At 46.5% G+C, this 56,119-nt stretch carries 61 protein-coding genes and 1 tRNA gene (2 of these 62 cut by a window edge); 32 read left to right on the forward strand and 30 right to left on the reverse strand.

Going from position 1 to position 56,119, the window contains the following annotated elements; all coding sequences use genetic code 11:
- The 8 genes from fliM to GUA87_RS15770 form a co-directional block, all read left to right on the forward strand.
- Positions 1 to 165, forward strand: partial view of a flagellar motor switch protein FliM gene (gene fliM, locus GUA87_RS15735; protein ID WP_227712095.1) — the final stretch only. It extends 1,020 nt beyond the left edge of the window; the window shows 165 of its 1,185 coding nt (coding positions 1,021-1,185); its start codon lies off the left edge, out of view; the stop codon is at positions 163 to 165.
- Positions 166 to 170: 5 nt separating this feature from the next.
- Positions 171 to 626 carry a DUF6468 domain-containing protein gene (locus GUA87_RS15740; protein ID WP_193717576.1) on the forward strand — a complete coding sequence of 152 codons (456 nt, stop codon included), beginning with the start codon at positions 171 to 173 and terminating at the stop codon, positions 624 to 626.
- Positions 627 to 639: 13 nt separating this feature from the next.
- Positions 640 to 1,317: a MotE family protein gene (locus GUA87_RS15745; RefSeq protein ID WP_193717577.1), complete on the forward strand. Its 678-nt coding sequence runs from the start codon at positions 640 to 642 to the stop codon at positions 1,315 to 1,317.
- A gap of 81 nt (positions 1,318 to 1,398) precedes the next feature.
- Positions 1,399 to 2,061, forward strand: a complete 663-nt coding sequence (locus tag GUA87_RS15750) for a protein phosphatase CheZ (RefSeq protein ID WP_193717578.1) — start codon at positions 1,399 to 1,401, stop codon at positions 2,059 to 2,061.
- 17 nt (positions 2,062 to 2,078) lie between these two features.
- Positions 2,079 to 2,762: a hypothetical protein gene (locus GUA87_RS15755; RefSeq protein WP_193717579.1), complete on the forward strand. Its 684-nt coding sequence runs from the start codon at positions 2,079 to 2,081 to the stop codon at positions 2,760 to 2,762.
- A complete protein-coding gene (locus tag GUA87_RS15760; protein WP_193717580.1) occupies positions 2,759 to 3,481 on the forward strand; it encodes a flagellar motor protein MotB in 723 nt (240 codons plus the stop codon). The genes GUA87_RS15755 and GUA87_RS15760 overlap by 4 nt, the downstream gene beginning before the upstream one ends.
- Positions 3,482 to 3,487: 6 nt before the next feature.
- Positions 3,488 to 6,874 carry a hypothetical protein gene (locus GUA87_RS15765; protein WP_193717581.1) on the forward strand — a complete coding sequence of 1,129 codons (3,387 nt, stop codon included), beginning with the start codon at positions 3,488 to 3,490 and terminating at the stop codon, positions 6,872 to 6,874.
- Positions 6,875 to 6,953: 79 nt separating this feature from the next.
- Complete coding sequence (locus GUA87_RS15770) at positions 6,954 to 8,081, forward strand: aminotransferase class V-fold PLP-dependent enzyme (protein WP_193717582.1); 1,128 nt, start codon at positions 6,954 to 6,956, stop codon at positions 8,079 to 8,081.
- A gap of 18 nt (positions 8,082 to 8,099) precedes the next feature.
- Here the strand turns inward: GUA87_RS15770 and GUA87_RS15775 are convergent, their stop codons facing one another.
- The 7 genes from GUA87_RS15775 to pepN all read right to left on the reverse strand — a co-directional run bounded on the left by GUA87_RS15775 (position 8,100) and on the right by pepN (position 17,280).
- Entirely contained in the window at positions 8,100 to 8,894 is a 795-nt protein-coding gene (locus GUA87_RS15775) for a DUF6065 family protein (protein ID WP_193717583.1), read from the reverse strand.
- 16 nt (positions 8,895 to 8,910) lie between these two features.
- The gene (locus tag GUA87_RS15780; RefSeq protein ID WP_193717584.1) at positions 8,911 to 9,213 is read right to left on the reverse strand and encodes a hypothetical protein; all 303 of its coding nucleotides are present in this window, start codon (positions 9,211 to 9,213) and stop codon (positions 8,911 to 8,913) included.
- Between the two features lie 600 nt (positions 9,214 to 9,813).
- On the reverse strand, positions 9,814 to 10,785 hold the full coding sequence (locus tag GUA87_RS15785; protein ID WP_193717585.1) for a threonine/serine dehydratase: 972 nt from the start codon (positions 10,783 to 10,785) through the stop codon (positions 9,814 to 9,816).
- On the reverse strand, positions 10,786 to 11,646 hold the full coding sequence (locus tag GUA87_RS15790) for an alpha/beta fold hydrolase (protein ID WP_193717586.1): 861 nt from the start codon (positions 11,644 to 11,646) through the stop codon (positions 10,786 to 10,788).
- 11 nt (positions 11,647 to 11,657) lie between these two features.
- Positions 11,658 to 12,347, reverse strand: a complete 690-nt coding sequence (locus tag GUA87_RS15795) for a haloacid dehalogenase type II (RefSeq protein ID WP_193717587.1) — start codon at positions 12,345 to 12,347, stop codon at positions 11,658 to 11,660.
- A gap of 92 nt (positions 12,348 to 12,439) precedes the next feature.
- Positions 12,440 to 14,662 (reverse strand): lytic transglycosylase domain-containing protein, encoded by a 2,223-nt coding sequence (locus GUA87_RS15800; protein ID WP_193717588.1) that lies wholly within the window; start codon positions 14,660 to 14,662, stop codon positions 12,440 to 12,442.
- Positions 14,663 to 14,706: 44 nt separating this feature from the next.
- Positions 14,707 to 17,280: an aminopeptidase N gene (gene pepN / locus GUA87_RS15805; protein ID WP_193717589.1), complete on the reverse strand. Its 2,574-nt coding sequence runs from the start codon at positions 17,278 to 17,280 to the stop codon at positions 14,707 to 14,709.
- A 206-nt stretch (positions 17,281 to 17,486) separates the two neighbouring features.
- Between pepN and dapA the strand changes: the two genes are divergently transcribed.
- Both dapA and smpB read left to right on the forward strand, forming a co-directional pair.
- Positions 17,487 to 18,362 (forward strand): 4-hydroxy-tetrahydrodipicolinate synthase, encoded by an 876-nt coding sequence (gene dapA, locus GUA87_RS15810; protein WP_193717590.1) that lies wholly within the window; start codon positions 17,487 to 17,489, stop codon positions 18,360 to 18,362.
- A 21-nt stretch (positions 18,363 to 18,383) separates the two neighbouring features.
- Positions 18,384 to 18,836, forward strand: coding sequence for an SsrA-binding protein SmpB (smpB, locus tag GUA87_RS15815; protein WP_193717591.1), 453 nt, complete (start codon positions 18,384 to 18,386; stop codon positions 18,834 to 18,836).
- A 1-nt stretch (position 18,837) separates the two neighbouring features.
- Here smpB and GUA87_RS15820 read toward each other — a convergent pair whose 3' ends face one another.
- Both GUA87_RS15820 and GUA87_RS15825 read right to left on the reverse strand, forming a co-directional pair.
- Entirely contained in the window at positions 18,838 to 20,190 is a 1,353-nt protein-coding gene (locus tag GUA87_RS15820) for a phospholipase effector Tle1 domain-containing protein (protein ID WP_193717592.1), read from the reverse strand.
- A 194-nt stretch (positions 20,191 to 20,384) separates the two neighbouring features.
- The gene (locus GUA87_RS15825) at positions 20,385 to 20,963 is read right to left on the reverse strand and encodes an NYN domain-containing protein (protein ID WP_193717593.1); all 579 of its coding nucleotides are present in this window, start codon (positions 20,961 to 20,963) and stop codon (positions 20,385 to 20,387) included.
- A gap of 165 nt (positions 20,964 to 21,128) precedes the next feature.
- Between GUA87_RS15825 and folK the strand changes: the two genes are divergently transcribed.
- From folK to GUA87_RS15885, 12 genes are all read left to right on the forward strand, one after another.
- Positions 21,129 to 21,629, forward strand: a complete 501-nt coding sequence (gene folK / locus GUA87_RS15830; protein ID WP_193717594.1) for a 2-amino-4-hydroxy-6-hydroxymethyldihydropteridine diphosphokinase — start codon at positions 21,129 to 21,131, stop codon at positions 21,627 to 21,629.
- Positions 21,630 to 21,759: 130 nt separating this feature from the next.
- A complete protein-coding gene (rpoZ, locus tag GUA87_RS15835; RefSeq protein ID WP_193717595.1) occupies positions 21,760 to 22,155 on the forward strand; it encodes a DNA-directed RNA polymerase subunit omega in 396 nt (131 codons plus the stop codon).
- 114 nt (positions 22,156 to 22,269) lie between these two features.
- Positions 22,270 to 24,423 carry a RelA/SpoT family protein gene (locus tag GUA87_RS15840; RefSeq protein WP_193717596.1) on the forward strand — a complete coding sequence of 718 codons (2,154 nt, stop codon included), beginning with the start codon at positions 22,270 to 22,272 and terminating at the stop codon, positions 24,421 to 24,423.
- Between the two features lie 16 nt (positions 24,424 to 24,439).
- Entirely contained in the window at positions 24,440 to 25,027 is a 588-nt protein-coding gene (pyrE, locus tag GUA87_RS15845) for an orotate phosphoribosyltransferase (RefSeq protein WP_193717597.1), read from the forward strand.
- A gap of 10 nt (positions 25,028 to 25,037) precedes the next feature.
- Entirely contained in the window at positions 25,038 to 25,658 is a 621-nt protein-coding gene (locus tag GUA87_RS15850; protein WP_193717598.1) for a DUF2062 domain-containing protein, read from the forward strand.
- A 1-nt stretch (position 25,659) separates the two neighbouring features.
- The gene (locus GUA87_RS15855; RefSeq protein WP_193717599.1) at positions 25,660 to 26,412 is read left to right on the forward strand and encodes a pyridoxine 5'-phosphate synthase; all 753 of its coding nucleotides are present in this window, start codon (positions 25,660 to 25,662) and stop codon (positions 26,410 to 26,412) included.
- Positions 26,409 to 26,813, forward strand: coding sequence for a holo-ACP synthase (acpS, locus tag GUA87_RS15860; protein WP_193717600.1), 405 nt, complete (start codon positions 26,409 to 26,411; stop codon positions 26,811 to 26,813). The genes GUA87_RS15855 and acpS overlap by 4 nt, the downstream gene beginning before the upstream one ends.
- A 54-nt stretch (positions 26,814 to 26,867) precedes the next feature.
- Entirely contained in the window at positions 26,868 to 27,620 is a 753-nt protein-coding gene (gene lepB, locus GUA87_RS15865; protein WP_193717601.1) for a signal peptidase I, read from the forward strand.
- A 2-nt stretch (positions 27,621 to 27,622) separates the two neighbouring features.
- The gene (gene rnc, locus GUA87_RS15870; protein WP_193717602.1) at positions 27,623 to 28,321 is read left to right on the forward strand and encodes a ribonuclease III; all 699 of its coding nucleotides are present in this window, start codon (positions 27,623 to 27,625) and stop codon (positions 28,319 to 28,321) included.
- Positions 28,314 to 29,234 carry a GTPase Era gene (gene era, locus GUA87_RS15875; RefSeq protein WP_193717603.1) on the forward strand — a complete coding sequence of 307 codons (921 nt, stop codon included), beginning with the start codon at positions 28,314 to 28,316 and terminating at the stop codon, positions 29,232 to 29,234. Before rnc ends, era begins: the two co-directional genes overlap by 8 nt.
- A 44-nt stretch (positions 29,235 to 29,278) precedes the next feature.
- On the forward strand, positions 29,279 to 29,968 hold the full coding sequence (locus GUA87_RS15880) for a glutathione S-transferase N-terminal domain-containing protein (RefSeq protein ID WP_193717715.1): 690 nt from the start codon (positions 29,279 to 29,281) through the stop codon (positions 29,966 to 29,968).
- Positions 29,969 to 30,159: 191 nt separating this feature from the next.
- Positions 30,160 to 30,429 (forward strand): sel1 repeat family protein, encoded by a 270-nt coding sequence (locus GUA87_RS15885; protein WP_193717604.1) that lies wholly within the window; start codon positions 30,160 to 30,162, stop codon positions 30,427 to 30,429.
- Here GUA87_RS15885 and GUA87_RS15890 read toward each other — a convergent pair.
- Complete coding sequence (locus tag GUA87_RS15890) at positions 30,426 to 31,580, reverse strand: PAS domain-containing sensor histidine kinase (protein WP_193717605.1); 1,155 nt, start codon at positions 31,578 to 31,580, stop codon at positions 30,426 to 30,428. The genes GUA87_RS15885 and GUA87_RS15890 overlap by 4 nt on opposite strands.
- Before the next feature lie 309 nt (positions 31,581 to 31,889).
- Between GUA87_RS15890 and GUA87_RS15895 the strand changes: the two genes are divergently transcribed.
- Positions 31,890 to 31,981, forward strand: a tRNA-Ser gene (locus tag GUA87_RS15895).
- 364 nt (positions 31,982 to 32,345) lie between these two features.
- Here the strand turns inward: GUA87_RS15895 and GUA87_RS15900 are convergent.
- The 6 genes from GUA87_RS15900 to GUA87_RS15925 form a co-directional block, all read right to left on the reverse strand.
- A complete protein-coding gene (locus tag GUA87_RS15900; RefSeq protein WP_193717606.1) occupies positions 32,346 to 32,888 on the reverse strand; it encodes a hypothetical protein in 543 nt (180 codons plus the stop codon).
- Positions 32,889 to 33,133: 245 nt separating this feature from the next.
- Positions 33,134 to 33,943, reverse strand: a complete 810-nt coding sequence (locus GUA87_RS15905) for a phosphodiesterase (RefSeq protein ID WP_193717607.1) — start codon at positions 33,941 to 33,943, stop codon at positions 33,134 to 33,136.
- 73 nt (positions 33,944 to 34,016) lie between these two features.
- Positions 34,017 to 35,264 (reverse strand): extracellular solute-binding protein, encoded by a 1,248-nt coding sequence (locus GUA87_RS15910; RefSeq protein WP_193717608.1) that lies wholly within the window; start codon positions 35,262 to 35,264, stop codon positions 34,017 to 34,019.
- 90 nt (positions 35,265 to 35,354) lie between these two features.
- A complete protein-coding gene (locus tag GUA87_RS15915) occupies positions 35,355 to 36,251 on the reverse strand; it encodes a carbohydrate ABC transporter permease (RefSeq protein ID WP_193717609.1) in 897 nt (298 codons plus the stop codon).
- Entirely contained in the window at positions 36,248 to 37,207 is a 960-nt protein-coding gene (locus GUA87_RS15920; protein ID WP_193717610.1) for a carbohydrate ABC transporter permease, read from the reverse strand. The genes GUA87_RS15915 and GUA87_RS15920 overlap by 4 nt, the downstream gene beginning before the upstream one ends.
- A gap of 3 nt (positions 37,208 to 37,210) precedes the next feature.
- Positions 37,211 to 38,347 carry an ABC transporter ATP-binding protein gene (locus GUA87_RS15925; RefSeq protein ID WP_193717611.1) on the reverse strand — a complete coding sequence of 379 codons (1,137 nt, stop codon included), beginning with the start codon at positions 38,345 to 38,347 and terminating at the stop codon, positions 37,211 to 37,213.
- 92 nt (positions 38,348 to 38,439) lie between these two features.
- Here GUA87_RS15925 and GUA87_RS15930 point away from each other — a divergent pair, with 92 nt between their 5' ends.
- From GUA87_RS15930 to GUA87_RS18260, 3 genes are all read left to right on the forward strand, one after another.
- Positions 38,440 to 39,312, forward strand: a complete 873-nt coding sequence (locus tag GUA87_RS15930; protein ID WP_193717612.1) for a LysR family transcriptional regulator — start codon at positions 38,440 to 38,442, stop codon at positions 39,310 to 39,312.
- Between the two features lie 78 nt (positions 39,313 to 39,390).
- Positions 39,391 to 39,843, forward strand: a complete 453-nt coding sequence (locus tag GUA87_RS15935; RefSeq protein WP_193717613.1) for a hypothetical protein — start codon at positions 39,391 to 39,393, stop codon at positions 39,841 to 39,843.
- Positions 39,833 to 40,516, forward strand: a complete 684-nt coding sequence (locus GUA87_RS18260) for an HTTM domain-containing protein (protein WP_193717614.1) — start codon at positions 39,833 to 39,835, stop codon at positions 40,514 to 40,516. Before GUA87_RS15935 ends, GUA87_RS18260 begins: the two co-directional genes overlap by 11 nt.
- Before the next feature lie 31 nt (positions 40,517 to 40,547).
- On the opposite strand, the gene GUA87_RS15945 is transcribed toward GUA87_RS18260, so the two are convergent.
- Complete coding sequence (locus GUA87_RS15945) at positions 40,548 to 41,390, reverse strand: TauD/TfdA dioxygenase family protein (RefSeq protein ID WP_193717615.1); 843 nt, start codon at positions 41,388 to 41,390, stop codon at positions 40,548 to 40,550.
- A gap of 115 nt (positions 41,391 to 41,505) precedes the next feature.
- Here GUA87_RS15945 and GUA87_RS15950 point away from each other — a divergent pair, with 115 nt between their 5' ends.
- Both GUA87_RS15950 and GUA87_RS15955 read left to right on the forward strand, forming a co-directional pair.
- Positions 41,506 to 42,147 (forward strand): TetR/AcrR family transcriptional regulator, encoded by a 642-nt coding sequence (locus tag GUA87_RS15950; RefSeq protein WP_193717616.1) that lies wholly within the window; start codon positions 41,506 to 41,508, stop codon positions 42,145 to 42,147.
- 81 nt (positions 42,148 to 42,228) lie between these two features.
- The gene (locus GUA87_RS15955) at positions 42,229 to 44,979 is read left to right on the forward strand and encodes an autotransporter domain-containing protein (RefSeq protein WP_193717617.1); all 2,751 of its coding nucleotides are present in this window, start codon (positions 42,229 to 42,231) and stop codon (positions 44,977 to 44,979) included.
- Here the strand turns inward: GUA87_RS15955 and GUA87_RS15960 are convergent.
- Complete coding sequence (locus GUA87_RS15960; protein WP_193717618.1) at positions 44,976 to 45,884, reverse strand: hydrogen peroxide-inducible genes activator; 909 nt, start codon at positions 45,882 to 45,884, stop codon at positions 44,976 to 44,978. The genes GUA87_RS15955 and GUA87_RS15960 overlap by 4 nt on opposite strands.
- Positions 45,885 to 46,016: 132 nt before the next feature.
- Here GUA87_RS15960 and ahpC point away from each other — a divergent pair, with 132 nt between their 5' ends.
- From ahpC to GUA87_RS15975, 3 genes are all read left to right on the forward strand, one after another.
- The gene (gene ahpC, locus GUA87_RS15965; RefSeq protein ID WP_193717619.1) at positions 46,017 to 46,580 is read left to right on the forward strand and encodes an alkyl hydroperoxide reductase subunit C; all 564 of its coding nucleotides are present in this window, start codon (positions 46,017 to 46,019) and stop codon (positions 46,578 to 46,580) included.
- Positions 46,581 to 46,656: 76 nt separating this feature from the next.
- A complete protein-coding gene (gene ahpF / locus GUA87_RS15970) occupies positions 46,657 to 48,216 on the forward strand; it encodes an alkyl hydroperoxide reductase subunit F (protein WP_193717620.1) in 1,560 nt (519 codons plus the stop codon).
- A gap of 115 nt (positions 48,217 to 48,331) precedes the next feature.
- A complete protein-coding gene (locus GUA87_RS15975) occupies positions 48,332 to 48,775 on the forward strand; it encodes a winged helix-turn-helix transcriptional regulator (RefSeq protein ID WP_193717621.1) in 444 nt (147 codons plus the stop codon).
- Between the two features lie 14 nt (positions 48,776 to 48,789).
- Here the strand turns inward: GUA87_RS15975 and GUA87_RS15980 are convergent, their stop codons facing one another.
- The 3 genes from GUA87_RS15980 to GUA87_RS15990 form a co-directional block, all read right to left on the reverse strand.
- The gene (locus GUA87_RS15980; protein WP_193717622.1) at positions 48,790 to 49,401 is read right to left on the reverse strand and encodes a 2-hydroxychromene-2-carboxylate isomerase; all 612 of its coding nucleotides are present in this window, start codon (positions 49,399 to 49,401) and stop codon (positions 48,790 to 48,792) included.
- A 32-nt stretch (positions 49,402 to 49,433) separates the two neighbouring features.
- Positions 49,434 to 50,162: an SDR family oxidoreductase gene (locus GUA87_RS15985; protein WP_193717623.1), complete on the reverse strand. Its 729-nt coding sequence runs from the start codon at positions 50,160 to 50,162 to the stop codon at positions 49,434 to 49,436.
- A 75-nt stretch (positions 50,163 to 50,237) separates the two neighbouring features.
- Positions 50,238 to 50,822, reverse strand: a complete 585-nt coding sequence (locus GUA87_RS15990; protein WP_193717624.1) for a TetR/AcrR family transcriptional regulator — start codon at positions 50,820 to 50,822, stop codon at positions 50,238 to 50,240.
- Between the two features lie 141 nt (positions 50,823 to 50,963).
- Here GUA87_RS15990 and GUA87_RS15995 point away from each other — a divergent pair, with 141 nt between their 5' ends.
- Positions 50,964 to 51,929 (forward strand): NAD(P)H-dependent flavin oxidoreductase, encoded by a 966-nt coding sequence (locus tag GUA87_RS15995; RefSeq protein ID WP_193717625.1) that lies wholly within the window; start codon positions 50,964 to 50,966, stop codon positions 51,927 to 51,929.
- A gap of 36 nt (positions 51,930 to 51,965) precedes the next feature.
- Here GUA87_RS15995 and GUA87_RS16000 read toward each other — a convergent pair whose 3' ends face one another.
- The 9 genes from GUA87_RS16000 to GUA87_RS16040 form a co-directional block, all read right to left on the reverse strand.
- The gene (locus GUA87_RS16000) at positions 51,966 to 52,361 is read right to left on the reverse strand and encodes a flagellar basal body rod protein FlgC (RefSeq protein ID WP_193717716.1); all 396 of its coding nucleotides are present in this window, start codon (positions 52,359 to 52,361) and stop codon (positions 51,966 to 51,968) included.
- A gap of 97 nt (positions 52,362 to 52,458) precedes the next feature.
- Complete coding sequence (locus tag GUA87_RS16005) at positions 52,459 to 53,067, reverse strand: LysE family translocator (RefSeq protein WP_321575925.1); 609 nt, start codon at positions 53,065 to 53,067, stop codon at positions 52,459 to 52,461.
- A 71-nt stretch (positions 53,068 to 53,138) separates the two neighbouring features.
- On the reverse strand, positions 53,139 to 53,390 hold the full coding sequence (locus tag GUA87_RS16010; RefSeq protein ID WP_193717627.1) for a hypothetical protein: 252 nt from the start codon (positions 53,388 to 53,390) through the stop codon (positions 53,139 to 53,141).
- A complete protein-coding gene (locus tag GUA87_RS16015; protein WP_193717628.1) occupies positions 53,387 to 53,875 on the reverse strand; it encodes an EndoU domain-containing protein in 489 nt (162 codons plus the stop codon). Before GUA87_RS16015 ends, GUA87_RS16010 begins: the two co-directional genes overlap by 4 nt.
- Position 53,876: 1 nt before the next feature.
- On the reverse strand, positions 53,877 to 54,668 hold the full coding sequence (fliP, locus tag GUA87_RS16020) for a flagellar type III secretion system pore protein FliP (RefSeq protein ID WP_193717629.1): 792 nt from the start codon (positions 54,666 to 54,668) through the stop codon (positions 53,877 to 53,879).
- Entirely contained in the window at positions 54,665 to 55,060 is a 396-nt protein-coding gene (locus tag GUA87_RS16025) for a flagellar biosynthetic protein FliO (RefSeq protein ID WP_193717630.1), read from the reverse strand. Before GUA87_RS16025 ends, fliP begins: the two co-directional genes overlap by 4 nt.
- A gap of 75 nt (positions 55,061 to 55,135) precedes the next feature.
- Entirely contained in the window at positions 55,136 to 55,423 is a 288-nt protein-coding gene (locus GUA87_RS16030; protein ID WP_193717631.1) for a hypothetical protein, read from the reverse strand.
- Positions 55,413 to 55,739: an EscU/YscU/HrcU family type III secretion system export apparatus switch protein gene (locus tag GUA87_RS16035; RefSeq protein ID WP_193717632.1), complete on the reverse strand. Its 327-nt coding sequence runs from the start codon at positions 55,737 to 55,739 to the stop codon at positions 55,413 to 55,415. Before GUA87_RS16035 ends, GUA87_RS16030 begins: the two co-directional genes overlap by 11 nt.
- Positions 55,740 to 55,835: 96 nt before the next feature.
- Positions 55,836 to 56,119, reverse strand: the final stretch of a protein-coding gene (locus tag GUA87_RS16040; protein ID WP_193717633.1) for a fatty acid desaturase family protein. The gene runs 694 nt beyond the window's last position; the window shows 284 of its 978 coding nt (coding positions 695-978); its start codon lies off the right edge, out of view; it ends in the stop codon at positions 55,836 to 55,838.

The following is a 56,119-nucleotide window of genomic DNA, read 5'->3' on the forward strand; positions in this document are numbered from 1 at the left end:
CGCATTTTGAACCTTGAAATCGGCGATACGATCATGCTGAACGCGTCACCGGCAAGTCCTGTTATTCTTCGCTGTGGCGGTATCGGCATGGTGTCCGGCAAGATGGGTCGTTCAGGGCAGAATATTGCCGTTAAGGTGGACAAGACGCTTCGCAACCTAGGGTAAGTGTTATGGCAGAGTTTTTGAGTATTCCTGTTTTATTGGACCTGTTACTGATTTTCATGCTGGGCGCAACGATTGCCTATTGTGTCAACCTAAGCCGCAAATTATCGGTTATGAGGGATGCTCAGCAGGAGTTACATAAAGTTGCTGAAGACTTTGATCGTGCGATTGTCCGGTCAAAATTGGGAATTGAAGAACTGAAAAGTGCCAGTGAGACCATCGGGCAGGATCTACAACAGGAATTGGATGAAGCCAAAGGTTTGCTCGAAGAGTTAAAACTTATCAATGCTTCCAGTTCTCGAATTGCAGATAAATTGCAGGAAAGCGTGGATGGCTCTGGACGCCAGATCGCCTCTCGCCAAGAAGATACAGCTACAGATTCTTCTGAGGAAACCAGCAGTGGCATTGAGCCGAGAACAGAAGCTGAGCGCGAACTTCTCCAAATGTTGACAAAATCCAAGTAACAGGGGCAACGCGATGATGAGACATATTCGAATATTGCCTGTTACCATTTTAGCGATGATTATGGTTTTTGGCCTGAAACTTGGTAGTTTCTATTCTACGACGAAAGAAAATATCCTGTCGTTGGAAGTTACAGGTGTGCAGGCGCAGGAAGAAAAGAAAGAAGTTGATGCCAGCACAGAAGGTGATGGCACAGGTGAAACTTCAGCTACTGATGATACAGCTACTCCCAAGGAGAAAAATGAAGAAGCAGATATCGATGTTACGAACTTAAGTGCCAGTGAAATTGAAGTTTTGCAGCGCCTTGTCGAGCGTCGTGATCAGCTGGAGGCCAGATCTGTAGAACTTGACCTGCGGGAAAATCTTCTGAAAGCTACTGAAAAACGCATTGATACCAAGATTGCGAAGCTGAAAGAGATAGAAGCAACAATTGCAGAGCTTTTGAAGAAATATGACAAGCAGGAGCTTGAAAAGCTGAAAAGTCTTGTGGCTATCTACGAGAAAATGAAACCAAAAGATGCAGCGCGGATCTTTAATTCTCTGGATATGGAAGTGTTGCTGGATGTCAGTGGTTTGATGAAGGAGTCAAAACTGGCTGCCATATTGGGCAAGATGAACGGTGCCAGAGCTAAAGAACTAACTGTCGAGTTGGCGACAAGGAAACAATTGCCAGAGGTTGGGAAAGGGAGCTAAACGAAGAGCCGTCTTTACCAGCATTTAACCTATAGTAACTAGGTTGAAAGGCTGGGCGAAGCTTTTCTAGCAGGTGAAAAAATGGATTCAGCCGCATTTGCAAAACATTTATCTGACCGGGTTGACGCAATTCGTGAAACTCATGGGGAAATGGTCAATATCGGTGATGTTGCTGATTTGGTCGGAACCCTGATGGAAAATATGGAAGGGGATATTTCTGCGCAAGATATCCATATCCACCACCAAATCTTTGAACTTGTCGAATTTATCAAGAAAGCACGCGGTGAAATTGCCGCATTGCAGCCGCAAGAAATCAATGAACAGCACATTCCCGCGGCGACCGACGAATTAAGCGCGATTGTTGAAGCCACCGAAGAAGCAACGAATACCATTTTGGATGCTGCGGAAAAGCTTGGTGAAATCGGTGCAGAAGTTGGAGGGGAACAGGAAGAGAAAATCACAGATGTGATAACAAGTATCTACGAAGCTTCAAACTTCCAGGATATTACTGGCCAACGTATCAACAAGGTAGTGTCTACGCTTAAGCATATTGAAACGACAATTAACAAAATGGCACAATCTATCGGTGCTGAGATCAATGCAGATGCGGAGAGAAAAGATATCGGGGACGACCTGAAAGTAAATGACGAGCGTGCAGATGCAGATTTACTGAACGGTCCGCAACTTGAAGGCGATGGCGTTTCTCAAGATGAAATTGATGCTTTGTTGGCCAGCTTTGATTAGGTGACTTTAGAGGAATAATGGAAGAGCAACTGGTAGAATCAAATGAAACGCGACATGGCAACAACAATACAGCGATCGTTTTCGTCTCCCTGTATTTTTTGCTGCTGGCGTTTTTTATCTACCTGACTTCCATTTCAGTTCCAAAAGAAGATAGAATTCAAAAGGTTATCGGGAGTATTGAAGTAACTTTCTCAGGCGAGAAAGTCACGCCTTCTTATATTTCGGAACCTAATGTGCCGGGTTCTGACTTAGGGTTGGCTCAGTTCCACGCTGAGCTTAGACAAGTTTTCGAAGCCGCCATCCCGCTTGTTGAAAATGAAGTAAATGAAGAAGGGGCGCAGCTTCTATTTAGAGTTCCAGTTAGTCAACTCTATGTTAGAGGAGAAGTAGCATACCGCGAAAATCGCGAAGAGCTTTTCTCTGAAGTTGCCCGTATCCTTGTAAAACGTGCCAGTGTTCAGCCAACAGATGTTGAACTCCTCTATGACCAGTCAATTAACCTGCCGAAAAGCAACTCCTTGGAAGGGGATCTCTCCGTTAAGAGGTTAGGGCATCTTGTAAGCTCGTTTCTCGATAAAGGTGTCGCAAAACGTAATATTTTTATCGGATTAGGTGAGCAAGGACGTGATGAAGTAATCTTTCGGTTCTATGAGCGCAATGCTGTCACAAATTTGTTTTTTGAGGAGGCCCCAGTGCAATGATTACTGATGCCATTTTCCCTCATAAGAAAAGAAAAAGGAACAATATCTGGCTAACCTCATTGGCTGATTTGCTCGCTTTGCTGCTTGCCTTCTTTGTTTTGGTGTTTTCCATGAATGAGGTTCACAAAGACAAATGGATGAACATTACAGAGTTGCTCGGACAAAAATTGAATGATGCGACAACCTCTAACGAAGAAGGGCTTGCGGCCGATAAGAATGTTGAATTGTTCAAAGAGCAAAAAGCTTTTGATCTGGACTATCTGGAAAACATCCTCAAAGCTAAAATAACGTCAAATGAAGTGCTGAAAGACGCCAATATTTTCCATTCAAGCGGTCGCCTCATCATTTCATTTGCTGGCACATCCTATTTTGAAAGCGGTAGTGTGACGCTGTCGGAAAATCTGGATCAAGCAGTTCGGCTTTTAGGTGAAAGCCTAAGATATGTAAAGAACAGGGTGGAGGTGTACGGGCACTCCGATCCTTCCGTGGCCGCACAAACGTCAAAAGAAGATTTGGGGAATTGGGGATTGTCTCTGTCTCGCGCCCTTTCTGTGGCAGATGGTCTCAAGCGGGCGGGATACAGTTTCCCGGTGCAAGCCTTTGGTATGTCAGATTCCCGTTTCTTTGAACTTTCAGGAAATTTGTCTGAAGAGGAAAGATATTCACTTGCTAGGCGTGTAGATATTGTTATCCGTGAAGCAGAAGGACGAGGTCGTTAAAGCGAGATGACAGGTTTGGTTCGTCACATATCTAAGCTCCTATTTGTTGGCGCTCTAGTGTTCCTTGCCAATGGCAGTATGACTTTGGCCGCTGATAATGTTGCCGTGCGCGCAGGTGAGCATCCGGATTACGGCCGCATCGTTATGGATTGGGGTAAGGATGTTGCACATCAAGCTTCCATTAGTAATGGTGCACTCATCGTCACATTTGATCAGCCTTTTACTGCGAATTTCAATGCAGTAACCAGAGTACTGGATGACTATATCTCTGGTGCGGAATTAATTAATTCCGGGAAGTCTGTTCGTTTTAGTCTCCGCGGTGACTATGCTCTAAAAACCGCAAAATATGGCACCGCGCTCGCTTTCGATCTAAAGAAGAAAAGTGGCTTAAAACCTTCGACTGACCAAGCCATTCCTGTCCGGGTTGGCGAACATGTAAAATATACCCGTATCGTTGTAGATTGGCCGAAACGTACAGACTTTAAAGTTTCAGGAGCAGATCAGGAATATCAGTTTTCTTTTGATGCACCAGGAAGACTTGCTTTGGCAGAAATTCAGCGTGATCTTCCCGATCGCGTGCAATCAATCCAGCAAGTCCAAGTGGATAATGGCTCTTCTATCTCGCTCAAGACAAGCACTCCTACAAGGATCAAGAGTTTCAGAAGCGGAAATAGTGTTGTATTTGACGTCATTACTGTAGACCAGCCTGTTGAGGAAGAAGCGCCTGCGGCCCAACAAGTGGTAAAAGCAGAACCCGTCCAGAAGACACCTGTCAAAAAACTAACGGATAATCCACCAGCAAAGCCGGAAGAGCAAGAGTTAGCTGAGTCTGAGCCTGAAAAAGTTACTGTTACGAAGGCCGAAGAAGCCCCTGTGGTTGAAGATGTCTCTGCTGTGGCAGCACCTGAAAAAAAGGAAAATGCTCCTAAACTTCTAATTCCAGAAAGTAATTTGGCATCGAACAATCCTCAGAATGCCAAAGCACCGACAGACAAGCTCACGATCAATGTGGCAAACCTGAAGGATGGTTTTCGGATGATATTTCCGTGGGAAAAACCTGCGGCAATGGCCTTATTTGAGCGTAGTGGTAAATTCTGGCTGGTCTTCAATGAACCGGTAAGGCTTGATTTCTCCAGATTGTCAGGCCCATATAAATTTCTTCTGATTAAGAAAAAGCAGATGCCGCACCCTAGCGCAACTGTTGCAAGTCTTGTCGTGCGGGAAGGGTATACCCCTTCGGTTGCCCGTGTTGAAAATGAATGGCGGATTGATTTCAGACTTGGTGAAGCGCTCAGAATTAAAAACACGATTGATATACAGTCCCAGCCTGCCTCGGCTGTTGGCGCGCGTGTATTTATCCCCGCAGTGAACAACGGTAAAAAAGTTACCTTTATGGATCCGGAAGCCGGTGATGAACTGACAGCTGTCCCGTTATATGCACCGGGATGGGGACTTGGCGTGCGGCGTACTTTTGCACAGTTTGTTGTCCTGCCGTCCATGCAGGGCATCGGCATGTACAAACGGGATTCCAGTGTGAAAATGGCGGTGGAGAGAAACGGGGTTTCCATTACTGCAGACAAAGGATTGCAGCTTACACGTGAAATTTCAAAAGATGATTTATTTGCTTCTGGCGACCAGTCCGACAGATTTTCAGGGAAGAAAGATGCTGCACAACTTGTGAAACTGCAAGAATGGGCTCAAGTTCCTGAAAAAGAATTTTGGGAGAGGAAGCAGCTTTTACAGCGAAAAGTTGCCCGCGCTCCGCAAGGAGGGCGTAATGCGGCCCGAATGGGATTGGCCAAATTTTTCATCGCGCATAAATACCATGCAGACGCATTTGCTGTGCTTGAAAGGATCAGGAAAGATGATCCACGTGCGGATGAGGATGGGGTCTATAGGTTGCTTCGCGGGCTCGCGAATCTGGGGCTTCATCATATGGATGAAGCGCAGACTGATTTAATGCATCCTGTATTTAATGGTGTCGCCGAGGTTGCACCATGGCGCGCCAAGGTCGCCGCTGAGCGCGATGATTGGAAAACTGCGCTGCGTGAGATGAAGCTGGGGCAGGAAGCACTTGGTGTCTACAATGAAGATCTCAAAAATGAGTTCAACTTGATTGCTGCGGAAGCGGCCCTTGAAGATTTTGACGTGGAATCCGCGAATAAATCCTTGGAAAAAATAAGGACATCACTTGAGAAAGGAACAAATATCTCTATTGCCGCACGTCGGGAATATCTGGAAGGTTTGGGGGCGCTTAAGTCGGGTGATATCGAACGAGCGATTGGCAAATTTGATCAAGTGATAGAACTTGATTACCGACCCCTCACGACCCATGCGAAATTCCGTCGTGTAAACGCGATGTTGTCTCAACAGGAAATCACACCGGACGAAGCAATTGAAGAGCTTCTGGATATGTCCTATGCATGGCGCGGGGACCATCTGGAACTTGATATTCTAAAGCGTGTTGGTGATCTGCAGATTGCACAAGGTAATATTGACGAAGGGCTTAAGACCTTCCGCAATATTGTCATGACATTCCCGAAAAACCCGCAAGCGCGTGATATTGCCCGTGAAATGAACGATTTGTTCAATCAGTTGTTCCTTGAAGGTAAGGCAGAGGACCTGCCTCCCGTTAAGGCCTTGGCTCTCTACTACGAATATCGAGAGTTGACGCCGCTTGGTAAGCAAGGTGACAAAATGATCCGTGGTCTTGCAGACCGGTTGATCAAAGTAGATTTGCTGGAACAGGCAGCACAGCTTCTGGATCACCAGATTAATTTCCGCCTGAAAGGTGATCTGAAAGCCCTGACGGGTACTAAATTGGCAGTTGTTCATCTGTGGAACGGAAACCCTCAAGAGAGCCTGAACGTACTTTACAAAACAAGATGGAAAGCCCTTCCTGAGGAGGTGAAACGTGAGCGTTTGTTCATTCAGGCAAGAGCGCATTCAGATCTTGGGGACTATGAAGAAGCATTGGAATTGCTGATTGATGAGAAAGGCAGGCAAGCAGAAAAATTGAAAGCTGACATCTATTGGAAAGCCAAAATGTGGCCGAAAGCCATCGCGACATTGGATAAGCTGTTGCAAGATACAAATGTGAGGGCTGCTGAGAAGCTGAACCCTGAGCAAAGACAATATCTGATGCAGTTGGCGGTGGCCAGAAATCTGTCAAATGACCAATCCGGCCTTGAAGCGATGCGTCGTACCTACCGCAAGAAATTTGTAGGCTCGCCCGATTTGGATGCCTTTGACCTGATTACCGAACAGCCAGATGGTTCCGAGATGGAGTTCCGGAAACGTGCAACTGCAATCGCCAAGGTAAACCAGCTTGAATCTTTCATGACGGGTTACCGTGATCAGCTGGAAAATGGTGAGTTTTGGAGCACGAACTAGTTTTTAATTTATTCCCTTGCATCACTTGTTCAGGCTGATATGTGTTGGCCAAAGATGTTTTTTGTATAAGGAATAAGCCATGGCTGGTTTGAACCAAGATGTTGATCCAGATGGATTACTTGAGTATTCGGTTGTTTTCACAGATCGCTCTTTGAACCATATGTCGAAGTCGTTTCAAACGGTAATGAATGACATTTCAAGGCTTCTGAAATCTGTATATAACGCCGATGCTGTGGCTATCGTTCCTGGTGGTGGAACTTACGGCATGGAAGCTGTGGCACGTCAATTTGCGACAGATAAGAGCGTTTTGGTTATTCGAAACGGCTGGTTCAGCTATCGTTGGTCCCAGATTTTCGAAGCTGGCCGTATTCCAGCAAAAGAGACTGTCCTGAAAGCCTCTCAGGTTTCAGAAGGTCATGATGCACCTTATAGTCCTGTTTCTGCAAAACAGGCTGCAGAGGTTATTCGCACCGAAAAGCCTGCTGTTGTTTTCGCCCCTCACGTTGAAACGTCTTCCGGTATTATTTTGCCCGATGAATACCTTCAAACCATATCAGAAGCCGCTCATGAAGTGGGGGCGTTGTTCGTCCTTGATTGTATCGCCTCCGGTGCTGTTTGGGTTGATATGAAAAAGGTGGGGGTTGATGTCCTGATCAGTGCGCCACAGAAAGGGTGGAGCGCATCACCATGTGCCGCATTGGTAATGATGTCAGAGGCTGCGGAGCGGAAACTCGCCGAGACCACAAGCAGTAGTTTCGCCTGTGATCTCAAAAAATGGCGCGATATTATGAGCGCCTATGAAAATGGTGGGCATGCCTATCACGCGACGATGCCAACAGATGCGCTGGTCAATTTCCGCGACACTATGCTTGAAACTGAAAAATACGGGTTCGAAAAAGTTCGCGATGAACAATGGGCGCTTGGAAATGGTGTCAGAGACCTGATGGCGAAGCATCAGTTCCGTTCAGTGGCAGCAGAGGGCTTTGAAGCACCGGGGGTTGCTGTGTTTTACACTCAGGATGCAGATATTCAGAACGGATCCAAGTTTGCGAAAGAAGGTCTGCAAATCGCTGCTGGTGTTCCGTTGCAGTGTGATGAAGGACCCGAGTTTAAAACGTTTAGACTGGGGTTATTCGGACTGGACAAGCTTCACAATGTGGAGCGATCAATCGAAAGTTTGGATAAAGCGCTTAAGTCCATACTTTAAGAATGAAAGAGGCATCCCTTATGGGTGCCTCTTTCTATTTTTCCGGCTAGCTTTGGCATAGAGACCTCGCTCCCGTTTATGGGCGTCGCCAGGTGCAATCACTGTCTGATGATAATTCAGCCAATCTTCATCATCAAAATTCTCAGCTCCATCAATAAATTCAAAATCTTTCAGGATTTTCTCATCATAAGTTGAACGGTGAAGTGGCTGTACTTGCATCAACGGCATCTCTCTTTTGATGGTGATCGGACTATCTGTTTTGGTGATGCGTAAGTTGGTGAAAAGGGGGCCAAACCAGTGATCTGTTTCAACAATTCCCTCATAATGTTCATAAAGCTGTGAGCCAGGTAAATTCGCTGGACGCCTGACAAGAATACTCCAATCTTTTGCTGTTTTTGCAATCAATCCGCTCCAAATTTTCAGAACACCGGGTTCCGGTGCAGAGGAGATAAAAGGAGGGGAGTAGCCTTTGATATCTTGAGGGGCGATATCATTGAAGGTTGGCGCATAATCTGGATATTGAGAGGCCTCCAGTGGAAACCAGCTGTCCATATCCGCATATCGCCAATACATATCATTTCCATCCCAATAGACACTAAAATCCATGGGGGGGAAGATGTACCAGCCAAAGGCAGATGCCGTCGTCATGGGCTCGCAATATCGAAAGGCTCTGGTTGGAATTAATCCTCCGGCGGAGCGATCAGCCCGTTGGGGTGTCGGGGTGTCCGGGATCATACGATAAAAACGAATGATGGATGTCGGGGCAACTAAATGCCCCAACTTCTCATCTTTGGCTTTGTCAATGACAGACATGCCGGTTTCTCCAGCCTCAAACTTTAAATGCTGGGCTCATATTGCCGAGGCGCACTGAGCCAGCGTCCTTTGATTTTTTGTCTTCAACCGCAACTTTAAAAGCAGGGCTCATGTTTCCTAGGCGAACAGTTGCTTCATCTTTTGTAGCGCTTTGTGGTTGTTCAACTGTGAAGGCAGGGCTCATATTTCCGAGACGCACTTTTGCGTCATCTTGAGTAGATGATTTTGCTTCCTCAACTTTAAATGCGGGGCTCATGTTACCGATACGCACGATGCCTTCGTCTTTTGTGGCGGCTTCTTTTTTGATCATCATAGTCATAATTCTCTCCTTATAAAGCACACTAAATAATAGTATAAAAATCTTTTTCGGTGTGACGGTGAAGTGATCCTAATTAAACTATTTGATTTTTCAGTTCAGAAGGATTAGTCGGTCACTGGTGCTTGAAGAGGATGCTAAATCGCAATTATTTGCGGGTAAAGATGTGCTCAAGAAATTCAGTTTTTCTGTGAAAATCGGGTTTTATATAGATTTGTTTTCTTGGTTGTGGATTGATAAATGTTGATAAAAAACAACTAAATATAGAATATACTTAACAGGAAAAATTAAAGATAAAAAAGCAATATATAGTTGATTAGGTAGGGGAGTGGAACACTAGATGGGAAGGGTGTCATATTTATGAATTAGTAATTCACTTAATTTAACATATTGAAATCTAATACCTTCTAGACATGTGCAGTTTTCAGTATTTAAAAGTGGGATTAATACAAAAAAATTAGTTTTCTGTTTGTTGTGCTAACCTTGATACGATCATGTAACACAACGTGAGATGAAACAGATTGTTGGCCGTGCCATTAAAAGGAAAAAAGCCCGCGAGATGGCCAGCAGGCTTTGAATATCCAATTCGGGATTTTCTAGTAGTTATTCATTCCTGAGTATAGAAGCAAAAAGTTCAGGATCGATATTGCCGCCGGATCCAACCGCCACAGCAACTTTTCCTGAGATATCTACTTTCCCTGATAGAATGGAAGCAAGAGCAACTGCACCGCCTGGCTCAATCACTACCTTGAACAAGTTATATGCCGAATACACGGCTGACCTTACTTCTTCTTCGCTTACGTAGATCCCTCCGGAGACATGCTTTTGCAGGATCGGGAAGGTGATCTCGCCAGGCATTGGGGTAACAATTGCATCACAGATGCTACGGTGATCACCGCTATTTGCAACCCGTTCACCGAGTTCCAGTGATCGGGCAGTATCGTCAAAATATTCAGGTTCCGCGGAATAAATTTCGGTATTCGGAGACCTTTGATGTAACGCAACGGAAGAGCCGGCAAGCAGCCCGCCGCCGCCGCAAGGCGTTATATAGACATCTGGTTCGAGACCCTGGTCCTGGAGTTGGTCAACGACCTCGATGCCGATCGTTCCCTGTCCTGCAATCACGGGTTCATAGTCATAGGGTTTGATCAGGGTGAGATTTTGCTCTTTTGCAATTTGACTGCCGATTTCCTCTCTTGATTCAGTGTAGCGGTCATATGTCAAAACAGTTGCCCCGTATTTGCGGGTATTTTCCAGCTTAATGGAAGGTGTATCTTCCGGCATCAGGATCGTGGCCTTACATCCAAGCAGTTTCGCCGCATAGGCAACACCTTGCGCATGGTTACCGCTGGAATAGGCAAAGACACCAGTTTCCAGTTGCTGTCGTGACAGGCAGGATAGAGAATTGTAGGCGCCCCGGAATTTGAAAGACCCTGTTTTTTGAAGCATTTCACACTTCAAGAACAAACGCCCACCAAGTTTTTCATTGAGAAGCGGGGATTCAAGCAGAGGTGTTTTGACTGCGTGAGAGCTTATTCTCTTCGCCGCCTCAGAGATAGTATCGAAAGTTATCATTTATTCAGTTTCTACAAAAAATCGATTTAACAGATTAATTACTGGAGGTTCGTTGAGTTGGGGAACATGGCCTCTATTTGGGAGGCTAAGTGTGGCCATATTGGGGTGAATTTGCTGCATTTTTTTGAAAACGTCTTCGCTGAGAACGTCTGATAGCTCTCCTCGAATAGCAACTGTGGGAATATCTTTAAGGCCAGCGAAGAAAGGCCACAGATCTATTTTCTGGTCATTCGCGACTTGCTCAGCGAGAGCTTGGCCTAACCTAAGGTCGTAATTGGGTTTGAAGTTCCCCGCTTCCTGATCATAAATGAAGCCCACTTTTGTGGTGGCGAGCCATTCTTCGTCATCAAGATCAGGGTAGGCACCTATATACTGCTCCTTCTGAGCCGCAGTTGCCTGTTCAATTGTTTCAAACCGAACATCTTTGCCAACATAGCCTGCTATACGGCTTCCGCCTTCTTCCGCTATTTCAGGGCCAACATCATTGAGGACAGCGCCTGCAACAAAAGAAGGGGCAAGACCCGCCAGTCCCATGGTTAGTAATCCCCCCAAAGAAGTTCCGACGAAGACAGCCCTTTTGATGCCTGTATGAGACAAGAATGTCAGAATATCCTGCAGATAGATTTGCGGATTATAGTTTTTAAAATCCTCATCATAGTCGGATTTGCCGCGCCCTCTGTAATCCAGTGCGTAAAAATGCCTGTCCTTAGAGTAAGTTTCTGCAAGCTGATGGAAATCCCCTGAATTTCGGGTAAGGCCTGACAAGCAAACAACCGGTGCCTTTGTCCCTGCGCCCTGATAGTGGCGGTAGTAAAGGTTTAGACCATCATTACTTTTGTAGGTTTCTTCGGCGTAGCTCATGCGTGTCTGCTCTATTCTGTGCCTATGATCGGCAGCATTTCCTTCAGGTTTGAAATCTGATGGTCTGGAGGGCTTGGGATCTGTTCATCGGGTTGGCCAAACCGGTTGCACCAGATAACATTAAATCCGTAATCCTTGGCGGAATAGGCATCCCACCCGTTGGAAGACTGGAAGGAAATAAGCGATCCCTTCACCCCTAACTTGTCTTCGGCCAATTTGTAAACAGATCCATGCGGTTTATAGATCCGCAGATCCTCTACAGAGATGATGGCGTCCAAATAGTCACCGATACCAGCATTCTCAATCGCTGCCTCTAACATTTTCATATCGCCGTTCGAGAGAATGGCGCATTTTTTTCCTGCCTCTTTAAGGGATTTCAGAACGGTAGGGACTTCTTCATACGCACTCAGGCGCATGTAAATATCCATAAGCCGATCTTTTAAGGGGGCATCATTTATATTCTGTGTTTGTAGTGCAAACTCCAACGCACTCTCGGTTACCTCCCAGAAAGGCCTGTAGTTTCCTTGAAGGCTGAGAAGCCACGTATATTGAAGCTGCTTGAGCCGCCATGTATCGGAAAGCGATTTCCAGTTATTACCCAGCCGTTCTTTCTCCTGGCGCGCAGCTGCGTCAACATCAAATAGGGTTCCATAGGCGTCAAAGACGCATGCTTCAGTTTTTGAGAAATCAGTTTTTGTCATTTTATCCAACGATCTAAGAATGATCGCGCCCTTATAGGGAATAGTGGCGAAGGTGCCGCCAAATTCAACAAAAAAACTGCGTGCGGGAAGAATTATTCTGTGAAATAGCCACGTTTGAGGTCATCGACGATCTGAACCACCATAATATCATCTTGTTTGGAGAGTTGCCGGTAGATTTGCAGGTTCTCCATAACCCGCTGTACATAGTTGCGCGTTTCACTGAACGGGATCAGTTCGATCCAGTCAATCATGCTGATATCGCCCTGACGAGGATCTCCCCATTCTTCGATCCATCTGTTTGTCCTGGATCCTCCCGCATTATATGAAGCGATGGCAAGAACATAAGATCCATTATATTTCTCGATCAGTTTGTTTAGATATGTTGATCCAAGCAAAGTGTTGTAGGAAGGATCGGTTGTTAAACGTCCTTTCGAATAAGGGAGCTTCAAACTTCTGGAGACGGATCTGGCAGTTGCCGGCATCAATTGCATGAGCCCACGCGCACCAACGCGAGAGACCGCATCCACGGCAAATGCGCTTTCCTGACGTGTGATCGCAAGAATCAAGGGTTGTTCTATACTTGGATTTGAAGGCATGAATTCGTGATCTGGCCAGTTAAACTCTGGCAATTCTGTGCCCAATTGAGACGCGCGTTTAGCCACGCGAACAGCATAGTCTGGACGCCCAATACGTGTCGCCAAATTTCCAAGATACACATATTCCTCTGGGGAAGCTGCGTCTTCCGTCATTTTTAAAAGGAACGGTAACGCTTTCTTGGCTTCACCAAATTCAGCCAAATGGCGGACAATCAATACACGCTCATCCTGCTTCAGGCGATCTGCTGTTTTTTTGGAATGGCTGACGGCCCTTGGAAGCGGAGTGAGTTTGGAATGATGAATTTCTTCCTGGGCCATCTGACCATAGAAGGTGGACGGATATTTCGCAGCTTCCTCATACCAGTAGTGGGCGGATTTGCTATCTCGCATCGCATCATGAGATCGGCCAATCCAGTAGGCCCCGCGGGCGCGACTGATAGGATAACTTACATTTTCATAAAGACGCGTGAAATGTTTTAAGGCGGCTTCACTGTCCTGAAGGAAGCGTAAAGAGATCCAGCCCGATAGCCACTCAGCAGAAGCGAATTTTCCGCCTGCCTCTAATCCGTGTTCACTAGCAAGACGGTAGGCCTCGCTAATATGACCGAGCCTTAATAGTTTGCGCGCCTGAATTTCCCGTTCACGCCACCAATGCTCAGGGTTTGGTAAGTCGAAATGGGAAACTTTAAGAAGAAGGTCCTGTGCGCCTTCATGATGTCCCTTCACACGGCGCCATTTGATACGATCAAAAAGAAGGCCTGGATCGTTCTGAAGCTCTTGTGGGATGCGCTTGATTGCACTGTCTACTCCAGCGGATCTGGTCATTAGACGTATTCTGGCAACAGCCAATTTCTCTGCATTGGATCCGACCCGTTTTAGCATTCGCTTGGCAGGCTCGGTATCTCGATCCCACAAAAGTCGATCAAGTCTGTCTTCATGATCTGTTTTTGTGAGGAGGGACTTATGTGCTTTGAGGATTTTCTTTTCTGTGCCGCGACTAAAGTTGCCTTGGATCCATGCCTCTTTAATCCATCGCTTACCTTTTTCTTTTTGGCCTTGTTCGATTAAGGCCTCTCCCAAGCGCAGCATCCCCATTCCTGTAAGCGGAGTACGATCAGAGAAAAAAGCCAGCGTTCTAGAGCTGGATATGGGATTAACTAGTGCTTCCTCTGCACGGCGATCCAGCGTGCTTCTGTAAGGCCAGTCCGGGTTGTCCACCATAAAGGTATGGATATCTTCAAAACTGGCCCCGCCTTTATATTGCCGCAACCAGCCCCATTCCAGATACTTTGCCGGAAGCCTGTATTCAGCCTTCGAAGCGACCTGAATTGCCTCTTTCCATTTTCTGCGGCCAGCAAGGTCAAACGCTTCCCGGTAAATACTCCAGTCGGCATCTGACATCAGGCCAGTGTGATGAGCACGTGGCTGTTTAGCAATTGAAGCCGGTTTAAATAAAGGAGAGGGAACAGAAGTGGCTTGCTGAACAGTTTCCTCTTCTACCGGCTTTGGATCACGAGTTGTTTTAAATGTGCGAGGGGTTGGCACCTCTCTCATTTCATTTCTTAGTTTTGGGACGATTTGCCCACCACTAGAAATCTGATCGTCATCCTGAATAGCAAATTTGGAAGCCTGAACATTGCCAGCAAACAGCACAGCCACAGCGACAGCGCTTGCTGCCAGCAGTTTTCCTTTGGCTTTTTGTCTCGTTTCTTGGCTCATGGTTTCCTGAATAGTTTCCTATCTACCAGTCTGACAATCCAAACCTAATTAGACAAACTTTTATTTGCCATTTCGTAAACATCGTTAGAAATATTTTCAGTTTCCAAAATGCGCCTCAGTTCAGCCTGCATGAGGCCCTGTCGGGTTTCATTATGCCGTCGCCATTGCCCAAGCGGGGCAACAAGTCGTGCCGCAATTTGTGGATTGGTACTATTGAGTTCGATAATTCTATCAGCAAGGAACTGGTATCCACCACCATTTTCATTGTGGAAGTGAATTGGATTGGCACCAGCAAAGGCAGCAATCAGGGAGCGCACCCTGTTTGGGTTGAGCATGGTAAAGTCCGGATGCGCAAGCAGTCCTTTCACGTCGTCCATAGTAGATGATCTGCTGGAAGTGGCTTGCAACATGAACCATTTGTCCAAAACAAGTTGGTCTTCTTTCCAATTGTCATAGAAATTCTGCAGGGCCTCTGCGCGGTGGTCGGTTTCACTGTTGACCAGACGGGCCAGTGAGGCCATTCGATCAGTCATATTTTCTGAAGAGAAATACTGCTCTGATGCCAGTGGGAGATAGTCATCACTGGACGCCACCAAATAGCTGAGGCAGAGGTTTTTAAGTGCGCGTGCCCCCATGCTGTTATGTGATTTAAGATCCGCATAAATCGACTTCAATTGTGTTTCAAACCGCTTGCCGAGTGATTTGAGAGCCACTTTTCGAACCGTATGAATGGCATCAACATCCACAATCTTCATTTGCTGTCCGATATAGGATTCGCTTGGAAGGGTTAAGACTTCTGCTTTAAACGCAGGATCCATATTCTGATCATCCAGAATTTCACCAAACGCTTCGGTGTAGTCATTGGAAAGTCCTGTAAGCGCTTGCCCTGACGCGTACAGTTCCACATCAGCTAACAGTCCTTGAAGGGCCAACTGTTGTCCTGCTTCCCAACGGTTAAACTCATCACTGTCATTTCTGAATAGAAGTCCCAGTTTTTCGTCAGCTGGATTTCTTGTGATCTTGATCGGTGCGGAAAACTTCCGGAATAGGGAAGGAATAGGCTTTGAGGGTATGTTCTCGAAAGTAAATGTTTGCTTCGCCTTTGTCAGGTGCAAAAGATCATCGTCCAACAGGCTGTTACCGTCTTCATCCAGCAGACCCATTGCAACTGGGATATGTAACGGATCAGCGCCTTCACCGGCTTTAACATTTTTCTGCGTGAAAGTTAGCTCGTAAGTCGAAGATGTTTCGTTATATGCGTCTTCTACAGCTATTTCCGGGGTGCCAGGTTGAATATACCAATTACGGAACTGTTTCAGATCCAGCCCGCTACCGGCTTCAATTGCTGAGACAAATTCTTCGGTAGTGACAGCCTGACCATCATGACGATCAAAGTAGATGTCCATGCCTTTTCGGAATCCTTCAGGACCAGCAAGGGTGTGCATCATTCGGATGATCTCTGCCCCTTTTTCATAGACGGTGGCCGTGTAGAAATTATTGATCTCGACATAGCTTTGCGGCTGGATCGGATGGGCGAGGGGGCCAGCATCTTCAGGGAATTGCGCCGCGCGAAGACGTTGCACATCATCAATGCGTTTAACTGCAGCGGAGTTCATATCAGCAGAAAACTGTTGATCCCGAAAGACGGTAAGGCCTTCTTTTAACGTCAGCTGGAACCAGTCACGGCAAGTGATGCGGTTGCCTGTCCAGTTATGAAAATATTCGTGTGCGATAACACTTTCGATCCCATCGAAGTCAGTGTCTGTTGCAGTTTGCGAAGATGCCAACACATATTTTGAGTTGAAGATGTTGAGGCCTTTATTTTCCATTGCCCCCATGTTGAAGTCACCCACCGCGACAATCATGAAGACATCCAGATCGTATTCGCGACCATATTTCTCTTCATCCCATTTCATTGATTTTTTCAATGAGGTCATGGCGTGATCGCATTTGTCTTCATTGCCTAGCTCAATAAAGATCTGCAAAGCAACTTTGCGCCCGCTTGCTGTGACAAATTCATCCTCAACACAGGCAAGTTTACCCGCAACCAGTGCAAACAGATAGGCGGGTTTTGGGTGGGGATCCTCCCAGACTTTTTTAACGCGACCATCTTCGAGTTTGGTGTCGCTTACCAGGTTGCCATTAGAGAGCATGACCGGATATTCCATACCGTCCCCAATGATGGAGGTGGTAAAACGGGCCATCACATCTGGTCGATCCAGATAATAAGTAATTTTCCGGAACCCTTCAGCTTCACATTGGGTGCAGAAATTACCACTGGATTTGTAGAGGCCTTCCAAAGCCGTGTTTTCCTGTGGCTTGATCTCCGTCACAATGGTGGCCTTAAATTCATCCGAAGGAGCAATAAAGGTAAGGTCTTTGTCCGTTAGAGTGTAATTAGATTTGGAAAGCACTGCGCCATCCAGAAATACTGATTTCAAAACCAGCGCTTCACCATTTAATCGAACCTGATCCGTTGCGTCAGTTTGTCTTTTAAAAGATAGTTCTGACGTGACAACGGTGACGTCTTCGGCCAACTCAAATGTCAGGTTGACTTCGGTGATTGTAAAAGGTGTTGGTGCGTAATCTTTAAGGTGAATTGTAGCAGGTTTTGTCACGTAAGATCCCCGTTAATGAGTGAGCCTTTAAGATAACCGCAGCATTTTTTGGATCAAGTCATACATCACTGAAAAGTGGTGATTGCAGTTACTTCTTGCATTGAAGCACTTTCTAAATATAACTCATTCTTTCGGTTGTGTTGAAAACTTGGAAAATGCCCAACCGACTTACCAAATTTATTAGCGAACTTTTTGAGGAAACTGTCATGTTTAGAGGATCTATCACTGCACTTGTCACACCATTTACAGGTGAGAGTGTGGATGAAAAGAAATTCCAATCCTTTGTAGACTGGCAGATAAAGAGCGGCACCAAGGGGTTGGTGCCCGTGGGGACAACTGGTGAGTCTCCGACCCTCAGTCACCCGGAACACGACCGTGTCGTTGAGCTGTGCATTGAAGCTGCAGAAGGCCGTGTGCCTGTTATGGCTGGTGCCGGTTCTAACAACACAGCGGAAGCTATTCGTCTTAGCCAGCAGGCGCAGAAAGCTGGCGCTGATGCGGTTCTTATCGCAATGCCATATTACAACAAACCTAGTCAGGAAGGCATGTATGCGCATTTCGAGAAATTGAACAACTCGGTTGATATCCCAATCTATATCTACAATATCCCAGGTCGTTCCATCGTGGATATGAGCCCTGAGACAATGGGTGAGCTTGCTAAACTGAAAAACATCGTGGGTGTAAAAGACGCAACAGGTGATGTTGGCCGGGTATCTTTACAGCGTCATTTCTGCGGAACTGACTTCATCCAGCTTTCTGGTGAAGATGCAACTGCTATTGGCTTTAACGCCCATGGTGGTCACGGATGTATTTCTGTAACGTCTAACGTTGCACCGCAATTGGTATCTGATATGCAGGAAGCAAGTTTGGCTGGCGACCGTGATGCTGCTGTTGCTATTCAGGATAAACTGATCCCATTGCATACAGCGTTGTTCAAATTCCCAAGCCCGGCGCCTGTGAAATACGCGTTGTCTTTGATCGGAAAATGCGAGCCCACACTTCGTTTGCCGTTGGTTGAGTGCCCGGACCACATCAAGAGTGGTGTTGAAGAAGCTATGCGTTATGCAGGGCTGATCGACTAAACCCTTTTAGGTAAATATAAAATGTCTTCCAAGACAATTGCCGAAAATAGAAAAGCCCGTTTCAATTACTTCATTGATGAAGATTTTGAAGCGGGCATTATGCTGCTTGGGACGGAGGTCAAAAGCCTTCGCGCCGGAGGGGCGAATATTCAAGAGTCTTACGCGTCTTTTGAAAATGACGGTTTGTATCTGGTGAACGCGCATATTGCCGAATATGACTATGGTAATCGGTTTAATCATGATCCGCGTCGGCCGCGAAAACTGTTGATGCATAAAAAAGAATTGGCGAGGCTGCATGCGCAATTGCAACGTGCAGGTAAAACACTGGTTCCATTGTCTTTGTATTTCAACGAACGCGGCAAGGTGAAGGTTAAGCTAGGGCTTGCTTCAGGTAAGAAGAAGCACGACAAACGTGAGACACAAAAAGATCGGGATTGGGGCCGCGAAAAGCAAAGATTGCTTAAAAACGGGTAATCTAATGAAGGGTCTGTGTTGACGCAGGTTCTTCAGCGTGCAGGTTTTGTGATTGCTGAAACTCAACACCTAAAGTGTTATCTTTGGTCCACACCACTTCCCCGGTAATATCCTTTTCATCCAACGCTGAACTTCTCAACGTGATAATCGTTCCCACAGGTACATCAAGTTGCAACCATACTCTTGCGCCGCCCTCACTTATGTCGAGCATGTTGCCATTATAGCGACGTTTATCAAGCAACACAGATGCAGGGGAGTTTACAACAAGTCGATTGTGTTTCCTGTTCAAAAACTGTTTTAGTTCCAGATCATAGCTTACGCCTAAACTTTCAGCTGGAAGAGAAGCCAAGGCTTTAGGGGCATAGTCTGCATCAGCTTGTTGTTTTTTGAAGACTGTATGATGGATCTTCTCAGAACCAGCAAGCTGTTTACGGGCAAAATGAGTTTCTGCATGACCGGGTCTTCTGTGCCTTTGGGAAGGCTCTTTTTGTGGCGGTGCCATAGTTCCCATCGGATCAGGCGAGGTTATTTCTTCAACCTTCTCTGGGTCGAACTCCAAGCCATGTGTTTGTGCTTTGCTGATCATCCATCTGAGGGCAATGTCGGATAATCTGCAATCTCTGCGACCACCTGTAATATTTTGATGACGCCCGGCAAACCATACCTGTTCAACTACACTGCTGCGATTACTTTGCACGCCAGTCCAAATATGAGGCGCTTTGTGCCTGCAATCTTCATCGAGAGACAATGCGTGATAAGCACTTTTGATATTTTGGCTGATGGTATTATCAAGGCGATCCAACCATAGTCTGGAAAGGTGCTTCATCACGCGATTGGGCACCCCTTTGTGCCCAACAATATCCCAACATCCCAGCATGTGGATGGGAACTTGTTGTGATGAAAAAGCGACCCGCACTGCTTGCCCAGAGGGACCATTTCGAGACTGCTCATCCAGTTGGGCGTAAACATAAGCTTTTGAAATACTTTCCACTGAGCCAGCGCTAACCAAACCGGAAATGCTGATGAGTTCAGCAAGTTTATGCATCACATATCCACCGCGCCCGGCGCCAAACAGATATATCTCGTCACCTTGGATATAGTTTTGGATTAGAAACCGATAGGCTGACAGGACCTCTTTTCGGATACCTAAGCCCAAATGGCGGTTTAGAAGGGTGCGCAATCCAAATTTTGGACCATCTTCCTGAATAAAGGAGATCTGATCAACACCACCAAGTGTCTCTGGCAACAGGCACTGGCTCGCCAGTGACGCATTGCCGGGGACATTGCGCTGCTTGCTTCTGCTCTGCGGTGGTATCCAGCTACAGTCATTAAAAATGACAAGTTTTCTGCTCAATCTTGATCTCCAGATTTTCCACCCGTTACAATTCAAGACATCAACTAGATCTTAGAATGTATCAGGCGATACCAATATATTAACATGTTCTTATTTTACGCGCTCAGTGCTTAAAATTATATGAAAATGTTAACAATTAGGTAACTTCTGGCGGGAAAAAGGAAATTGACAGAAATCAATTAAAAATCAGATATTTAAGCTGGTTCTCGCATGGGGTTGGCAAGGTCTACTTCGTTTTCATCCTGCTCTATACGACCCACAATATTATCCAGATTCTGTAGATCAATGAAGAAGTCGGCCTGTCGGCGCAACTCATCTGCTATCATTGGTGGGTTGGTTTTAACAGTGCTAACGACTGTGACGCGGGTTCCTTTTCTTTGTACCGCTTCAACCAATCTTCTGAAGTCTCCATCCCCGGAAAACAGGACGGCATGGTCTATGTGATCACTAAGTTCCATCATGTCGATGGCAAGCTCAATGTCCATATTCCCTTTAATTTTGCGCCTGCCAGTTGGGTCCGTAAATTCCTTAATCGGCTTTGTCACCATGGTGAAACCGTTGTAATCCAGCCAATCCACCAAAGGACGGATCGGAGAATATTCCTGATCTTCCAAAAGGGCAGTGTAGTAGAACGCACGAACAAGTCGTCCTTGGCTTGAAAATTCTTCGAGTAATTTCTTGTAATCTATATCCACGCCTAAGGAGCGGGCAGAGGCATATAGATTAGACCCATCAATAAAAAGGGCAATTTTCTCTTCTGAATAAAATGTCATGATGTACCAATTATTGATTAAATTAATTATTGTTTGAGGTCCCACAACTTGGCTTTTAACAGATTGAAAAAATCTAAACCAGAGCAGATTTCGTATTTGAGTATAAACAATATTGCATGAATGGAGTGTGCTCTGTAGTCTGCGTGCTTTTTTCGGAGACGGCTGATGATCTTTATCGGGATGGGGGCGAATTTAACGCATCCGATCTATGGAGAGCCTGTAGAAACATTGCGCGCGGCCCTAGACGTGTTTGCCGCACATGGTCTAAAGGTTGTTCGCCGTTCTCAATGGTATAAAAGTGCACCCGTTCCTATGTCTGATCAGCCGTGGTTTGTAAATGCTGTTGTTGAAATAGAAACTGTATTGTCGGCGGAAGAAGTCCTTCAGCATTTGCACGCGATTGAAAAAGAGTTCGGGCGTGTCCGTGAAATCAAATGGGAAGCACGGGTTTTGGATCTGGATCTTCTGGATTTTCACGGGAAATCATCACCTAACAAAGTTCAGGAAGAGGGAGGAGTTTATCCTCATCCCTACATGCATGAACGTTCCTTTGTCCTCGTACCTTTAAAAGAACTGGAACCCAACTGGCAGCACCCGATTCTTAAGCAAGGCGTTGATGACTTTTTGAAAGAGCTGAACACACAAGTTTTGCAGCCATTTTCGTAAAATAACATCATTCAGACTGGATTGATGCGAAATACTTCCTTTTTGAACTGCTTTGCGCGACTTTTTCTTGATTCTGAAAAAGGTTCCGCATATGAAGAGGGGCTAATCCCATATTAACCGGAGTATTTTTATGGCTCGCGTCACCGTTGAAGATTGCGTTGATAAAGTTCCTAACCGTTTTGAGCTTGTTTTGCTTGCCGCCCGTCGTGCACGCGGAATCTCAGCGGGTTCCATGCTCACCGTCGATCGTGACAATGATAAAAACCCGGTTGTTGCTTTGCGTGAAATTGCAGACAACACCATTGATCTGACAGATCTGAAAGACAACCTTGTCGGTACTTTGCAGCGCCGCGTTGAGGTTGATGAACCTGAAGAAGACAACATGGCAGCATTGATGAGCTCTAGTTCTGAGTGGGCTGGCGTTGTTCAGGAAGAAGCTCCTGCTGAGACTTTCTCCGCGACAGAAGTTGGCGCGACAGATGGCGTAGCACCTGCTGCAGATAAATCAGAAGATCCGTTCGCATAAACACTGCAACAGATTTTAAAATATCAAGGCCACTGATCTTAAATGAAATGTCAGTGGCCTTTTTTTGTGTATACTTGCTTCTTTTATCTTCAGATGTTCCTTCCAGGTCTGTAAATGTTACGCCAATTTGAGCTTGTAGAACGAGTTTTAAGTTATGACCCTCAGGCGGATGAGGGGCTTTTGAACCGCGCATATGTGTATACTGTGAAGGCGCACGGTGCCCAGAAGCGTGCTTCGGGCGACCCGTATTTCTCTCACCCAGTTGAAGTCGCCGGCATTCTGACAGAGCTTAAGTTGGATATGGCGACAATTATTACGGGGCTTCTTCATGATACAATTGAAGATACAGTCGCAACCCCGGAAGAGATTGAAGAAGAATTCGGGAGCGAGATAGCTGTTCTGGTGGACGGCGTCACTAAACTGTCCCAGTTGGAACTTCAATCTGATCGCACTAAACAGGCGGAGAATTTCTCCAAGCTCCTGCTGGCCATGTCAAATGACATCCGCGTGCTTTTGGTGAAACTTGCAGATCGCCTCCACAATATGCGCACCCTTCATTTTATCAAGAAGCCGGAAAAGCGGTTGCGTATCGCGACCGAAACGATGGAGATTTATGCGCCTCTGGCAGAGAGAATTGGTATCCAAAACTTCCGCGATGAATTGGAAGATCTCGCCTTTGTGGAGCTTAATGAGGAAGCGCGTAAATCAATCATGCGCCGCCTTGAATATCTTAGAGAAGAAGATGAGGATCTTGTAACCCGTATTGTAAAGGATCTGCAATCTGATCTGGCCGAGGCGGGGATAACTGCTGAAATTTCAGGCCGCGAAAAGCGCCCATATTCCATCTGGCGCAAGATGGAGCAGAAGAATGTCACTTTTGAACAACTTTCAGATATTATCGCTTTCCGCATTATCGTCAGTTCTGTTGAAGAATGCTACCATGCCCTTGGTATCATGCACGCCAAATACTCAATGGTTCCTGGGCGCTTCAAAGACTATATTTCGACACCAAAACGCAATAATTATCAGTCCATTCATACAACCATTTTCGGACCGGAGCGGCAACGGATTGAGGTGCAAATCCGCACGCGCCAAATGCATGAAACCAACGAATATGGCGTGGCGGCCCACTGGCAGTATAAACAGCAGATTGGAGCTCCTCTTAATGAAGGACAGCAGTATCGATGGCTCCGTGAGCTGCTGGAGATTTTGGAAGAAGCCTCCGATCCAGATGAGTTTTTGGAACATACAAAGCTCAATATGTACCAGGATCAGGTTTTCTGTTTCACACCCAAAGGGGATCTGATTTCGCTGCCTGCGGGAAGTAGCCCAGTTGACTTTGCCTACGCTGTTCATACACGGGTAGGGGATACCTGTGTAGGGGCCAAGGTGAACAAGCGAATGACACCTCTTCGCTCAGTCCTCAAGAACGGGGATCAGGTGGAAATCCTGCGTTCCAAGAATCAGACACCTTCTCCGACATGGGAGAGTTTTGTTGTCAGCGGTAAAGCCCGTTCTGCCATTCGCCGTTTTATTAGGCAGCAACAGCGTCATCAATATGTTGAACTTGGTCAGTCCATTGCGGAAAAAGCTTTCAGAAACTTCAGTAAGCCTTACGCTGAGAAAGCGCTCGCTCCGGCCATAAAATACTGGGATCTGGATACAGTTGAAGACCTGTATTGTTCATTGGGCGATGGAACCCATACCAGTCGGCAACTTCTTGAGATAATTTTTCCGGGCGAAAAGGAAAGCCAGGAAAATGAAAATGTTGTTCCGATTACCCGCGGAAAATCAGATCGGAAAAAAACACGTGGTGCGGCGGTTCCCATCAGGGGGCTTATTCCGGGAATGGCCATGCATTTTGCCGGTTGTTGTCACCCGTTGCCGGGCGATCGGATTGTTGGGATTGTGACAACCGGGAAAGGGGTTACAATCCATACAATCGACTGTGATACATTGGAGCAATTTGCCGAAGTGCCTGAGCGGTGGCTGGATGTAGCTTGGGAAACTGAGAGTGAAACCCAGCATGTTCAGGTGGGTCGGATCAATGTTGTGATGGCGAATGAACCTGGTGCACTTTCAAGCGTGACTTCATCTATCGCTGCAAATAATGGCAACATCACCAACCTAGTTATCTCAAATCGAACTCAAGAGTTTTTTGAGATGCGTGTGGATATCGAAGTAAGAGATGTGAAACATCTTACCAATATAATAGCAGCCTTGAGGGCTGACCCAGTTATCAGTTCCGTTGAACGGGCTGGTGGATAAGTTAAGAGATAAGACAATGACTCCAGATGAAGTACTGACACATTTCCGGGAAACTGATGCTCTTCTTGAAGGGCATTTTCTTCTTAGTTCAGGTTTACATTCCGACCGTTATCTTCAGTGCGCTAAGGTGTTAATGCATCCGGAACGCGCTGCATCGCTTTGTGCTGCACTGGCTGCCAAGGTGAAGGATGGACTTGGCGAGGACAGTGTTGATTACGTCGTGGCACCTGCCATGGGCGGGGTGATCGTCGGTTACGAAATGGCACGACAACTCGGCGTTCCCGGCATGTTTACTGAACGTGTGAATGGTGTGTTCGAGTTTCGTCGGGGGTTTGAATTGCCAAAGGGTGCGCGGGTGATCATGTCCGAAGATATCGTCACTACCGGGAAGTCCAGCATTGAATGTATTAAGGTTATTAATGCCGCTGGCGGGAATGTCGTTGGGGCGACATGTCTGATCGACCGGTCTAACGGAACTGCAGACGTTGGTGTTCCGCTCTTCTCCTTGATGCAATTGGAAGTAAAAACTTACGATCCGGATAATTTACCTACGCATTTGCAGGGAACTGAAGCCATCAAACCGGGTAGCCGCAATCTGAAATAGGCAAAAGTTTATGTTCCAGCGTAGAGAGAAACCATCCCGGTCAAAGCGGGTGAAAGATTTTTTCTGGCCTTCTATAGGCTTTAGGCGTTCGTCAAAATATGTCGGACTTCGTTTAGCGCGCTTGCCTGGAACGCCTTATTCTCTCGCAGCTGGTTTTGCGTGTGGGGCAGCTGTCTCCTTTACACCATTTGTTGGTTTGCATTTTGTAATCTCTGCGATTGTCGCCTGGATGATGCGGGCCAACATTATTGCGTCTGCCATTGGCACTGTTGTTGGGAACCCGTGGACATTCCCTTTTATCTGGGCCGCCACATACCACACCGGGGAGTGGATACTCGGCCGGGAAGGTGGGGAGCATGGGGACGTTTCTGGGGATACCTTAAAAGGGTTCTTCCAAGGGTTTTATGAAGATGGTTGGGGAAGTGTTGCGCAACTTTTCAGTGACGTCATGCTGCCGATGCTAGTGGGCTCTCTTCCCTTCTTTGTTGTTGTGTGGTTTATTTTCTTTTATCCGCTTAAAGTTCTTATCCGTAATTTCCATCTGACACGCGCTGAAGCCAGAATGAATGGCCGAAACGGTGATGGTGAGATTGAAGAAGACGAGATCAGAAAAACCAGTTCAGGGGAATGATATGCAGCATCTGCGCTTGGGTGTAAATATTGATCATGTCGCAACTATTCGCAATGCGCGCGGGGGGATCCACCCTGATCCATTACGCGCGGCCAAGATAGCCGAAGAGGCGGGTGCGGACGGTATTACGGCCCATTTGCGTGAAGATCGCCGGCATATTGCGGATTACGATATCAAGCTGCTTTCAGAAAATCTGACGATCCCATTGAATTTTGAGATGGCGGCAACAGAAGAAATGCTGGAGATCGCTTTGGCACATAAGCCGCACGCGGCCTGTCTTGTTCCTGAAAAGCGGGAAGAACGGACAACAGAAGGTGGCCTTGATGTTTTGGGCGGCCAAAATTCTTTGCAGAAATACGTCTCAGAGCTCAAAAATTCTGACATCCGGGTGTCCTTGTTTGTTGAGCCTGATCCACGTCAACTGGAAGCAGCCGCGCGACTTGGGGCGGATATCGTGGAACTGCATGTGGGACCTTATTGCGACGCAGAGACGCCCGAAGAGCGGGATCAACATTTCAAGAGAATTCTTGCAGCAGCAAAAGCCGCTGAGGAATTTAATCTTGAATGTCACGCGGGACATGGTTTGACATATGAAACAGTTGAACCTGTAGCTGCTATTCCAAGTATCGTTGAGTTGAATATTGGTCATTTTCTGATCGGCGAGGCCATTTTTGTTGGGCTTGATACTTCGATCAAGGAAATGCGCCGGCGAATGGATATTGGCCGGGCAAAAGCGGTGGAGCAGAGCGTGTGATTATCGGATTTGGAAACGATATCATTGATATTCGCCGGATCGAAAATACATTGAATCGGTTCGGTGATCGTTTCGTGAACCGTATTTATACGGAATTGGAAATAACCAAAGCAGAACGTCGTTATAACCGCGTAGAAACTTACGCCAAGCGATATGCCGCAAAAGAGGCATGCTCTAAGGCGCTGGGAACAGGGTTTCGCAAAGGTGTATTTTGGAAGGATATGGGAGTTATCAACCTTCCAACCGGCCAGCCAACCATGAAATTGACAGGCGGGGCCCTGTTAAGGTTGCAGGAAATTACGCCTGTTGGTATGGAGGCATTCATACATTTAACAATTACGGATGAGCCTCCGCAGGCGCAAGCTGTAGTTTTGATTGAAGCCCGCCCGTTGGCAGGCTGAAACATTGAATAGCATTTCCGCGAATGCGGACTGAGAATAGTTAGGCGATCAAGTATGACGGATAAAACAGAAGAAAAAGAAGAAGGCGGACTATGGGAAACCGTCAAGACCATTATTTATGCGGTCTTGATTGCGGTTGTGATCCGAACCTTCTTTTTTGAACCTTTCAAGATTCCGTCTGAATCCATGCTCTCGACGTTGAAGATTGGGGATTACCTGTTCGTTTCAAAATACTCCTACGGATATAGCAGGCATTCTTTCCCGTTTAGTGCAGCCCCAATTGATGGACGTATAATGGAAGCCCTACCGGAGCGTGGGGATGTGGCTGTTTTTAAGAAACCGGTTGGCGAGCCAATTGATTATATTAAGCGCATTATTGGATTGCCAGGTGATACCATTCAAATGAAGAATGGTGCACTTTATCTGAACGGTCAGGCCGTCAAGCGGGAACGCATTGAAGATTACGTCGATCGGGATCCACGCGGAAATGTCCGAAGAATTGTGCAATACAGAGAAACACTTCCAAACGGAAAATCCTACCTGACTTTGGATATGCGCCGAGGGGGATCTGGTGATGATACCGATTTGTACACGGTTCCAGAAGGACATGTATTTGGCATGGGGGACAACCGTGATAACTCTACAGATAGCCGCTATCTCACGCAAGTCGGCTATATCCCTATTGAAAATCTGGTGGGTCGGGCTGAGTTCCTGTTCTTCTCAATCGATGGCGACACAGCGATTTGGGAAGTTTGGAAATTACCGTTCGCTGCACGTTGGGAACGTGTCTTTTCATCATTGAGATAAACATGTCAGAGATACAAAATCTAGCTGAGTTGATGAAACTCCTTGGACATCAGTTCAAGGATGCCTCTTTGCTGGAAGAAGCGATTACTCATACGTCTCTGACAAAAGGACGACGACGTCAATTGGCGGATGCCGATTATGAACGGATGGAGTTTCTTGGAGATCGCGTGTTGGGTCTGGTGATCGCAGAAGAACTGTTTTCCCGCTATCCTGATGCAGAAGCGGGTCAACTTTCCAGGCGCTTTAACTCTCAAGTTCAGCGGGATACGTTGGCTGAAATAGCGGAAGATCTTGGGCTCCATAAGTTTATCAGGGTCTCACCAGAGCTAAAACGGTTGGGCGGAGAGAAAAATCCGTCATTATTAGAAGATTGTATGGAAGCTGTGATTGCTGCGCTCTATTTAGATGGAGGGATGGTCGCGGCCAAGCGTTGTATAAAGGATCATTGGTGGTCCCGATTTGAAGAAAAGAATGCCGCTAAGAAAGATCCCAAATCCGCTTTGCAGGAATGGGCTGCTAAGCAGGGCAAGAAAACCCCGGAATATAGACTGGTTCAGGAAGCCGGGCCCGATCACAACAGAACTTTTACAATAGAAGTTCATGTAGAAGGTTGTGAGCCGACAGTGGCAAAAGGCCAGTCCAAACGCGCCGCGGAAAAGAAGGCGGCCGCGAAAATGCTGAAAGATAATTTAAATGAGTGAAGAAGTTCCAGAAATTGAAAAGACCCGCTGTGGGTATGTCACCTTGATAGGTGCCCCCAATGCCGGGAAATCAACGCTGCTCAATCAGTTGGTCGGCGCGAAAATTGCTATTGTCTCACCTAAGGTGCAGACAACACGTGCGCGGGTAACTGCTATTGCCGTTGAAGGTCAGTCACAGATTATTTTTGTAGACACTCCTGGTATTTTTGCGCCGTCTCGGCGCCTTGAAAAAGCGATGGTCAATGCCGCATGGGATGGTGTTCAGGATGCAGACGTTCTGGCGCTGATTATTGATGCAAACCGCGGTATCAGCAAAGATGTTGAGCGTATTATTGACGGTCTTAAGAAAGCCGAAGCTAAGGCGCATTTGATCCTTAATAAGATCGACATGATTAAACGCGAAAAACTGTTGGGCCTTGTTCAAGAGCTTACAGATCGTGGCATTTTTGAAGATGTTTTCATGATTTCTGCCCTGAACGGTGACGGTGTCGACCATTTGCGGCAAACCCTTGCAGGTCAGGTGCCAGAAGGACCTTGGTTATTCCCTGAGGACCAGTTGGCTACGGCACCTATGCGGAACCTTGCCGCAGAAGTCACGCGCGAGAAACTGTTCCTGCGCCTTAATCAGGAACTTCCATATTCACTGACGGTTGAAACAGAGAAATGGGAAGAGAGAAAAGACGGGTCGGTCAAAATTGATCAGGTTGTTTATGTCTCTCGCGCAAATCACAAACCTATTGTTCTTGGTAAAGGCGGTGCTACCATCAAGCAGATTGGTGCCATGGCCCGTGAGGAACTGGAAGAAATGATGGGATGCCGGGTGCATCTGTTCCTTTTTGTGAAAGTTCGGGAAAAGTGGTTAGATGATCCTGAACGCTATCAGGAGATGGGGTTGGAGTTTCCCAAAAACTAAGGGTATAAAAACACTGTGGGCGCGGTAATATAAACGGAGACATGATGATAGATTTATATTTCTGGCCCACACCTAATGGGTGGAAAGTTTCCATTCTATTAGAAGAACTGGGGGTCCCTTATAATCTAATCCCGGTGAACATTGGTAAAGGGGACCAGTTTGAGCCTGAGTTTCTGAAAATCTCTCCCAACAACCGTATGCCGGCGATTGTGGATCATGATCCTGTAGATGGTGGTGAACCGATCAGTATTTTTGAATCCGCGGCTATCATGACATACCTTGCCGATAAGTACGGCAGATTTATGCCGTCAGAGCTTCGCGCCAGAACGGAAGTCAACCAGTGGCTTTTCTGGCAAATGGGAGGCCTTGGGCCAATGGCGGGGCAGGCTCATCATTTCCGCCTCTATGCACCGGAGAAAATTCAATACGGGATTGATCGATACACAAATGAGGTCGTCAGACTATATGGTGTGATGGAGCGCCGTCTTGCTGACCGTGATTATTTGGCAGGTGACTACTCCATCGCTGACATGGCTGCGTTTCCCTGGGTTTCAAGGCATGAACGTCAAGGTCAGGACCTAAATGATTATCCCATATTAAAGCGTTGGTATGATTCCATTGCAGCACGTGACGCTGTGAAGCGGGGGCTGGCTGTGGGGGCTGATCTGCCACAGGTAACAAGCCTGAAATCGGACGAAAGTAAAAAAATACTATTTGGACATAACAACAAGTAAAGCCATTGAATAAAATGGATTTTTAGGGAGCTTTTCAGCTCCCTTTTTTATTGAAAAATGTCAGCCCTCTAAAATTCCTGAATTGGAAACCTATTATTAATAATTACTCATACATCATAAAATTATGAATGGGCGGAAAAGAGCTCAGGAGTTTGATTTTATCTGTTCGCTACTAAATGGAGGAGGATATCATGGCTGAACTGGATAAAGAGTATCTATCTCGATTAGAAAATCGCGCAGAAAGAGGCTCACCTGAAGATCAATACCGCACCGGTATTGCATTCGCAATCGGTGATGGTGTCCCTATCGATCTTGTAACAGCTCATAAATGGCTTAATCTTGCTGCGATGAATGGAGTATCGGAAGCACGTGAAAGTCGCGCAGAAATTTCTCAGGATATGTCTCCAGCAGAAATTGCCGCAGCCCAGAAACTTGCACGGGAATGGTATCTAACTCACTAAGACGCCATCGTCTTGTTAATTAGATATGTACGATCTTCAGGGAAAATGATTTCGAACTGTGTTCCAGCGTCTGGTTCGCTTTCCACTGTGACTGTCGCGCCGTGAGCATCTGCAAACCTCTTGACCATTGTCAGGCCAAGTCCCGTCCCTTCGCACTGTAGGTTTTGGGCGATCTGACTTCTTTGGAACGGGGTGTACAGGTTGGGGAAGAATTCTTTTTCGATTCCAACGCCGTTATCACATACCCGCAGGACACAACATCCTTCCTCAAGTTTACATTCTAATTTTACCCGGCTGTTGTTCGGTGAAAATTTCATAGCGTTTCCCAGCAGATTGATAACAATCTGCTTCAGGCGAATTTGGTCGCCATACACAACAAGATTAGCAGGTTCGACGTCCAGATCTATCTGGATATTCTTTTCCTTGGATCTTGTGTAGCTCAGCGCCTGACAGGATTGTAGAAGAGGCCAGATATCAACCTTCTGTTCGTCCAGGACAATATCGCCAGTCTCAATCTTCGCCAGATCGAGTACTTCATTGATTAAGGACAGAAGATGCTCACCCGCATTTTGGATGTCTTCAGCATATTCCCCATATCTTTCGTCACTATGTGCACCATAAACCGCTGAAGAGAGGAGGGAAGAAAAACCGATAATCGCGTTAAGTGGCGTCCTAAGTTCGTGGCTCATATTCGCCATAAACTCTGATTTTGCCCGGTTTGCGTATTCTGCGCGCTCTTTAGCTTCCAAAAGCTGGGCTTCATTGTTTTTGATATCGGTAATATCACTTTGAACGGATACAAAGCCCCCGTTGGATAAAGGACGATCAGTCGTTTTTATCCAACGACCATCCTTCATGTTTACGGTGAAAGAGCCCTGTAGTTCTTCGCGATATTTTCTTTTGCGTTCGAGATATTCTTCACCGGAGCCATATTCGTCACCGACAACTACATTGCCATTGCGGATGTCAATTTCACCCAGTTCCCGATAGTGCGTGCCGGGTTTGGCTTCTTCTTCCGTATATCCATAAAGTTGAAGGAATTTGCTATTGCATGTAACCAGATAGCCGTTTTTGTCATAAACAACAAAAGCCTCGGAAATGTTTTCCAACGCATCCAGCAGCAATTCAGAATTTTCAGGTGAATTGTGCATTCTGTTGCTGACCCCCCTCAGCAGAGAACTAAATGGCTTAAATAAAAATGATTTTACGTTTCAATTCATGACTAAATATAAGGATATTCTTAGTTATAAAATATTAACAGAGTCTTAATTCAAACCTCTTATTGTAGTTAATAAAAAATTAAAAACTATCTTTGGTAGAATGGTTTGGGGATAACTTTTCGGATCACCACTAAGTTTACGAGTAAAATCAAATGGCTTGTTCTGTGGATAACTTTTTGGCTCCATATTCAAAATAAACTCTTTGACATAGGGGGAAAATCTGCCATATTGCGCGCCGACGGTGAAGTGGCCGAGTGGCTGAAGGCGCTCCCCTGCTAAGGGAGTATGGGGTCAACGCTCCATCGTGGGTTCGAATCCCACCTTCACCGCCATTTCCTTTTCTGGCCAAAATTATCATTAAAAACATATAGTATAATGATTAATGGTTTTTGCTTCCCCATACGCTTACCCCACACGTTTGATAAATGTGCCTTATGTTAATAAGAGTACATCACTGCTATTCCATATTGGTGAGGTGTGTGAATCAAAATCATCAAGATAATCAACGCCAAGTTAATGTGATATTGGTGGGGAAACATGATGATTTTGACGTCAGATAAATACCTAAAGAAGGAGCTTTGAAGGGCAAGTCAATGCAAGTTTAGACGGGTGCATTGTAATTATTGGATGCCAAAACTCTCAAAAACCTTAAGTAGTTTCCTTGCTTATCATCCATCGCATGTATCAGTTTTAATATCAAATTGCATGCAAATCACAAGCACTAAGTAGAGGTGTGAGCTCGTCTAATCTAAGTTGTTTGTCACTGAAAAAATGATGAGTGAAATCACAACTTTCATAGTAGAGCACATTGAGTGATGGAATAGCCAAAACGAAGCGCTCCCAATCTCTTGTTCTATAATCTTTAGGGATTAATACGTGCTCACGTGCGGATTCAGATGTGAACTTTTTAAAGGAAACCTTGTCATGTTTTTGCCCTTTCAATTTCACCAAATAACTTTCGTGTTTGGAAGTCAGCAAACATGCAAACTTGTGTAGCTTCATGTTATGATCGTGCTGAGTTAGGTCATCAACATTAGCCAGCATGGCAATGGCTTCATCTCCCCTTAGGCAGTGATCGAAGACCGACACTGACAATAAAGACTTAAGTCCTGCCTGTTCAATCGTAGAGCAATGACAACCCATCCAATGGTCTACTGCATCAAACGTCCCTCGAAATTGTGACAATAGTTTCTTTTGCTGACTTTTGGGGACGCTAATGAAACGTCTATTGAGCATCATCTATTTCCCCACTAGGAAGATGTTTCGTACGAAACTGAACACATTAAATAAGGCAGAGATATATGCGGTCATGCGATTATTATAAATGAGTATATTCCACTATAGTATATGGTTTCGTTTAGTCTAGGTGTATTCGCACTCAATAAGCGCGACCCCTGTGTTGCCAGCTGGTTACTCTTTGTTGCTTGAGAGACGCATGAAGGGAAGCTGAAGGGATAAAGCGCCTCCTTCAGCAAATTGTCCTATCAGGCGGTTTGGCGGTTTTCTTCACCTGCAGGGTAGGAACGGGTTTCGCCGCCGACGGAGCGGGTATAAACAAGAATACTGTCTTCCACTGTGTCAATGATTGCGATGTCAGGGCATTCATCCACAAAACCAAGATTGGCGGGCGTGAAATTAAGGGCAACCTGATGGTTGAAACCGCGCTGGATATGGAAGGGAACGCCTTTACAACCACCTGAGATAGGGCGGTGAACATGACCAAAGATCATCAGATCAGGAAGGCGGTGGTCTAAAATCTCCCAAAGGGCTTCGCGATCGGCAAGGGGAATAGTGTCCATGGCAGGCAATCCCAGAAGAAATGCGGGGTGGTGATTGGCGAGGACGATCTTTTTGTCCTTCGGTGCCGCCGCGAGTTGATTGTCGAGCCAACGCAGTCGTGTTTGGCACAATCGGCCAATATGATCCCCAGGCACGTCGTTCAAGCTGTCCAGACAGATCACCCGCATATCACTGCTGTCCAAGGTATATTGAATAAAACCGCCTTCGATAACAGGCGTATCTGGAAAAACTTCCAAGAAGGGTTTGCGGCTATCGTGATTTCCCATCACCAGATGAACAGGGATTTCGCATTGGCTCAAGGTTTCTTTTAACGCCAGATAGGCGTCCTTTTCCCCGTAATGCGCAAGGTCACCCGTAGCGATCACAAAGTCGGAATTAGCATAATCCTTATTGATCATATCAATGCCGGTGGAAAGCCGTTCAGCCGGGCACATATCATAAAGACGCTGGCCTTTGGGGACAAAGTGGGTGTCGGTGATTTGGATAAAACTCATGGAAGAAAACCGCTTGATGTTAAAGGTAGGAAAGAAGGTAAAGGGGCGGCGTACCGCCCCTTAAGAGATGTGTTTAGGAGTTTGGCTTTGGAAGCAGTTCAGTTACTTCCTCAACAAGTTCTTCCTGCAGATCTTTCATGTTTTCTTTGTCACCAACAACGATGCCTTCGATGCCATCGTAAATGACCTGAGTGACGGCGAGACCGTTGTCACCTGGATATGCAACCCAATCACGAAGAAGTGGCAGCTGACGAACGGCTGTTTCTTTGTTTGGATTACGCTTGTAGAAGTCAGCGAGGATGATTTCGTTGGCTGCTTTATTTGGTGGCATGTAGCCAGTTGTTTCCGCAACAGCGGCAGCACCAACACCGGACGTGATGAATTTCAGGAATTTCCAGGAAGCTTCAAGGCGGGCAGGGTCTTTAGACGCAGAAACCAACATTGCCGCGTTACCACCAGCCGGCAGACCCATTGGTTTGCCATTGATGCCTGGGAATTCATTTGTTTTCAGTTCAAAGTCACCTTTGGAACGTTCTACGGCACCCAATGCAGAAGTTGACCAGAACATCATGCCAATTTCACCGGCAGAGAAGGACGCAAGAGCTTCTTTCCAGGATAGATTTTTCATTTCACAACCGCGGAAGATTTTCTTCATGGTTTCAAGGGCAACGAGACCTTCTTTGTCATGGAAATTAACCTGACCATTTTTCAAGATAGGCTCATCCTGTGACCACATCAGGGCTTGCATGAACCAGTTACCTGTGATGTTCCAACCCCAGAAAATCGGGTTCTTTACGCCATTGGCTTTCATCTTCTGGCACATATCGACAACTTCTTTCCAAGTTTTTGGAAGCTCAGTTGTGCCGGATTTTTTCACCAGATCCATGTTGTAATAACCGACAGGCAGGGATACGGAGAATGGCAAGCCGTATACATCTTTACCAAAAGTAGAGAGGGACAGCATGGCTTGGTGATAACCGTCTTTTGCAAAGTTCTGTTCTTTTGCGATGAACGGCTCAAGCGATTTTGCAATGCCTTTTTCAACAAGAATTGCCTGGCGGTTGAGGCCCTGCATTGTGATGTCTGGAAGGTTGCCAGAGACGGCTTCGCGAAGCACGGTGTTTGTACCGTCTTCATAGCTTTCATATGTCGCGCGGAATTTTACATTGATGTCCGGATGCGCTTTTTTGAAGTCTTTCATGGTCTTTTCAAAAGTCACGTCGAAAAGATGGCTGTATGGGTAAGCAACTTCAATATCCACAGCCAAGGCGGGTGTAGCAAACCCGACAGCGGCAACAGCAATGGCAATAAGTCGTTTCATTTGACAACTCCAAGTTTCAAGTTGGGGTATAGGTTGGGTATCATTTGCCACTGCCAGTCCCCCGTTTCAGGCAGCGGTATTCTGTTGTTTCTATTTCATGCCAGTCAGAGTGATGCCTTCGATAAACCGGCGCTGAGCAAGCAAGAAGGCAACAACAAGCGGTGTCACGATGATCGTGGCGGTCGCCATCATGGGCCCCCAGTTCGACCCGTCAGCACCGCCCCTAAATTCCCGAAGGCCCAGCGGTGGTGTGTACAGGGATCTGTCCCCGGTGATCACAATCCTTGGCCAGAAATAGTCGTTCCAATGGGCCACGATTGAGAAGATCGCAAAAGCCAGAAGGGCAGGGATCGCGGTTGGTAACATGACCCGCCAGATAATTGAGAACTCACTCATTCCGTCCATGCGCGCCGCATCAATCAGATCATCTGGCACGGTCATAAAGAACTGCCGCATCAGGAAAATACCGAACACCGAGATGGTCCAGGGAATGATCAATGAGGCATATGTGTTAGTCAGACTAATCTCCGCGAGCATTATATAGATTGGCAAGCCGATGGCGTGCACAGGAACCAACAGGCAGAACAACACCATGTTAAAGATGGCATCCCGCCCCCAAAAACGAAGTTTTGACAGGGCATAGGCGCAAGGAAGGGCGATTACCACCTGAAGCAGGAAAATGGAGACCGTCACAATTACACCGTTCAGCAGATAGCGCATGAGGGGCGCTTTTTTCACGGCTTGTGTGTAGTTGAAGATAACCGGTGTTTCCTTGCAGGCTTCTTCTGGATTGCCAAGTTTGACGCAATATTGGTCAACCACCTGTTCTTGGGTCCCGAAGAAACCGCCTGTGTTGGTTTCAATTTCCTTTTGTGACTTCAGGGAGTAACTGACCATCACATAGAAGGGCAGGATGACGATCAGTGCACCCAATATAAGGGCCGCGTGTTTCCATGCCTCGCGGAAAGGTGTGCTGTTGCCGATCATGAGTAATGAACCTTTCTTTCCACAAGGTAACGTTGACCGAAGGTGAGGATCAGGACGAAAATCAAGAAAACAATAGTGATGGCGGAGCCCATACCCATAAGGTTCTGTTTGATGCCTTTTTCGTAGATGGCGAACATCATGACGAAGGTGCTTTTCGACGGGCCGCCTTGTGTGATGGCTTCAACCGTATCGAAAACCTGAAATGATCGAATGGTGGTTATGGTCACCACAAATACCGTGGTGGGGCCAAGCATCGGCCAGGTAACCAGGCGAAAACGATCCCATCCGTTTGTCGCGCCATCCATTTCTGCTGCGTGATATAGCTCCCTCGGGACAGAAGTGAGACCGGCCAGATAGAGAACCATGTTGAAGCCAAAGGCCTGCCAGATGCCAATAAAGGCGACCGTGCCCATGGTGTATTTCTTATCCCCGAACCAGAGCGGAAATTCTGTGCGGCAGCTGGTGCTGTACCAGCTTTCGGCCCCATTAACGAGCGGCACCCATCCGAAACTGAACACGGCTTCCATCCAGCCGCCGCAGCCATCGATCAGCGTCTTGTTGATGATGCCAATGGTTGGGTGAAGGGAAAACTCCCATACAATAGCCATAGCGAGCAAAGCAGCCATGACGGGTAGGAAATAGATGGTTTTGTAAATGTCGCCAAAGCGCTGAACAGAGTTAATCAGGAGAGCCGCTCCTAATCCCAATCCAATGGATAGGGGAACAACGATAAGCACGTAGGTGCCTGATGCGATTAGCATTTTCTGATAGGTGGATCGCTTTAACATCTTGGCATAGTTGTCAAAGCCAACCCAGTTGAAGCCAGAATTGCCAAGCGAATAATCTGTGAAGGACAAGAAAGCGGCGACGGCGACAGGAGCGATTAATATCAGGACCATCAAGATGATGGCGGGTGCCGTAAACCAGTAGCCTGCGAAACTGCGATGAGCGGCCATGATTTAAGCCTCCAGAAGCGCAATGCGCCGGTTATCTTCGCCAAACAAAAGGGCTTTGCCAGCTGCGATTTTCAAGAAGATATCTGCACCGATGGAGATGCTTGCCGCATCTTCGGGTGTGGCGCGGCTGACAATCCTTTGATCAGATCCGTTAATATGGCCATGGAGAAAAAAATCAGATCCCAGATTTTCTTTATGGGTGACCCGGAAAGGCAAATTAGCATTACTGCTTGTTGCTTCAATTGGATGGAAATGTTCCGGTCTTACGCCCACAAAAATTGATTTGTTTGTTGAGTTGGTGCGAGCTTCTAGGGGGGCGTTATGTACCTGAACGCGGCCATCACCACCAACTTTACCTGGCAGCATATTGATTTTTGGGCTTCCCACAAATTCAGCAACACGTCGATCAACCGGGTTTTTATAGATCTCGTCAGGGGCACCAAGCTGTAAGATCTCACCATCCATCATAACAGCCATACGGTCTGACATGGTGAGGGCTTCAGCCTGATCATGGGTGACATAAATGAAGGTGGTGCTGAGAGAGCGATGAAGTTCTGCAAGTTCTGCACGCATATGAACGCGCAGCGCCGCATCCAGATTTGAAAGCGGTTCATCCATCAAGAAAGCGGCGGGCTTTCGAACCATGGCGCGGCCCAATGCCACCCTTTGGCGTTGGCCACCAGACAATTGACCGGGTTTACGATCCAGAAGATGTTCAATTTTAAGGGTTTGGGAGACTTCTGATACGATCCGCGACTGACGTTTTAATTTCTCACCTCTGCCCGGAATAAACATCCCTGCAATGGGGAGGCGTTCCAAAAAGCTGAGATCCCGCAGTTTTAATGGCGTCTCCATATTCTGCTTTACACTCAGATGTGGATAGAGCGCGTAAGATTGAAACACCATGGCGAGGTCGCGATGGCTTGAACGGATGCCGTTCATACTTCTATCGCCAAGGATTACATCACCGCCTGATTGCCCTTCAAGCCCTGCAATGATCCGCAATAACGTGGACTTGCCGCACCCGGACGGGCCCACCAACGTGATAAATTCACCATCTGAGATATCTAGATTAATGCCTTTCAAGATCTCTAGATCGTCAAAGGACTTGGTGATGCTCTTTAAGGTAATGCCAGCCATCGTGTTCTCCTCGATGGCGGTGAACCTAAAAGTGATAATTTTCACCTTTGTGACATCTCAAGGTAATACTTATAGGGCACATAACGGCTACTATGGTTGAAACAAAATCGTCACTAACATCGTCACGAATGCGGGCACTTAACGCTGTCTTGGAAGAAGGCAGTTATTCAGCCGCGGCGCGGCAGTTGGGATTAACTCAGCCTGCTGTAAGTCAGTCCATTCAGGATCTTGAAAAAGCCTATAACGTTCAATTGTTTGAGAAACGTGGACGGTATCTCATTCCGACGAAATTCTGCCTCGAACTTGCGCCTGTTGTGGATCAGATCATTCGCCTTGAAGAAACTGCCGAGATGATGTTCAAGCGGGGTGAGGCGGTTGAAAAAGGTGTTCTTAGAATCAGCTTTGGAAATTTGATGCCCGGGCTTCAGATGATCAGTCGATTTCAAAAAAAATACCCTAAAATCCAGGTTCAGGCAGAATATGCCATTGCGTCAGACGCCTTAGATGCGGTTATGGAGAGCCGATCAGATATAGGGATTCTTCCAAATGTCCCTTCTGATGGCCGCTTTAAATCAAAAGTTTGTTTATCCCAAACCCTTGTTGCCTTGGTTCCCTTAGGGCATCCCTTGGCTTCACAGGAACAAGTTAGCTTGAAAGATCTGATATATGAAAAGCTGATTTTTCAAAAGAAGGGATCTGCTACGCAACGAGTTGTAGATGAAGGGTTTCGTGATCTCGGCCTAAAACCTACAGCTTCCCTCGTTCTTGAAAAGGGAAGTGAAGTTTATGAAGCCGTTGCAAGCGGGCTTGGTGTTGGGTTTTTGTGGGAGAAAGGGACAAGCCGTAAAGACGGTGCTCGCCGAAAACCCATTGCAGAAATAACATCCACTTATCAGGAAATGGTATTTGCAAAAACGGATAACAAAAGCACATTGGTCGAGTTGTTTTTTTCCACCGTGGGGTAGGTTTTCAATAAGAGTCTCCTTTTATTTTGACAGCTACAAGTATGCGTCAATAATAACGATCAAAAGAGGGGAGCGAGTTTGCTAGGAAAAGTTATAGAAACCTTTTGGCTTTTGTTGCCAGCTATTGTCCCTTCCTGGCGCTTTTTTGACGAAATCGCGCCCTCTCCTCGTATTGAATATTGCAATATTGTTCGTGAGGAAGAAGAAGGGGTGTGGCAGGAGTTCAGGCCAAGACCTTCTCATGTTCCCTTCAGCAAAATGCTCTCGCGGATGCTTCACAATCCTCATTGGAATGAAAGTCTGTTTCTGATGAGCTGTGCAGAGCGTTTAATGGCACACCCCACCGAGCATAGCGTAGATGAGATATCTGGACGTATCCGAGGTGATTTGGCCTCCAGCCCTGAAAACAACGAACAGCGTTTTAAGTTTCGCTTGGCTTTTTTGCATCGACATGAAGGGGAGATTCATCGTGAAGTGACCTATATCTCTCCAGTTTTTAACGTTTATGACGGAGAGCAACGTGACGTTTGAGTTGGCCCTTCGTGTTTCTGAAGTGATGCTTGCCTTTGCCTTTTCTCTACAGTCTTTGGAGTATTGGCGGGTTGTCAAATCCGCACGATGGATATTTCTTTTTCGCATTTTGCTCTGTTCAGTGGTGATGAGCGGAGTTTATTCAGGAGTTGCCTTGATCGGACTTTGGGGCATAGCTGTATACTTGCTGCACCGTTTTCAGGGACCGTATAATGGCGGCAGCGACAGGATGGGTATCCTGATACTTACCTGCCAGGTGCTTTCAAACTGGTTGCCTGATCCCTTTTGGCAAAAAGCTGCTTTTGGGTATCTCGGGGTTCAGATGATCCTTTCCTATTTCATTTCCGGGTGGGTTAAAATTGTGAACTCAGAGTGGCGAAGCGGGCAGGCACTCAGCAACGTTTTTGAATATTCAGCATATCCCGTTAGTGAAAACCTCAGGGGATGGGCAAAACGCCCTCACACTCTCCTACTGATGTCCTGGGCTGTCATCCTATTTGAGTTGATTTTCCCGCTGAGCTTTCTAAATCAATGGGCGTTGTACGCGGCGCTTTTTGTGGCGGCGGCTTTCCATTTCTCCAATGCTTGCTTCTTTGGATTAAACCGGTTTTTCTGGGTTTGGATTTCCGCCTATCCCTCCCTGATCTGGTTACAGCTGCGCGTTTTTGGATAAAGAAAACCCCGCGAAAAAGAGGGGCTTTTTGTTAGTAGTAGGCTGGATCATCTGCAATCGTAAGACGATGGAGTTTCCGCTCATAGCCTTCGTATCCACCGCTTGCCCGGTGAAGCACTGATCGGTTGTCCCAAAGAACTAACGTGCCTTCCTCCCATTTGTGACGATAGACAAATTGATCCTGGTTTTGCCATTGATGAAGCTCTCTTAACAGCTCAGCGCTCTCTTTCGCACCCATTCCTTCAATACCCACAAGGTAACTACCGCCAAACAGGCCAATTCTGCCTGTTTCAGGGTGATTTCTGACAACCTGATGGGTTTGTTTTTTATTGGCCTCTTCAGATAAAATGATGTTCATCGCGCCGTCAAATTTGTCTTCGGCGTAAGCGCCATCGGGTGCGTAAGCGGTGCCAGCTGAATAGATGCCGGATAGATTTTCGAATTTTGCCTTCATATCCGCTGGCATTTCGTCATATGCCAGATGTTGGTTAGAGAAATATGTATCGCCGCCTTCAGGTGGGATTGTAATTCCATAGAGGCAGGTGCCTGCAGGCGGAGTGGGCATGAATGTCCAGTCTGAATGCCAGTTGTCTGCAAAAATACGGCCTGTCTCGTCTGCAAGACGATGGATTGCCGCGATTTTGTTGTGCCCTTCAATTGGGCCGATATAAGGATCTTCTCCGATCGGGCCAATGCTTTCAGCAAAAGCTACAAGCTGTTCATTTTCCAGCTTTTGTTTTGGAAAGACCAACACATGGTGATCCATCCAGGCCTTTCTGACCTTTTTGCGTGTGTTGTCATCCATCGGCTTGGACAAGTCGATATCTTCAATTATTGCGCCGCATGGGGCGTCGATTTTTGTGACTGATACCATTGTTTTCTCGTTCTTGTTATTATGAAGTACTGGTAGCACGCAAATAGTTGTTGAACAACAACTAAATTTATGTGGTATGTATGTGATTGAGTTCATTGAGAAATAGAGAACGCTCATGCCAGTAAAAACAACACCAAGGCGCAATTCAGAACGCCGCGAGGAATCCAGTCAACGCATTATCGAAGCAGCAATAACTTTGTTTGCAGAAAAAGGATATCAGCGTACAACCCTCATCCAAATTGGGGAACGTGCGGGATGCACCGGAACTTTGGTGAGTAATCGCTTTGGAAATAAAGAACGCGTATTACGGGCAGTGCTGGCCACTATATTGAACCGTTTTCAGGGTCAAACTCTGAGCGAAAGAGGGGCGAATGAAGATCTCAGCGCGACCGAGCAACTCAGCAGATTTGTCGCTTTGTATCTGAAAGATGTTGTGGAACAGCAAACCAGGATTAGAGCACTCTATGTTCTTATGGGGGAATCTCTTGGTGGTCTGCCACAAATTGCCGAAGAAATACAACGTGTAGACGAACTGTTTCGTGCTGAAGTAGAAGCCTATTTACAGATTGGTGTTGACGCGGGCGAGTTTGAAATTCCCAAGGGGCAACAACTGATTACTTCGACACTAATAGTTGGTTTGCTGCGCGGTGTTGCAACGCAAGTGCTAAATGCCCCCAATTTGTTGTCGTTGGATGAATTGGTTGAAAATACTCAAGTCGCCGTTAAGAGGATGATTGGGGCGGGTTCTTCAAAATAATTGAAAAATTTATATCAAAATCGGTTCAATCAGATGCGCTTATTGGTTAGTATCAAAAGCTAGGTTTCTTTGGGGGGTATTTTGAAAAGAAAACTGCTTGCCACTGCTGCAATGACATTGGTTCTTTCCAGCGGACCTACGCCTTCGTTTGCTGACGTCTTGATCTACAATCCCGGCGTGACGGACATAGATGGTTTAGGACCATACACAAATAACGGCAATATTGATGCGATTGTTGTTGATGGAGACCATGGAACTATTACAAACACGGGAACCATTAACGACGGCAATGCTGCGGGTGGTTCTACGGATACGGTAAATATTCTCACTGGAATTACGCTTGATACTCTGGACAACAGCGGGACTATCAGTAACGTGGATGGTGGTTTGAACCCACTTCAAGTCTCCGGAACGATCACAAACTTAAACAATTCTGGAACGATCCAATCTGTTGGTGGGGCTGGTTCAACCTTGTTGGTTTCGGGCCAAATTACAGTGTTTAATAACACCGGTGGTATAATTGAATCCACCGGTTCGTCTAGGGCGATATGGCTAACGTCTGATCAAACTTCCGGATGGACATTAAATGGCATCGTTCGTAACACAGATGGCGCTAATTCGTCAGCTTCTGATGCGATACGAATAGCAACTTCACAGTCTCAACAATTCTCAAATTCTGGCACGATTAGCGGTACAAATGATGGTATTGAATTGACCGGTGACGCGAACTTTAGCATTGCAAATACTGGGTCAATTGATGGTGTCAATCAGTACGGTATACATGTTGATGGAAATAGTGATTTAACCCTAATAAATAGCGGTACCTTATCTGGTAGCGTCGCCTCAGTGACTGTTGTTGACCCTGCAGGTGTTGGGAGAGTGGATATCACGAATAATACCGGCGGCTTGATCTCTGGTAAAATCAGAGTGGTATCTGATGCAGCTCATAATATTGACCTGGCTGGGGGTACTGTAAATGGCGATATAGAGTTAAGCGGTCTGACTGGAAACAGCTTTTCAATGGGCGATGGTGCAGTCTTAAATGGTGATGCAGATTTAGGTTTTGGGGCCGCACATACCGTTACTCTATCTGGCGGCACTATAAATGGTGAACTTGATGTAGGAAGTACTGCAGGAACGGTTATTACGGTTGCACCGGTTGCGGGGAAAAGCATTAGTCTGTTGAATGCGGGAACTGTTGCTTTTCGTGGTGAAGCTTCAACCTTCAATATGACAGGAGCGGGCACTTTCATTGTGAATGGTAACTTCGTTGATAGTCTTGGAGCGGATAATGATCTCCTGCTTGATATCAATAATGGACGAATTGAGTTCGCTGGGGATTCCACCATTGAAGGCGGGATAGATCTGGATGGCGCTTCTTTGGACCTGAACTCTGTTGAAGTTACCGTCAGTGCCTCAACTGATATTGCGGCCGATACCGTATTGGAATTTGATCTGGATGGTTCTAATCCTGCTCAATTGAATAATGGCGCTGATGATGTCACGATCACTTTTCATGATAATGGTACCGTTCAGATTAACAGTGTCGCCAATGTAACGGTGGGTGATCAGTATACTTTGATAGATGCTACGGGTGCAGGTGGAGGAAGTAACCTGACAGTTGATCCTACAGCAATCAATCTTGTAGAAAGCTCAGGGCAATACGATTTTACCCTTGAAAAAGTTGGGGACACCCTTGTTCTAAATGTCATTGCCAGTACATTAGGGTTGTCTCCTAATGCGCTGAAAGTGCAGCAAGTTTCATCTGTCGCATTCGCAGGTGATGCGCCTTTACTTGCCGCCTTGAACGCGTTGCCTGACGCAGAATCCAGAAACGAGGCGTTTCAACGTTTGGATAATCACACCAAGACCGCCCTGGTGTTGAGCGCACTTAGATCGCAACAGTTCCAAAGGACGGTTGTAGGCCAACGGATCTTCAACAGATCTACCTCAAATGTCGGTGTTGCTGCGGGTGATGACATGTCTGCGGCCCAAAAGAATATATGGCTTCAAGGGCTGTATTTCCATGGAGAGCAAGACGACAAGGATGGTTTCGACGGGTACGAGGCGCGCTCTGTAGGATTTGCTGTTGGGGCAGACAAACAGTTTTCTCTGGAAGGATATGATCAGCTTTTGGTTGGGGTGTCCTTTGGGTATGATCACGTGAAGTCTGAAGTGAATAATCAGGATTCCGACACTGTATCCGACAACTATCATCTTGCTTTGTATTCCTCTCTCGAAGATGGTGCGAATACATTCTTTGGACAAGTTGCACTTGGATACAGCCAGTTCGACTCATCCCGTGGTGTCGTAGTGGGGGGGATTGATCGCACTGCGAAAGGTGATTTTGATGGTTACCAGTTCGGGCTAAACATGGGAACCAGCCGCAAAATCGGTTTTGGCGGGATTGATTTTGAGCCTACAATTTCTGCGAATTATGACCTTCTCTACACAGAAGATTACGTCGAAACCGGTGCCGGTGCTGCCAACCTGGATGTGGATGCGGAAGTGTTCCAGCAATTAGCGTTGGGTACATCAATTGCTATAAGTAAGACCTTTCATGGAGAGGGTTTAGCTATTACACCGCGCCTCCTCGCAGGATATTCCTACGGCATATTGGTTGAAGAGATTGAAACCACCCAGAAATTTACAGGTGGTGGTAGTAGTTTCACGACAAATAACATCAAACCTGAGCGCCATAGTGGATATATTGGAGCAGACCTTACCCTCTTTAATCAGGATAGATTAGAGCTGAACATGGCGTACAAGTATAGCCTTCGCGAGGGTTTTGAGGGCCATAACGCAGACTTAAAACTGACCTATAGTTTCTAGTTTGGCGCGCAGTAGTGCATTAATTGACCTTTGAATAGCTTGATGAGCAGTTCGATGTTGGGAACCCCGGCGTAATTGAGCCGGGTGATGAATGCCAATTTGCGATGTGGTCCAGGCTCGTTGAGGTGAACTGCGGTCAGCTCGTTACTGTGGGAGACAAGCTGATCCAATGCCATTTGCGGGACCATGGTTGTCCCCATCTGACTTGCGACCATTTGGATCAGTGTATAGAGGCTGGCTCCTTCCAATGAATGATCTGTTTGCGTCGCCTGTAATTTACACGCCGCCAAAACATGGTCTTTCAGGCAATGGCCATCTTTTAAGAGAAGCAAATGTCCTTCATCCAGTTCAGCGCTGGAAATCTCTTTTCTATTGGCAATGTCACTTGATTTATTGGTGACGAGGTAAAAGTCTTCTTGCCAGAACTCCAAAGCCAATAGTCCATCCACAGCATAGGGTAGGGCGAGGATAGCTGTGTCTAGCTCACCTTTTCTGACCTTCTCAACCAAAACCTCAGACTGTTCTTCTACAATGCGCAGTTTCAAGTCAGGATATTGCTTTCTGACTTCTGGCAATGTTTTGGGAAGTAGGTAAGGCCCGATGGTAGGAATAACCCCAATGGATAGAGGGTAGCTCAGCGGAGCCTGCTGCCCTTGCGAGATCATATAGAGATCATCAATATCTAATTTTATGTCTCTGGCTTTGCTCAGAATCTGCTCTCCGATCGGTGAGATGAGAACCTTTTTGTTGTCGCGTTCAAAAATCTGGACGCCAAGCTGATTTTCAAGTTCTGATACAGCCGTGCTGAGGGCTGATTGAGAAACGCCACATTGGGCCGCCGCCTTTTTGAAATGTCGGGTTTCTGCGACTGCGAGAGCGTAGGTGAGCTGCTTCAAAGAGATCATTTCTCATGTTCCAAAAAATAGATCGATATCTTCAATATTATTCATTTTACTTTATCGCTGCAATGGTTACTTTCCCAATCAGCGTCGCTTGAGGGGCGCGGTCAATTGACAGATTTTAAAGGAAATAAACCAATGGTAATGATTAATAAGTCCATTCCTGAATTCACTACAGAAGCGTTCCACAACGGTGAGTTCAAAACAGTTTCTTCTGAAGATGTAAAAGGCAAATGGTCCATCTTCCTGTTCTACCCAGCAGACTTTACATTTGTTTGCCCAACAGAACTTGAAGACATGGCAAACCATTACGAAGAACTGCAAGGTCTGGGCGTTGAAGTTTATGCTGTTTCTACAGACAGCCACTTCGTTCACAAAGCATGGCACGATGCAAGTGACGCCATTGGTAAAATCAACTACCCAATGCTGGGTGACACAACTGGCGCCATCACACGTGGTTTCGACGTGATGATCGAAGAAGCTGGTCAGGCGCTGCGCGGTACATTCCTCGCAAACCCAGAAGGCATCATCAAAGTTGCTGAAATCCACGATCTGGGTATCGGCCGTTCTGCAAAAGACATGGTTCGTAAAGTTAAAGCTGCTCAGTACGTAGCTGCCAACGACGGCGAAGTTTGCCCGGCAGCTTGGGAAGAAGGTCAGGCAACACTGACACCAAGCCTGGACCTCGTCGGCAAAATCTAAGGCATTGCCTTAAACAGTTCGGTGGGTGGCGCATCGCCGCCCACCATCCCCAATATTGAAGAGTAGGGTACCTATTATGCTTACAAATGACATTCTGACTGCACTAAAAGGCTACACAGCCAATATGGCAAATGACATTAAGCTGGTTGTTCAAACTGGTGATCATGCCAAGCGCCCTGAACTTCTGAAATTTCTAAACGATTTCGCCTCTGTTTCTGACAGATTGTCCGTTGAAGAGCGCGATACAAACGGTGTTCTACGTAGTCCTGTCAGCTTTATGCTGGAAGTGGATGGTGAGCCAAACGGGATTATCTTCTCAGGCATCCCGGGTGGACATGAATTTAATTCAATGGTGTTGGCCGTTCTTCACTCTTCCGGTACAGAACTGAAGTTGGATGACAGCTTGCAGAACATTATTCGGAATGTATCTGAAGAACTGAAGTTTGAGGTTTTTGTCTCACTTAGTTGTCACAACTGCCCGGATGTTGTTCAGGCGCTGAACCAGTTCGCGACCCTGAACGATAACATTTCAACCGAAACCATTGATGGTGGTGTTTACCCTGAGCTGATCGAAGAGCGGAGCATTCAAGGTGTGCCGTCTGTTTACCTAAACGGTGAACTGTTTGCCAACGGCAAGATTGATACAGCGCAGTTACTGGATAAATTGATTGAGCGTTATCCTTCCGTGACTGAAGTGAAGTCAGATGCCCCGGCGTTACCGCTTCAGGATGTGACCATTATTGGCGGTGGTCCAGCCGGTGTCTCCGCAGCGATTTACTCTGCGCGTAAAGGTTTGAAGGTCACCATGATTGCTGACCGCGTGGGTGGACAGGTGAAAGATACCATGGGCATCGAAAACATGATTTCCGTACCGAAAACAACAGGCCCAGAGCTTGTCGGCGCGATGCAGGAACATATGAAAGATTATGATATCACCATGAAAGAGCACTTCCGTGTGGAAGAAATTGTTCAAGGTGACATCAAAACAGTGAAGCTATCCTCTGGCGAGGAAATTCAAACGAAAACGGTGATCATTGCAACAGGCGCCAAATGGCGTGAGCTTGGCATCCCGGGGGAGAAAGAAAATGTCGGTAATGGTGTCGCATATTGCCCGCATTGTGATGGCCCATTCTTTAAGGGCAAGGATGTTGCGGTTATCGGCGGTGGAAACTCCGGTGTCGAAGCAGCCCTTGACCTTGCAGGTATCGTCAAATCTGTAACACTGTTTGAATTCTTACCGGAGCTGAAAGCTGATAAGGTGTTGATCGATCAGGCTGAAAAGCGTGATAACATTACGATCCTGAAAAATGTCGCGACAGAGGAAATTCTGGCAGCGGACGGTAAAGTGAATGCGATCCAATATCAAGACCGTGAAAGCGAAGCGACACACACAAAAACGCTTGCAGGTGTCTTCGTCCAAATTGGACTGGTCCCCAATAGCGAGTTTTTAAAAGGTGTCGTGGATCTGACCCCGTGGGGCGAAGTTGAGATTAATGAGCGAAATGAAACGAGCGCTTCTGGTATTTACGCATGTGGTGATGTCACCACAGTGCCTTACAAGCAGATCGTTATTGCGATGAGTGAAGGCGCGAAAGCAGCTCTTACTGCCTTCGACTATATTCTGAAACAAGACTGATTTTTCGAAGTTTTATTAAAAGGGCGGTCTAAACCGCCCTTTTTTTGTCCGGATCACATGCCAGTTTTGAAATTGAACCCACCTGTAGTACACTCGCCTTTAAAGGAGAGATGAGATGCGTTGGGAAGAGTTGGGGCAGGCGGAATGTTCTGTTGCCCAGACATTATCAGTGATTGGTGATCGTTGGACTTTATTGATCCTGCGAGATTGCTTTTTAGGCATTCGCCGCTTTGATGATTTTCTGAATTCTCTTGATGTCTCCAGAACCATTCTTACCAATCGACTGGCCAAGTTGGTTGAGGCCGGTGTTCTTGAAAAGCAACCTTATCAGGAACGGCCAACTCGATATGATTATCGCCTTACCAAGAAAGGGCAGGACCTCTATCCGGTTATTTTGACATTGGTTCAATGGGGGGACCAGTATCGGTCTGATGGAAAAACGCCACCAGTGCAAAGGGTGCACAAAAACTGCGGTCATACCTTAAATGCGCGTATTGTGTGTGGTGACTGCGGTGAAGACATTACCCCGCAACAGGTCGGTGTGAAAAGGGCGGTGTAAAACCGCCCAATTATTTATGCTGCTTTCTGGCGATTGATTTCTTGTTCGACCCCATCCATACGGTCTTTGCCGAAATACATTTCATCACCGACAAAGACGGTAGGGCAGCCAAAGACACCGCGATCAACTGCCGCTGAGGTGTTGGCCATGAGCTTATCTTTTACATCCTGATCCTGAATGCGTTTGGCAATGTGATCCGCATCCAATCCAGCATCGACCAGTGCCTTGTGGAATGTTTCTGCATCATCCATTTTAATAGATTGTTCCCACATAGCTTTCAATGTGGCTTCCACATAAGCGGGAAGAAACCCCTCCATTTCCGCAACGATGGCGCCGCGTTGTGTCATAACGGTATTTACAGGGAAATGACTGTTCATTCTAAACTCAGTCATCTTGTAATCGCGAACAAAACGCATCATCTCGATGCGCAGATAGTCGTTCTTATTTTTGACTTCCTGATAGCGAACAAATGGCGCCACATTGTGTGTTAGCTTAAAAATCCCACCCAGCAGAACAGGTATGTAATTAAATTTTGCACCTGTTCGCTCCTCAATTCCTGGGATCAGCTTGTGGCTGAAATAGGTGTTGGGGCTGGCAACATCATAATAAAAATCAACTTTGCTCATTTCGGTTCTCCCTATTTTTGTTTTTCTTTGTTCTACCATTTCTCCATCCAAGGGCGCAGATCAATTTCAAATGTCCAAGCGTCCCGAGGTTGTTGATGTAGGTTCCAGTAATTCTCTGCGATATGATTGGGATTTAGAATGCCATCCTGGTCTTTCAGCGCATAGCGTGCAGGGAAATTCGTCCGGATAAAGTCCGTATCAATGGCACCATCTACAATCACATGTCCAACATGGATCCCCATTGGCCCAAGTTCTCTTGCCATGGATTGGGCCATCGCCCGAAGTGCATGTTTTGATCCTGCAAAAGCAGCGAAATTTGCCCCGCCACGCACACTGGCGGTGGCTCCCGTAAAGATCATGGTACCCTGACCGCGCTCCTTCATGCGAAGGGCAACTTCGCGCCCTGTCAGGAAGGCGGAAAAGCATCCCATTTCCCAGATTTTATAGAATTTGCGGGTTGTTTCTTCCAGGATACTGCTGGGAACATTTGCCCCAATATTGAAAACAAACACTTCAATCGGGCCAATATTATCTTCTATGTTGGCAACCAATTTCTGAACTTGATCTTCTTTTCTGGCATCTGTTCCAAAAGCAATTGCTTCACCGCCCTCATTTTCAATTTCCTCAACGAGAGGGGCGAGTTTGTCAGCATTGCGACGTACACAAGCTGTTACATATCCTTCCCGGGCAAACCTTTTTGCAATGGCACCGCCTGTTGCGTCACCGGCACCGATAACAAGGGCAACTTTTTTATCTGGCATGTTTTTGCTCCTTTTATATAAGTTTAAAAAATAAACTCACTATTCGCAAGTAAGGATTTAATTGAAGCTGTAATCTTAAAACCGTTTCAGGATTTCTTTCGATAGATGCAGTGCCAGCTTGATATCAGCCTCGGCCTGATCATCTGGTGAGTTTTGCGAAATGCCGGCAGCTTTCAAATGCTCCGGGTCTGAAACACGGGAAATCAGATCAACTGCTGCTTCCAGCAGAAAAGGACTTTCTTTGCCGAGGCCCGCTATGTCTCTAAAGGCACGTCTTACACACTGTCTTTGGCTTTTATGGGCGAGGGCATACCCTTCAGATGTCATGCATTCAGGTGTGGTTAGCAACGCCAGATGTTGATGCGTAAATGCGCGATACCGTAACAAATGATCTTCCAGAGCTTCATATGACTGATCTCTATTGGAGGCTTGGTTGAGCAATTCTCGGCTTTTGGCAAATAATGCTTCATAACCTTCCGCCATAAACGAGAAGGAGAGGGCGCCAATATCCGGGAAGTGGCGATAAACGGTGCCACGTCCAAGGCCCGATAGATTGACGATCTCAGACATGGTTGGCAGGAGCGTGCGTTCCTCACGAGTGGCTTTGTGAAAAGCCTCCATGATTAGTTTTCTGTTTTGCCGCGCGTCACTTCTTGTCATTTTTATATTAGCTCACAATTTATGTGGACATTTGTCCGTTTTCGCATTATACGGACAAATGTCCATTTGTGAAGGGGCGAGTCAGATTTTTCTGAAATGACCAGTAAATGGCCCAAGAATTGAAAAACAGGAGATAATAAAGTGTCATTACCACCGCAGCTGCAAAATAAACTGAGACTGCCTGCTATCGGCTCTCCGCTTTTCATCATTTCCAATCCGGATCTGGTGATTGCACAGTGTAAAGCCGGCATTGTTGGCTCCTTCCCAGCGCTAAATGCTCGCCCGATCGAAGTGTTGGAGCAATGGCTGCAACGTATTACTGAAGAACTGGATGATTATAACCAGAAGAACCCGGATAATCCTGCCGCACCATTTGCAGTAAACCAGATTGTGCACAAATCCAATGACCGCCTCATGCATGATGTTGAATTGTGCGTTAAATATAAAGTGCCTGTCACGATCACATCACTGGGTGCGCGCACCGAAGTAAATGATGCGATGCATTCTGTGGGCGGTATCGTGATCCACGACATCATCAACAACCAGTTTGCGAAGAAAGCAATTGAAAAAGGCGCCGACGGTGTGATTGCTGTGGCATCTGGTGCTGGCGGCCATGCTGGAACATTGTCTCCTTTTGCACTTATTCAGGAAATTCGTGAATGGTTTGATGGTTTGCTTCTTCTGGGTGGCTCCATCGCGACTGGTGATGCGATTTTGGCGGCACAAGCCATGGGTGCAGACCTGGGCTATGTAGGATCAGCATTTATTGCGACGAAAGAGGCGAACGCTGATCCGGCTTACAAACAATGCCTTGTAGATAGCTGTGCAGATGACATCGTCTACACCAACCTGTTTACGGGCGTGCACGGTAACTACCTGAAACCATCCATTGTCAACGCAGGCATGGATCCAGACAACCTGCCAGAAAGTGATCCAAGTAAAATGAACTTTGGCTCTGGTGGTAATACTGACAAGAAAGCATGGAAAGATATCTGGGGTTGCGGACAGGGTATTGGCGCAATCAAAGACGTCCCAACTGCAGGTCAGTTGGTTGAACGTATGATTGGGGAATATAACGCTGCTAAAGAGCGTCTCTCAATTTCTTGAAGCATAGAAAATATATCCTGATCCCACTTTTTGGGGTCAGGATTTGATATCCAACAATGTGGCCTGCATTTCGTCCCATGTGATAATGGACTTGATGTTGGCCTCATAAGTTCGCTGGGCAATTTTGTTGTTAACGAGCTCGGTTGCCAAATCCACATTTGGCGCTTCCACATACCCTTCATCTGATGCATAGGGATGCGAAGGTTGATAACTCAGTGATGTCGCAGGATTGCGCTCCTGATAGCGGGTTTCGGGAAGACCTGCGGCACCAGAAATCTGCACAGCATCAATAGGGCGATAAGCAGCTTCGGCGCCGGTTGTCTCGCCAGGGCGCCCTACCGTATTCATATTCGCGATATTTCCTGCACCCACGCTCACTTTCCGTGACGCGGCATGCATTCCTGCCAAGGCTGAATTTATCACTGAAGTCATCGGCGCTCCTATTGCATAAAATTTTAAATAAACTTTATACGAATATTGATTTCTCAATATGCACTTTATAGGAGTAAATCGTTAACAATTCGTAAATTCATGCTGTTAGGATCATCGCAACAGTGCCGACGAGAAGCAACGCCATCGTGTAGTTGAAGATCTTCAAATTCTTAGGTGAGGACAGCAAGCGCCGTAGCTGAGTGCCTGCAATAACCCAAAGTAAGACGGATGGGAAGCTGGCGAGCCCATGACCCATGAGTAGATAGATGACATCTTGCTGGCTTACGCCAGGGGTGGAAACGAAAGAGGCGGGTATGGTGGCCGCAAGCACCCAAGCTTTCGGATTAATGTATTGGAACAGGGCCGCTTCAATAAAAGTGAGGGGTTTCGCAACCTTTACCTTGGAGAGTTGTCCCGCTTGTGTGATCCGGTAAGCAAGATAGAGCAAGTAGGCGCTTCCTGCGTACTTCATCGCCATTTGGATTTCGGGAACCTTTGTGAAGATCTCTCCAAGCCCCAAGGAGACAATGGCCAACATAAATAAAAAGCCGAAATACACCCCGCAAAAATGCGGGAGTGTCCGCATGAAACCGTAATTAACACCGGAAGTTGCCAGCATAATATTGTTGGGCCCAGGCGTTATGGAATTCACGAAAGAATAGGATATCAATGGAAGAAAGGCGACATTCATGGGGCAGGCTTTCATTGTTATTTATGTCAGTAATAATGACCTATATTTTCATAAATGTCAATAGTGCTGACATATCTGAAAAAATCTTACCCAATTCGCTTAATGTATGACTCTAATCTTTCTTTGAATATGATGGCTGATACAGACTGCACATCTTCTTCATCGAATAAATTCTCTATGAGAATGTTCTCGTTTGTAGGGGAGAATGAATACAGATTTCCTGATAGTTCACGGGGGCTGTTATTTTCGAATAGGGCGGACTGGAACTCTTTGGCCAATTCAACAGAACCCTGAAGTTCCGTTTCAAATACCTCATCCAGATAGTCTTTACTCGTCATGGGGTAGTCTTTCTATAAATGGGATAGGCTGTAATGATACGCCCATCGCGCAAGAGATACCCTTCTATCCTGTATCCCTTTCCACTGGGACCGCCCCATTTCTGACCTTTCCTTAGGTCGGCGTTTCGATAAGCTTTTAAGATCACATCTAACACCTGCTGTTTAGAATAGGTGTTAGGGAACATGCTTGAGAATTTTTCTTTCCATGTGTTGTTTTTTAGATCGCGAATTTGGATCATTGCTGTGTAAATGCCAAAGCGGTTCGCTGTGGACAGGATTTTCTTAAGTCGTGCGTTTTGTGTCGGCTGGCCGCCTTTCAAATGGTGAAGACCCGTGGCTTTGCCTTTTTTGTTTATTTCACCCAGAAAAATGTGGGTTAGGTTTACGGATGGATCAGTTTCGGACCAGTCGGAAGAAGATCTGGCGATAACACTGCTAGCGTCTAGCAGCAGGACGACAAAAACAAAGGCGGTGAGCAGTCTCATTTTACGAGGGCGGAGCGCCAGCAGCGAAGCTTTCAACCAGACTTTTTGCTACCAAATTCCAGCCATCCACCAAGACAAAGAAGATCAGTTTAAAGGGGAGGGCGATCATAACGGGAGGCAGCATCATCATACCCATGGACATGAGGATAGAAGCAACCACCATATCGATGACCAAGAATGGTATGAATAACAAAAAACCGATTTCAAAGGCGCGTTTCAATTCGCTGATCATAAATGCGGGTATGAGGACCTTTAACGGAATTGCTTCGGGTGTCTCAACATTTTCAGTGGCGCTTAAGTCCATAAACAACTGAACGTCTTTTTCACGCGCGTGTTTCAACATGAAAGTTTGAAACGGTGTGGCGATCCTGACGAAGGCTTCCTCTTCGTCAATTTCTTCATTCACCAGGGGCAGGACACCATTTTGATAAGCGCTTTCCAATGTCGGCGCCATGATGAAGCCTGTCAGGAAAAGTGCGAGAGAAATAATCACCACATTTGGTGGGGTGGTCTGAATACCAAGTGCGCTTCTCAAAAGCGACAGGACAACGATAAGACGGGTAAATGACGTGGTCACGATGAGGATGGCCGGAGCCAAACTCAAGACAGTCATTAAAACAACGATTTGAACAATACGGCCAGTTAGCGGGCCAGCTTCGTCCCCAAGATCAAGGGTGAGAGACTGAGCGATTGCCTCTACGGCAAATAAGGGTGTCAAAGCAATAGCAAGCAAGGCACTGTACAAACTGGCGCGTTTGAGGCCCACCTTTTTGATCCTTGAGATAACACTCATTGGGAAGCCTCGTCATTGTGGTGATGGACGGGAAGGCGCGGGAGGCGCGGCTCATGTGTATGTGCATCGCTGTCTTCAGATGTATCGCCTTTTTCATCTTCATGAACTTGTTCAAGGGATGCCGGTATTGCCTGAATGTCGGTTTCTATAACGGTTTCGCTGTTGGGTCCCAAAATAACCAGATGTTCCTTGTCGTCCCGGCGGATCAGGACAAGACGGCGTTTTGCATCCAACGCAATCATTTGCGATATGCCGAGCCTTTTTTTAGAGAGGCGCGGGCGTTCTGCTGAAGGGATAAAGCCCGCCCTTCGAACAATATATGCAAGTAGCCCGATAAGCCCCAGTACGAATAAGAGGCCAATTATGTATTTTGAATAATTTATCAGATCCATGGACTATGCAGTACTCAGTCTTCTATCAGTTAAGTTCAGCTTAGCGTTGGTGGGCCTATTTGAAAACAATATTCCTCAAGGCTCTGGTTCCTGATCCAAAACCTTAATTTGTCTGTTTAAATCTTCATACTTGCTGTGAATTTCTTTGGCAATTTGATCCAGCAGTTCCAGCAACTCCTCAAATTTGGCTACCAAGTCCGCTTTTTCTGCTATCTCGGTTTCGGCAACATGTTGGTGAAGAACCATCAATTGCTCTGGCAACTTGGAGATGTCGATTATGACGCCTTCTTTTGCCTGCTTCAGGTCATTGAGCAGGCTTTGTTTCATGGCGGTTATACTGTTCGTAATACTATTATTCGTCATCTACAGGATCTGTCTCTTTAAACTCAGGCGCTGGAGCAGGGTCATTCTGTGCCCGATATAAGTATGTCAGAATTTCCGAAACAGCAGCAAAGGCTTCAAGCGGAATTGGGCTGTCCACATCCACCTCCGCAAGGATTTGGGCGAGGTTGGCATCCTCGCGTACCTTTACGCCATTTTGAAAGGCAATATCCAGGATCTGCTCAGCCACAGCGCCGCGGCCTGTTGCTGTCACAATAGGGGCTTTGCTGCTTCCCTTTTCATGTGAAAGGGCAACTGCTACCGCGCTGTCACTTTTCTTTTGATCCTGTTCCGCCATGTCACCACACTATCCCCCAATGGTGATTTCGACATCGATCTCACCGATGTCATTAACCATTTGTAGTACAGCTTGACAGATGTCAAAAGCAGGAATTTATGAAAAACCGGAAATCCTTTTTAAAGTACTGCTAAATTGTCGAACTTCTGCGTCTTCCAACATGCCAATTTTTTTCATTTCCCGGTGACATCTCGGTAGATTGTAATGAGGAATGGAGGGGTAGAGATGGTGCTCAATGTGATAGTTCACATGATGTGGGAACAGTAGGAACCTCACCCAAAATGGTGCCAGATTTGTTCTGGAAGCCTGCAGGGGGCTGTCTGTAGATGGCACAGCTCCGTGTTCGCAGATGGCTCTTAGCCTTAAGATCGGTTGCAGGA

Source organism: Sneathiella sp. P13V-1, assembly GCF_015143595.1.
Classification (GTDB): domain Bacteria; phylum Pseudomonadota; class Alphaproteobacteria; order Sneathiellales; family Sneathiellaceae; genus Sneathiella.

What these genes read in the sequence shown, in the direction of transcription:
- GUA87_RS15740 (WP_193717576.1), top strand. Translation starts at nt 171, where the DNA reads ATGGCAGAGTTTTTGAGTATTCCTGTTTTATTGGACCTGTTACTGATT.
- GUA87_RS15745 (WP_193717577.1), top strand. Translation starts at nt 640, where the DNA reads ATGATGAGACATATTCGAATATTGCCTGTTACCATTTTAGCGATGATT.
- GUA87_RS15750 (WP_193717578.1), top strand. Translation starts at nt 1,399, where the DNA reads ATGGATTCAGCCGCATTTGCAAAACATTTATCTGACCGGGTTGACGCA.
- GUA87_RS15755 (WP_193717579.1), top strand. Translation starts at nt 2,079, where the DNA reads ATGGAAGAGCAACTGGTAGAATCAAATGAAACGCGACATGGCAACAAC.
- GUA87_RS15760 (WP_193717580.1), top strand. Translation starts at nt 2,759, where the DNA reads ATGATTACTGATGCCATTTTCCCTCATAAGAAAAGAAAAAGGAACAAT.
- GUA87_RS15765 (WP_193717581.1), top strand. Translation starts at nt 3,488, where the DNA reads ATGACAGGTTTGGTTCGTCACATATCTAAGCTCCTATTTGTTGGCGCT.
- GUA87_RS15770 (WP_193717582.1), top strand. Translation starts at nt 6,954, where the DNA reads ATGGCTGGTTTGAACCAAGATGTTGATCCAGATGGATTACTTGAGTAT.
- GUA87_RS15775 (WP_193717583.1), bottom strand. Translation starts at nt 8,894, where the DNA reads ATGTCTGTCATTGACAAAGCCAAAGATGAGAAGTTGGGGCATTTAGTT.
- GUA87_RS15780 (WP_193717584.1), bottom strand. Translation starts at nt 9,213, where the DNA reads ATGACTATGATGATCAAAAAAGAAGCCGCCACAAAAGACGAAGGCATC.
- GUA87_RS15785 (WP_193717585.1), bottom strand. Translation starts at nt 10,785, where the DNA reads ATGATAACTTTCGATACTATCTCTGAGGCGGCGAAGAGAATAAGCTCT.
- GUA87_RS15790 (WP_193717586.1), bottom strand. Translation starts at nt 11,646, where the DNA reads ATGAGCTACGCCGAAGAAACCTACAAAAGTAATGATGGTCTAAACCTT.
- GUA87_RS15795 (WP_193717587.1), bottom strand. Translation starts at nt 12,347, where the DNA reads ATGACAAAAACTGATTTCTCAAAAACTGAAGCATGCGTCTTTGACGCC.
- GUA87_RS15800 (WP_193717588.1), bottom strand. Translation starts at nt 14,662, where the DNA reads ATGAGCCAAGAAACGAGACAAAAAGCCAAAGGAAAACTGCTGGCAGCA.
- dapA (WP_193717590.1), top strand. Translation starts at nt 17,487, where the DNA reads ATGTTTAGAGGATCTATCACTGCACTTGTCACACCATTTACAGGTGAG.
- smpB (WP_193717591.1), top strand. Translation starts at nt 18,384, where the DNA reads ATGTCTTCCAAGACAATTGCCGAAAATAGAAAAGCCCGTTTCAATTAC.
- GUA87_RS15825 (WP_193717593.1), bottom strand. Translation starts at nt 20,963, where the DNA reads ATGACATTTTATTCAGAAGAGAAAATTGCCCTTTTTATTGATGGGTCT.
- folK (WP_193717594.1), top strand. Translation starts at nt 21,129, where the DNA reads ATGATCTTTATCGGGATGGGGGCGAATTTAACGCATCCGATCTATGGA.
- rpoZ (WP_193717595.1), top strand. Translation starts at nt 21,760, where the DNA reads ATGGCTCGCGTCACCGTTGAAGATTGCGTTGATAAAGTTCCTAACCGT.
- GUA87_RS15840 (WP_193717596.1), top strand. Translation starts at nt 22,270, where the DNA reads ATGTTACGCCAATTTGAGCTTGTAGAACGAGTTTTAAGTTATGACCCT.
- pyrE (WP_193717597.1), top strand. Translation starts at nt 24,440, where the DNA reads ATGACTCCAGATGAAGTACTGACACATTTCCGGGAAACTGATGCTCTT.
- GUA87_RS15850 (WP_193717598.1), top strand. Translation starts at nt 25,038, where the DNA reads ATGTTCCAGCGTAGAGAGAAACCATCCCGGTCAAAGCGGGTGAAAGAT.
- GUA87_RS15855 (WP_193717599.1), top strand. Translation starts at nt 25,660, where the DNA reads ATGCAGCATCTGCGCTTGGGTGTAAATATTGATCATGTCGCAACTATT.
- lepB (WP_193717601.1), top strand. Translation starts at nt 26,868, where the DNA reads ATGACGGATAAAACAGAAGAAAAAGAAGAAGGCGGACTATGGGAAACC.
- rnc (WP_193717602.1), top strand. Translation starts at nt 27,623, where the DNA reads ATGTCAGAGATACAAAATCTAGCTGAGTTGATGAAACTCCTTGGACAT.
- era (WP_193717603.1), top strand. Translation starts at nt 28,314, where the DNA reads ATGAGTGAAGAAGTTCCAGAAATTGAAAAGACCCGCTGTGGGTATGTC.
- GUA87_RS15880 (WP_193717715.1), top strand. Translation starts at nt 29,279, where the DNA reads ATGATAGATTTATATTTCTGGCCCACACCTAATGGGTGGAAAGTTTCC.
- GUA87_RS15885 (WP_193717604.1), top strand. Translation starts at nt 30,160, where the DNA reads ATGGCTGAACTGGATAAAGAGTATCTATCTCGATTAGAAAATCGCGCA.
- GUA87_RS15890 (WP_193717605.1), bottom strand. Translation starts at nt 31,580, where the DNA reads ATGCACAATTCACCTGAAAATTCTGAATTGCTGCTGGATGCGTTGGAA.
- GUA87_RS15900 (WP_193717606.1), bottom strand. Translation starts at nt 32,888, where the DNA reads ATGATGCTCAATAGACGTTTCATTAGCGTCCCCAAAAGTCAGCAAAAG.
- GUA87_RS15905 (WP_193717607.1), bottom strand. Translation starts at nt 33,943, where the DNA reads ATGAGTTTTATCCAAATCACCGACACCCACTTTGTCCCCAAAGGCCAG.
- GUA87_RS15910 (WP_193717608.1), bottom strand. Translation starts at nt 35,264, where the DNA reads ATGAAACGACTTATTGCCATTGCTGTTGCCGCTGTCGGGTTTGCTACA.
- GUA87_RS15915 (WP_193717609.1), bottom strand. Translation starts at nt 36,251, where the DNA reads ATGATCGGCAACAGCACACCTTTCCGCGAGGCATGGAAACACGCGGCC.
- GUA87_RS15920 (WP_193717610.1), bottom strand. Translation starts at nt 37,207, where the DNA reads ATGGCCGCTCATCGCAGTTTCGCAGGCTACTGGTTTACGGCACCCGCC.
- GUA87_RS15925 (WP_193717611.1), bottom strand. Translation starts at nt 38,347, where the DNA reads ATGGCTGGCATTACCTTAAAGAGCATCACCAAGTCCTTTGACGATCTA.
- GUA87_RS15930 (WP_193717612.1), top strand. Translation starts at nt 38,440, where the DNA reads ATGGTTGAAACAAAATCGTCACTAACATCGTCACGAATGCGGGCACTT.
- GUA87_RS15945 (WP_193717615.1), bottom strand. Translation starts at nt 41,390, where the DNA reads ATGGTATCAGTCACAAAAATCGACGCCCCATGCGGCGCAATAATTGAA.
- GUA87_RS15950 (WP_193717616.1), top strand. Translation starts at nt 41,506, where the DNA reads ATGCCAGTAAAAACAACACCAAGGCGCAATTCAGAACGCCGCGAGGAA.
- GUA87_RS15960 (WP_193717618.1), bottom strand. Translation starts at nt 45,884, where the DNA reads ATGATCTCTTTGAAGCAGCTCACCTACGCTCTCGCAGTCGCAGAAACC.
- ahpC (WP_193717619.1), top strand. Translation starts at nt 46,017, where the DNA reads ATGGTAATGATTAATAAGTCCATTCCTGAATTCACTACAGAAGCGTTC.
- ahpF (WP_193717620.1), top strand. Translation starts at nt 46,657, where the DNA reads ATGCTTACAAATGACATTCTGACTGCACTAAAAGGCTACACAGCCAAT.
- GUA87_RS15975 (WP_193717621.1), top strand. Translation starts at nt 48,332, where the DNA reads ATGCGTTGGGAAGAGTTGGGGCAGGCGGAATGTTCTGTTGCCCAGACA.
- GUA87_RS15980 (WP_193717622.1), bottom strand. Translation starts at nt 49,401, where the DNA reads ATGAGCAAAGTTGATTTTTATTATGATGTTGCCAGCCCCAACACCTAT.
- GUA87_RS15985 (WP_193717623.1), bottom strand. Translation starts at nt 50,162, where the DNA reads ATGCCAGATAAAAAAGTTGCCCTTGTTATCGGTGCCGGTGACGCAACA.
- GUA87_RS15990 (WP_193717624.1), bottom strand. Translation starts at nt 50,822, where the DNA reads ATGACAAGAAGTGACGCGCGGCAAAACAGAAAACTAATCATGGAGGCT.
- GUA87_RS16000 (WP_193717716.1), bottom strand. Translation starts at nt 52,361, where the DNA reads ATGACTTCAGTGATAAATTCAGCCTTGGCAGGAATGCATGCCGCGTCA.
- GUA87_RS16005 (WP_321575925.1), bottom strand. Translation starts at nt 53,067, where the DNA reads ATGAAAGCCTGCCCCATGAATGTCGCCTTTCTTCCATTGATATCCTAT.
- GUA87_RS16010 (WP_193717627.1), bottom strand. Translation starts at nt 53,390, where the DNA reads ATGACGAGTAAAGACTATCTGGATGAGGTATTTGAAACGGAACTTCAG.
- GUA87_RS16015 (WP_193717628.1), bottom strand. Translation starts at nt 53,875, where the DNA reads ATGAGACTGCTCACCGCCTTTGTTTTTGTCGTCCTGCTGCTAGACGCT.
- fliP (WP_193717629.1), bottom strand. Translation starts at nt 54,668, where the DNA reads ATGAGTGTTATCTCAAGGATCAAAAAGGTGGGCCTCAAACGCGCCAGT.
- GUA87_RS16025 (WP_193717630.1), bottom strand. Translation starts at nt 55,060, where the DNA reads ATGGATCTGATAAATTATTCAAAATACATAATTGGCCTCTTATTCGTA.
- GUA87_RS16030 (WP_193717631.1), bottom strand. Translation starts at nt 55,423, where the DNA reads ATGACGAATAATAGTATTACGAACAGTATAACCGCCATGAAACAAAGC.
- GUA87_RS16035 (WP_193717632.1), bottom strand. Translation starts at nt 55,739, where the DNA reads ATGGCGGAACAGGATCAAAAGAAAAGTGACAGCGCGGTAGCAGTTGCC.